The sequence below is a fragment of the Methanoculleus sp. genome, from assembly GCF_035363275.1.
GTDB lineage: Archaea > Halobacteriota > Methanomicrobia > Methanomicrobiales > Methanoculleaceae > Methanoculleus.
In genome coordinates, this window is the sequence record NZ_DAOSET010000002.1 from 1 (window position 1) to 56,749 (window position 56,749).

At 61.3% G+C, this 56,749-nt stretch carries 55 protein-coding genes and 2 tRNA genes (1 of these 57 cut by a window edge); 35 read left to right on the forward strand and 22 right to left on the reverse strand.

Going from position 1 to position 56,749, the window contains the following annotated elements:
• Positions 1-95: 95 nt before the first annotated feature.
• From PLN84_RS00400 to PLN84_RS00410, 3 genes are all read left to right on the forward strand, one after another.
• Positions 96-692 (forward strand): DNA polymerase ligase N-terminal domain-containing protein, encoded by a 597-nt coding sequence (locus tag PLN84_RS00400; protein ID WP_292386281.1) that lies wholly within the window; start codon positions 96-98, stop codon positions 690-692.
• Complete coding sequence (locus PLN84_RS00405; protein WP_292386282.1) at positions 689-844, forward strand: C2H2-type zinc finger protein; 156 nt, start codon at positions 689-691, stop codon at positions 842-844. The genes PLN84_RS00400 and PLN84_RS00405 overlap by 4 nt, the downstream gene beginning before the upstream one ends.
• 556 nt (positions 845-1,400) lie before the next feature.
• The gene (locus PLN84_RS00410; protein ID WP_292386283.1) at positions 1,401-1,847 is read left to right on the forward strand and encodes an S-adenosylmethionine decarboxylase; all 447 of its coding nucleotides are present in this window, start codon (positions 1,401-1,403) and stop codon (positions 1,845-1,847) included.
• 325 nt (positions 1,848-2,172) lie between these two features.
• On the opposite strand, the gene frhB is transcribed toward PLN84_RS00410, so the two are convergent.
• The 5 genes from frhB to mptA all read right to left on the reverse strand — a co-directional run bounded on the left by frhB (position 2,173) and on the right by mptA (position 7,203).
• On the reverse strand, positions 2,173-3,060 hold the full coding sequence (frhB, locus tag PLN84_RS00415) for a coenzyme F420 hydrogenase subunit beta (protein ID WP_292386284.1): 888 nt from the start codon (positions 3,058-3,060) through the stop codon (positions 2,173-2,175).
• Between the two features lie 10 nt (positions 3,061-3,070).
• Positions 3,071-3,832, reverse strand: coding sequence for a coenzyme F420 hydrogenase subunit gamma (gene frhG, locus PLN84_RS00420; protein WP_292386285.1), 762 nt, complete (start codon positions 3,830-3,832; stop codon positions 3,071-3,073).
• A 265-nt stretch (positions 3,833-4,097) separates the two neighbouring features.
• On the reverse strand, positions 4,098-4,658 hold the full coding sequence (gene frhD / locus PLN84_RS00425) for a coenzyme F420-reducing hydrogenase, FrhD protein (protein ID WP_292386286.1): 561 nt from the start codon (positions 4,656-4,658) through the stop codon (positions 4,098-4,100).
• A gap of 10 nt (positions 4,659-4,668) precedes the next feature.
• The gene (gene frhA / locus PLN84_RS00430; RefSeq protein ID WP_292386287.1) at positions 4,669-6,036 is read right to left on the reverse strand and encodes a coenzyme F420 hydrogenase subunit alpha; all 1,368 of its coding nucleotides are present in this window, start codon (positions 6,034-6,036) and stop codon (positions 4,669-4,671) included.
• Positions 6,037-6,261: 225 nt separating this feature from the next.
• Positions 6,262-7,203 (reverse strand): GTP cyclohydrolase MptA, encoded by a 942-nt coding sequence (gene mptA, locus PLN84_RS00435; RefSeq protein ID WP_292386288.1) that lies wholly within the window; start codon positions 7,201-7,203, stop codon positions 6,262-6,264.
• Between the two features lie 127 nt (positions 7,204-7,330).
• Here mptA and ilvC point away from each other — a divergent pair, with 127 nt between their 5' ends.
• Both ilvC and PLN84_RS00445 read left to right on the forward strand, forming a co-directional pair.
• Positions 7,331-8,320 carry a ketol-acid reductoisomerase gene (gene ilvC / locus PLN84_RS00440; RefSeq protein WP_292559082.1) on the forward strand — a complete coding sequence of 330 codons (990 nt, stop codon included), beginning with the start codon at positions 7,331-7,333 and terminating at the stop codon, positions 8,318-8,320.
• A 54-nt stretch (positions 8,321-8,374) separates the two neighbouring features.
• A complete protein-coding gene (locus PLN84_RS00445; protein ID WP_292386290.1) occupies positions 8,375-8,869 on the forward strand; it encodes a flavodoxin in 495 nt (164 codons plus the stop codon).
• Here PLN84_RS00445 and purL read toward each other — a convergent pair.
• On the reverse strand, positions 8,863-10,935 hold the full coding sequence (gene purL / locus PLN84_RS00450) for a phosphoribosylformylglycinamidine synthase subunit PurL (protein ID WP_292386291.1): 2,073 nt from the start codon (positions 10,933-10,935) through the stop codon (positions 8,863-8,865). The genes PLN84_RS00445 and purL overlap by 7 nt on opposite strands.
• A gap of 96 nt (positions 10,936-11,031) precedes the next feature.
• Here purL and PLN84_RS00455 point away from each other — a divergent pair, with 96 nt between their 5' ends.
• Positions 11,032-11,649, forward strand: coding sequence for a translation initiation factor IF-2 subunit beta (locus PLN84_RS00455; protein ID WP_292386292.1), 618 nt, complete (start codon positions 11,032-11,034; stop codon positions 11,647-11,649).
• Here the strand turns inward: PLN84_RS00455 and PLN84_RS00460 are convergent.
• The 6 genes from PLN84_RS00460 to PLN84_RS00485 form a co-directional block, all read right to left on the reverse strand.
• Positions 11,630-12,268, reverse strand: coding sequence for a class I SAM-dependent methyltransferase (locus PLN84_RS00460; RefSeq protein ID WP_292559083.1), 639 nt, complete (start codon positions 12,266-12,268; stop codon positions 11,630-11,632). The genes PLN84_RS00455 and PLN84_RS00460 overlap by 20 nt on opposite strands.
• Before the next feature lie 5 nt (positions 12,269-12,273).
• Entirely contained in the window at positions 12,274-12,558 is a 285-nt protein-coding gene (locus tag PLN84_RS00465) for a DNA-directed RNA polymerase subunit L (protein WP_292559084.1), read from the reverse strand.
• A 65-nt stretch (positions 12,559-12,623) separates the two neighbouring features.
• Positions 12,624-13,349 carry an MBL fold metallo-hydrolase gene (locus PLN84_RS00470; RefSeq protein WP_292386295.1) on the reverse strand — a complete coding sequence of 242 codons (726 nt, stop codon included), beginning with the start codon at positions 13,347-13,349 and terminating at the stop codon, positions 12,624-12,626.
• 1 nt (position 13,350) lies between these two features.
• Positions 13,351-14,640: an ATP-binding protein gene (locus PLN84_RS00475; RefSeq protein WP_292386296.1), complete on the reverse strand. Its 1,290-nt coding sequence runs from the start codon at positions 14,638-14,640 to the stop codon at positions 13,351-13,353.
• A gap of 44 nt (positions 14,641-14,684) precedes the next feature.
• Positions 14,685-15,566, reverse strand: a complete 882-nt coding sequence (gene map / locus PLN84_RS00480; RefSeq protein ID WP_292386297.1) for a type II methionyl aminopeptidase — start codon at positions 15,564-15,566, stop codon at positions 14,685-14,687.
• Complete coding sequence (locus tag PLN84_RS00485) at positions 15,563-16,693, reverse strand: Xaa-Pro peptidase family protein (RefSeq protein WP_292386298.1); 1,131 nt, start codon at positions 16,691-16,693, stop codon at positions 15,563-15,565. The genes map and PLN84_RS00485 overlap by 4 nt, the downstream gene beginning before the upstream one ends.
• A 59-nt stretch (positions 16,694-16,752) precedes the next feature.
• On the opposite strand from PLN84_RS00485, the gene PLN84_RS00490 reads away from it, so the two are divergent.
• The 15 genes from PLN84_RS00490 (at position 16,753) to PLN84_RS00560 (ending at position 31,106) form a co-directional block, all read left to right on the forward strand.
• Positions 16,753-16,986 carry a hypothetical protein gene (locus PLN84_RS00490; protein WP_292386299.1) on the forward strand — a complete coding sequence of 78 codons (234 nt, stop codon included), beginning with the start codon at positions 16,753-16,755 and terminating at the stop codon, positions 16,984-16,986.
• 23 nt (positions 16,987-17,009) lie between these two features.
• Entirely contained in the window at positions 17,010-17,309 is a 300-nt protein-coding gene (locus tag PLN84_RS00495) for a hypothetical protein (RefSeq protein WP_292386300.1), read from the forward strand.
• A 39-nt stretch (positions 17,310-17,348) separates the two neighbouring features.
• Positions 17,349-17,421 (forward strand) — tRNA-Asn (locus PLN84_RS00500).
• A 706-nt stretch (positions 17,422-18,127) separates the two neighbouring features.
• Positions 18,128-18,859 (forward strand): hypothetical protein, encoded by a 732-nt coding sequence (locus PLN84_RS00505; RefSeq protein ID WP_292558606.1) that lies wholly within the window; start codon positions 18,128-18,130, stop codon positions 18,857-18,859.
• Between the two features lie 89 nt (positions 18,860-18,948).
• Positions 18,949-20,487, forward strand: a complete 1,539-nt coding sequence (locus PLN84_RS00510) for a coproporphyrinogen-III oxidase family protein (protein WP_292386302.1) — start codon at positions 18,949-18,951, stop codon at positions 20,485-20,487.
• Positions 20,484-21,524: a radical SAM protein gene (locus PLN84_RS00515; protein ID WP_292386303.1), complete on the forward strand. Its 1,041-nt coding sequence runs from the start codon at positions 20,484-20,486 to the stop codon at positions 21,522-21,524. The genes PLN84_RS00510 and PLN84_RS00515 overlap by 4 nt, the downstream gene beginning before the upstream one ends.
• A gap of 13 nt (positions 21,525-21,537) precedes the next feature.
• Positions 21,538-23,679 (forward strand): class I SAM-dependent methyltransferase, encoded by a 2,142-nt coding sequence (locus PLN84_RS00520; protein ID WP_292386304.1) that lies wholly within the window; start codon positions 21,538-21,540, stop codon positions 23,677-23,679.
• Between the two features lie 14 nt (positions 23,680-23,693).
• Positions 23,694-24,695 carry an ATP-binding cassette domain-containing protein gene (locus PLN84_RS00525; RefSeq protein ID WP_292386305.1) on the forward strand — a complete coding sequence of 334 codons (1,002 nt, stop codon included), beginning with the start codon at positions 23,694-23,696 and terminating at the stop codon, positions 24,693-24,695.
• Between the two features lie 2 nt (positions 24,696-24,697).
• The gene (locus PLN84_RS00530) at positions 24,698-25,462 is read left to right on the forward strand and encodes an ABC transporter permease (RefSeq protein ID WP_292386306.1); all 765 of its coding nucleotides are present in this window, start codon (positions 24,698-24,700) and stop codon (positions 25,460-25,462) included.
• Between the two features lie 690 nt (positions 25,463-26,152).
• A complete protein-coding gene (locus PLN84_RS00535; protein WP_292386307.1) occupies positions 26,153-27,262 on the forward strand; it encodes a hypothetical protein in 1,110 nt (369 codons plus the stop codon).
• A gap of 32 nt (positions 27,263-27,294) precedes the next feature.
• Positions 27,295-28,533 carry an FtsX-like permease family protein gene (locus PLN84_RS00540; RefSeq protein ID WP_348531853.1) on the forward strand — a complete coding sequence of 413 codons (1,239 nt, stop codon included), beginning with the start codon at positions 27,295-27,297 and terminating at the stop codon, positions 28,531-28,533.
• Positions 28,534-28,749, forward strand: a complete 216-nt coding sequence (locus tag PLN84_RS00545) for a D-alanyl-D-alanine carboxypeptidase (RefSeq protein WP_292386655.1) — start codon at positions 28,534-28,536, stop codon at positions 28,747-28,749.
• Positions 28,750-28,752: 3 nt separating this feature from the next.
• Positions 28,753-28,965: a hypothetical protein gene (locus tag PLN84_RS00550; RefSeq protein WP_292386309.1), complete on the forward strand. Its 213-nt coding sequence runs from the start codon at positions 28,753-28,755 to the stop codon at positions 28,963-28,965.
• Positions 28,966-29,171: 206 nt separating this feature from the next.
• Positions 29,172-30,332, forward strand: coding sequence for an epoxide hydrolase family protein (locus tag PLN84_RS00555; RefSeq protein WP_292558605.1), 1,161 nt, complete (start codon positions 29,172-29,174; stop codon positions 30,330-30,332).
• A 627-nt stretch (positions 30,333-30,959) separates the two neighbouring features.
• Positions 30,960-31,106, forward strand: a complete 147-nt coding sequence (locus PLN84_RS00560) for a hypothetical protein (protein ID WP_292386311.1) — start codon at positions 30,960-30,962, stop codon at positions 31,104-31,106.
• Positions 31,107-31,230: 124 nt separating this feature from the next.
• On the opposite strand, the gene PLN84_RS00565 is transcribed toward PLN84_RS00560, so the two are convergent.
• The gene (locus PLN84_RS00565) at positions 31,231-32,682 is read right to left on the reverse strand and encodes a CorA family divalent cation transporter (RefSeq protein WP_292386312.1); all 1,452 of its coding nucleotides are present in this window, start codon (positions 32,680-32,682) and stop codon (positions 31,231-31,233) included.
• A gap of 150 nt (positions 32,683-32,832) precedes the next feature.
• Here PLN84_RS00565 and PLN84_RS00570 point away from each other — a divergent pair, with 150 nt between their 5' ends.
• The 5 genes from PLN84_RS00570 to PLN84_RS00590 all read left to right on the forward strand — a co-directional run bounded on the left by PLN84_RS00570 (position 32,833) and on the right by PLN84_RS00590 (position 37,355).
• Positions 32,833-33,240, forward strand: coding sequence for a hypothetical protein (locus tag PLN84_RS00570; RefSeq protein WP_292386313.1), 408 nt, complete (start codon positions 32,833-32,835; stop codon positions 33,238-33,240).
• A gap of 518 nt (positions 33,241-33,758) precedes the next feature.
• A complete protein-coding gene (locus tag PLN84_RS00575) occupies positions 33,759-34,286 on the forward strand; it encodes a hypothetical protein (protein WP_292386315.1) in 528 nt (175 codons plus the stop codon).
• Positions 34,283-35,503, forward strand: coding sequence for an ABC transporter substrate-binding protein (locus PLN84_RS00580; RefSeq protein WP_292386316.1), 1,221 nt, complete (start codon positions 34,283-34,285; stop codon positions 35,501-35,503). The genes PLN84_RS00575 and PLN84_RS00580 overlap by 4 nt, the downstream gene beginning before the upstream one ends.
• Positions 35,504-35,514: 11 nt before the next feature.
• Complete coding sequence (locus PLN84_RS00585) at positions 35,515-36,567, forward strand: iron ABC transporter permease (protein WP_292386317.1); 1,053 nt, start codon at positions 35,515-35,517, stop codon at positions 36,565-36,567.
• A complete protein-coding gene (locus PLN84_RS00590; RefSeq protein ID WP_292386318.1) occupies positions 36,567-37,355 on the forward strand; it encodes an ABC transporter ATP-binding protein in 789 nt (262 codons plus the stop codon). The genes PLN84_RS00585 and PLN84_RS00590 overlap by 1 nt, the downstream gene beginning before the upstream one ends.
• Positions 37,356-37,373: 18 nt before the next feature.
• On the opposite strand, the gene PLN84_RS00595 is transcribed toward PLN84_RS00590, so the two are convergent.
• The 3 genes from PLN84_RS00595 to PLN84_RS00605 form a co-directional block, all read right to left on the reverse strand.
• Complete coding sequence (locus tag PLN84_RS00595) at positions 37,374-37,634, reverse strand: DUF3303 family protein (protein WP_292386319.1); 261 nt, start codon at positions 37,632-37,634, stop codon at positions 37,374-37,376.
• Between the two features lie 84 nt (positions 37,635-37,718).
• Positions 37,719-38,990 (reverse strand): chloride channel protein, encoded by a 1,272-nt coding sequence (locus PLN84_RS00600; RefSeq protein WP_292386320.1) that lies wholly within the window; start codon positions 38,988-38,990, stop codon positions 37,719-37,721.
• A 109-nt stretch (positions 38,991-39,099) separates the two neighbouring features.
• The gene (locus PLN84_RS00605) at positions 39,100-39,600 is read right to left on the reverse strand and encodes a PRC-barrel domain-containing protein (RefSeq protein ID WP_292386321.1); all 501 of its coding nucleotides are present in this window, start codon (positions 39,598-39,600) and stop codon (positions 39,100-39,102) included.
• Between the two features lie 243 nt (positions 39,601-39,843).
• Here PLN84_RS00605 and PLN84_RS00610 point away from each other — a divergent pair, with 243 nt between their 5' ends.
• From PLN84_RS00610 to PLN84_RS00635, 6 genes are all read left to right on the forward strand, one after another.
• Positions 39,844-40,122 carry a hypothetical protein gene (locus PLN84_RS00610; protein WP_292386322.1) on the forward strand — a complete coding sequence of 93 codons (279 nt, stop codon included), beginning with the start codon at positions 39,844-39,846 and terminating at the stop codon, positions 40,120-40,122.
• Between the two features lie 166 nt (positions 40,123-40,288).
• A complete protein-coding gene (locus tag PLN84_RS00615) occupies positions 40,289-40,783 on the forward strand; it encodes a hypothetical protein (protein ID WP_292386323.1) in 495 nt (164 codons plus the stop codon).
• Positions 40,784-40,997: 214 nt separating this feature from the next.
• Positions 40,998-41,807, forward strand: coding sequence for a cache domain-containing protein (locus PLN84_RS00620; protein WP_299953155.1), 810 nt, complete (start codon positions 40,998-41,000; stop codon positions 41,805-41,807).
• A gap of 103 nt (positions 41,808-41,910) precedes the next feature.
• On the forward strand, positions 41,911-42,072 hold the full coding sequence (locus PLN84_RS00625; protein ID WP_292386325.1) for a hypothetical protein: 162 nt from the start codon (positions 41,911-41,913) through the stop codon (positions 42,070-42,072).
• A complete protein-coding gene (locus PLN84_RS00630; protein ID WP_292386326.1) occupies positions 42,069-44,114 on the forward strand; it encodes a M13 family metallopeptidase in 2,046 nt (681 codons plus the stop codon). The genes PLN84_RS00625 and PLN84_RS00630 overlap by 4 nt, the downstream gene beginning before the upstream one ends.
• An 82-nt stretch (positions 44,115-44,196) precedes the next feature.
• Positions 44,197-45,420, forward strand: coding sequence for a hypothetical protein (locus PLN84_RS00635; RefSeq protein ID WP_292558601.1), 1,224 nt, complete (start codon positions 44,197-44,199; stop codon positions 45,418-45,420).
• A gap of 38 nt (positions 45,421-45,458) precedes the next feature.
• Here the strand turns inward: PLN84_RS00635 and PLN84_RS00640 are convergent, their stop codons facing one another.
• The gene (locus PLN84_RS00640; protein WP_299953150.1) at positions 45,459-45,956 is read right to left on the reverse strand and encodes a GNAT family N-acetyltransferase; all 498 of its coding nucleotides are present in this window, start codon (positions 45,954-45,956) and stop codon (positions 45,459-45,461) included.
• A gap of 249 nt (positions 45,957-46,205) precedes the next feature.
• Between PLN84_RS00640 and PLN84_RS00645 the strand changes: the two genes are divergently transcribed.
• Positions 46,206-47,426 carry an alpha/beta fold hydrolase gene (locus PLN84_RS00645; protein ID WP_292386329.1) on the forward strand — a complete coding sequence of 407 codons (1,221 nt, stop codon included), beginning with the start codon at positions 46,206-46,208 and terminating at the stop codon, positions 47,424-47,426.
• A gap of 61 nt (positions 47,427-47,487) precedes the next feature.
• On the opposite strand, the gene PLN84_RS00650 is transcribed toward PLN84_RS00645, so the two are convergent.
• On the reverse strand, positions 47,488-47,925 hold the full coding sequence (locus tag PLN84_RS00650) for a YkgJ family cysteine cluster protein (protein ID WP_292386330.1): 438 nt from the start codon (positions 47,923-47,925) through the stop codon (positions 47,488-47,490).
• A gap of 855 nt (positions 47,926-48,780) precedes the next feature.
• Between PLN84_RS00650 and PLN84_RS00655 the strand changes: the two genes are divergently transcribed.
• Positions 48,781-49,962 (forward strand): MFS transporter, encoded by a 1,182-nt coding sequence (locus PLN84_RS00655; protein WP_292386656.1) that lies wholly within the window; start codon positions 48,781-48,783, stop codon positions 49,960-49,962.
• Positions 49,963-51,071: 1,109 nt separating this feature from the next.
• Here PLN84_RS00655 and PLN84_RS00660 read toward each other — a convergent pair.
• On the reverse strand, positions 51,072-51,296 hold the full coding sequence (locus PLN84_RS00660; protein WP_348531858.1) for an EVE domain-containing protein: 225 nt from the start codon (positions 51,294-51,296) through the stop codon (positions 51,072-51,074).
• On the opposite strand from PLN84_RS00660, the gene PLN84_RS00665 reads away from it, so the two are divergent.
• Positions 51,291-51,929: a DUF2115 domain-containing protein gene (locus PLN84_RS00665; protein WP_292386658.1), complete on the forward strand. Its 639-nt coding sequence runs from the start codon at positions 51,291-51,293 to the stop codon at positions 51,927-51,929. The two genes, PLN84_RS00660 and PLN84_RS00665, sit on opposite strands and share 6 nt — an antisense overlap.
• Positions 51,930-52,099: 170 nt before the next feature.
• Here the strand turns inward: PLN84_RS00665 and PLN84_RS00670 are convergent.
• The 3 genes from PLN84_RS00670 to PLN84_RS00680 form a co-directional block, all read right to left on the reverse strand.
• Positions 52,100-52,182: transfer RNA gene (locus tag PLN84_RS00670), tRNA-Leu, on the reverse strand.
• Between the two features lie 53 nt (positions 52,183-52,235).
• The gene (locus tag PLN84_RS00675; RefSeq protein ID WP_292386331.1) at positions 52,236-53,063 is read right to left on the reverse strand and encodes an alpha/beta hydrolase; all 828 of its coding nucleotides are present in this window, start codon (positions 53,061-53,063) and stop codon (positions 52,236-52,238) included.
• Between the two features lie 6 nt (positions 53,064-53,069).
• Positions 53,070-56,749, reverse strand: the 3' portion of a protein-coding gene (locus tag PLN84_RS00680; protein ID WP_292386332.1) for a DNA-directed DNA polymerase II large subunit. 175 nt of this gene lie beyond the right edge of the window; the window shows 3,680 of its 3,855 coding nt (coding positions 176-3,855); its start codon lies off the right edge, out of view — the gene reads right to left on this strand; the stop codon is at positions 53,070-53,072.

Below are 56,749 nucleotides of genomic sequence, written 5' to 3' on the forward strand. Positions count from 1 at the left end.
TCCCCACGGCTCAAGCCGGGGGCTTGCTTGCACCCCTTGAACCCCGGATCTGTAAGGGCGAACCCTTATCCGGGATCCTGCCGGAGTATCTCTCTATGGAAGGACCGGATACGCTTGACGACTACCGGGAGAAGCGGGACTTTGCCCGGACGCCTGAGCCGCCGGGAGAGCCCGGCGCGGCTCGCGGCTTTCCCATCTTTGTCATCCAGAAACACGCCGCGACTTCGCTCCACTACGACTTCCGCCTGGAGGCAGACGGCGTCCTGAAGTCCTGGGCAGTTCCGAAAGGGCCGTCTCTCGACCCGAAGGAGAAGCGCCTTGCCGTCCCCACGGAAGACCACCCCCTCGGCTACGCCGACTTTGAGGGCGTCATCCCGGAGGGGAGTTACGGGGCGGGGACGGTCCTCGTCTGGGACCGGGGGATCTACCGGAACCTCACGCAGAAGGACGGGCAGGAGGTCGGGGTCGTCGAGGGCCTCCGGCGGGGCCACATCTCCGTCTGGATCGAGGGAGAGAAGGTCCGGGGCGGGTATGTCCTCACCCGCTTCCGGACCGGAAAGGGCGAGGCCTGGCTCCTCGTGAAGAAGGACGATGCGGAGGCAGACCCCGGCCGGGACCCGGTCAGAACGGAGCCCCGGTCGGTCGTCTCCGGGCGGACGCTCGAGGAGATAGCCGCAGAGGAGAGTGGATGACGGGCGAGCCCCTGCCAAGGGGAAGGGTTCCCGATATCCCTGTGGAGATGGGTGAGTTCACCTGCCCGATCTGCGGCAGACAGTACCCCACGCTCGAAGATCTCCACGCCCACGTTCAGCGCGCTCACCGGCACCCTCCGGAGATCCGGTGAGGGCACCGGCCTGCGGCGGGTCCCGGCCCAAAGCCCCTTCCGGGGGGTGGGACGGAGGACCGGTGTGCGCGGGAGATGGTGGAGGTGCCGGCCTTTGAAGTTGCCGGGAGTTAGCCCCGTAGTCACCGCCCGGTTGCCTTTCGGTCGGGGTTCTGGCTGGTGCGGGAGTGGAAGTTTTCAAATCCCAACTTAAGGGTTTTTCATCTCTGAAGTGAAACCAGAAAATAGTACCGGAAAAAGAACTATTTTCTCTGGCCCTGATTGCCCCCGGACCCCCGGAGCGAGAGCTGCTGGAAAGAGGGGATGTCTCAAAAACTTCATACCAAGTATAATTTTTGTTTGGTATTTCGCATAACCCCGGCCAAGCAAACCCTGTAAAGTCACCAATTTCAAAATCTGTCAAAAATACGTCACAGAATTTCAGATACCTCAAGATTGCTCCGGCCTAACCGGGAAATAACGGTTATTTCTCATTAGTCCAATGGATAAGTTTAAAATCTGAACTATCAAAAATTACAGTGATCAATCGATCAGAGATCCTCTCGAAGGTGAGATCATGGCTAGTAAAGTAATGACAAACAACGTTGCAGCAAACAACGTTATGGTACAGACAGCGAGCGACGCCGAGATCGTTACGCAGTTCAAAGAACGCGGGTGTTGGGGATTGTACACCAGCGTGGATTTGAAGGGATGCGACCCGGCGGCGATCAGGGACGCGGAGAAGATTCACCAGTTCATCCTTGAACTCTGCGACCTCATCGACATGCACAGGTTCGGCGAACCGCAGATCATTCACTTCGGCCCGTGTGAGAGAGTCGCCGGATTCTCCATGACCCAGCTCATCGAGACGTCGCTGGTCTCCGGTCACTTCGCGAACGAGACCAATGCGGCCTACCTCGACATCTTCAGCTGCAAAGAATACGAACCTTCGAAGGCAGCAGAGTTTTGCAGGAACTTTTTTGGGGCAGAATCAGCAACCTACCAGGTACTGTTCAGGGACTGAATACGAACACGGCACCCGGCGAACGCTTTAACGATAATCTATGACGGCAGAGAGCCGCTGCCATCTCCCATCCGCTTAATCCGGGCCTGCGAAGGGAGGCGGCCCCCACCCTCGATTTTATGTTTTTCCGGTTTTCTGAAGTTTTTGCCCGTGACCCCCGGGGATCCATGCCCTCTCGATCGATCGGAGACGCTCGCCGTGTCACGACCTCTCCCAGCACCGGGGGGGACGGGCGGCCGGAGGGCTGTGAAACGTGAACGAGGGCGGAAGTACAGAGAGGATGTTCGCCGGAACCGACTGTACCGATGCCGAATAAAAAAAGTGTTCAGGGGGACTCGTAGGGGTTCCGGAGACCCTTGGGGGTTCCGTCCGCCTTGAGGCCGACTGTCTTGCGTGCATCCACGTTCTTCTGGTTCTTCGTGATCTTCTCGGTCGCGAGCTTCTTGACGAGGTCGAGGCCGGGCTTGACCTGGTCCATCGGCTTCGTCTCGAAGCAGCCGGCCGCGATGGCGCCGTCCCAGACTGCGTTACCCTTCATGCTCCGCACAAAGACTGTGCTCCAGCCGTCGGGGCTGCCCACGGACCCGCTGGAGATGTCGGCGAGGTTCCCGACGTAGTCCAGGCAGACGTTGCAGCCGGGCTGCACGTACTTGTGAATCAGCTTTAAGGGCATCTGGCTGACTGCACCGCGCTCGGTGTAGACCGTGAACTTGCCCTTGCCGATGTCCATCTTCTTGACGGACTCCATCTTCTGGTTGCAGTGGTCCTCGACGATTGCCTCGAGCGCCTGGTAGGAGAGGTTCTCCATGCAGTAGATACCGAGCGCGAGGGCAATCTTGTCGTCGACGTCGCGCATGCCGATCGGGTAGAGCTGAGCCTTCCGGACAGCCTGGATCTGGCAGGGCACACCGACGATACCGACGCGGTCAAGACCGTAGCTGCGGGTCGCTTCCTTGATCAGGTAGAGGTTCGGGCTGATGGTGTAGCGCGTTCCGGCAGCGGCCAGGAGCTCTGCCTTCGAGGTCGCAACCATGGGCTCGGGTCTCCAGGGCTCATCGCTCGGCCCTGCGACGATGGCACCGTCGATAATGCCCTCTTCAAGCGCGTACGCGAAGAGCGTCGTGATGATACCGCCGTCCTGGGACTTCTTCAGGATGTCCTTGTCGGTCGAGCGTGCCGAGATCGCGGACTTGTAGTTACCGAGTACGTCCATTCTTCTCACCTCACTGCATGGCTCCCTTGATGGCGCCCATGATGGCCTCGTAGTTGTTCATGACGTCGAAGTTGAACCAACTCCGCGGGCACTGCGAGTAGCAGGCGCCGCACTTGATGCACTGGTCGCGGTTCACGTTCGGCTTGCCGTACTCCATGGTGATGGCACGGACCGGGCAGGTGCCGGCGCAGGTTCCGCATCCCATGCAGAGCCCCTGGTTGATGACATCGTACATCAGGTCGCAGCCGCAAGCCTCGTTGCCGCGCTGTGCGAGCTGCATCAGCGGGGTCAGGTAGGCGGTCGCGAGCTGCTTCTGCTCGTCGTTGCCCCGAAGAAGCAGGTAGGCCATGACGGCGACGTTTCTGACTTCCTGGGGGCACGGGGGACAGGACGGGATGTAGAGGTCAACATCGACGACCTCGCTGATCGGCACGAACGCTTCGTGGCCGGGCTGGTTCCACTGGCCGCCCCGGCAGAACCGGGTGATGTTGCCGTAGGCCGCGCAGGCGCCGTAGGCGACGAGCACCTTCGACTTGGCCCTTGCCTCTTTCAGTTCCTCTACCGAGAGTTCGTCGTTGAGACAGCAGGAACCCTCGACCAGGCACACGTCCATCTCGGGGACGTGGCGTACATCGACCAGGGTCAGTGCATAGACCAGGTCGGCGTAATCATCGAGCAGCTTGAAGAGACCCTCGTAGTTGTCCGCAAGCGTCACGAGGCATCCCGTACATCCGCTCAGGTGTAATTCACCTATCGTAATCTTATCTGCCACAGGCTTTTCCTCCTTTACAACTTCCACCTTTTCATCTACAATGACATCAGAGGGCTTCACCGCGGGCTTCTTCTGCGGCTCTGTTGCAGCAGGCTTTGCCTCCGGTTTCACCTCCGGCTTTCCCTCAGGTTTTCTGTGCGGTTTACTTCTCGCAGTCTTTACCTCGGGCTTTGCCTCAGGCTTCGTCGGCGGCTGGCTTGCAGCAGGCTTTGCCTCGGGCTTCACCTCTGGCTTCGTCTGCGGCTCGCTCGCCGCTGGTTTCACCTCAGGTTTGCTCTCCGGTTTTGCCTCCGGACTCTCCGGTGGTTTCTCCGGGCGGCGCCCAAAGATGCGTTCCTTGATGGTTGATAGCAGCCCCATATTCTACCCCAATTTCCTCCAGTACGATACGCACTGTTTTGGGAATGGCCTCCTCAACCTCCTCAGTGAGCCCCAGTTCAAACTCATGGCTCGCGACACGTTTTGGCTGGCACCCGACGATCGTGATATCGATGACGTCCTTTAATCGCTGCAGTGGTTCGGAAAGGTCCCACGAATGGGCATCCCGGTAAGAGCCCGGGGGCAGGTCTTCGGGCCGGAGTTTCGTCACATCACCGGGGTTTGCGCCGAAATCGGCGATATCGATGATGATCAACTTCTTCACCGGCACCTCTGCATCTTCCATCAACGTAAAGAGGAAGTGAGGGGCGCCAAGGCCGGCATCGATCACCTTGACGTTGTCGGGCAGTTGCAACTTCTGGAGTTCTTCGACGACTGCAGGGCCGAACCCGTCGTCCCCAAAGAGGGGGTTGCCGCATCCTGCGATCACGATCTCACGGAATAGCATGCGTGTACGCTCACTGAATGAGTTTCTGGGCCACTAATCTCTTGTCTTCGTCGATCACCAGCATGTGCGTCGCACAGGAGACGCAGGGGTCGTATCCACGCATGACAACTTCCGCGAGCCGCCAGGGTGCACCGGTCAGTGCACGGCTGCAGGTGGGGAAGTTCCAGGTGGTCGGGACGAGCATCCCGAAGTACTGCACCCGACCGTCTTTGACCTTGGCCAGGTGGACGTCGGTTCCACGGGGCGCTTCGTTCGCGGCCCATCCCAGGGATCCGTCGCCCTGCGGGATCTCGTCGGCGAGCACCGATCCGGAAGTGTCGAGCGCGTCGAGCGCATCGATGATGCCGTAGGCGGTCTCGGGGAACTCCATCTGGCGTGCAACTTGCAGGCCGATGGTGCCCTTCTCGTCGTAGTTCTTGAAGATGGCCTGACGTGCACGCGGTCCGACCTCGACGGGCTGGCCGTCGTAGAGCGGGACGCCGGTGCAGGCCTCCATCTGGGGCCAGGCTTTGGTGCCTACGGGGGAGGTGCCGCCGATCGGGTAGTTCGGGTCGGCTTCGTCGATCTCGACTTCGCCCATGTACCAATCCCAGGGGCGGACTTCGGTGAACCGCTCGGGGAACCACATCGGGGTCTCGTCGAGGCTCGAGCTGCCGTAGACCGGCGCGGTGGCCATGTAGCCCTGGTTGTGGTAGCCGAGTTCCTTCGGGATCGGGACCTCAACGCCGCCGACCTCAGCCCAGTCGCGCTTCTGGTAGTTCCGGAAGACCGCGATCATGAACTCCATCTGTTCCTGAGCAAGCACCCTGGATTCCTTCGCGAGATCGTAGATCTTTGCTTTCGCACGCGGGCTGATGTTCTTGTACATGCCGCCGACGCGGGGGTTGCTCGGGTGGATTGCCTCCCCGCCGACGATCTCACCGATGGTCTGCCCGATCTCACGGAGCCGCTGGATCCGAAGAGCGACGCTCCTGACCGGTTCTTCCTTGGTGAACGGATTGATCTTCACGTCGGTCCCGGGGATGTACATGTCCGGGAGGGAGAGGATGTTGTGGATGGCGTGGCTGTGCATCCTGTTGGCACACTGCAGGATGTAACGCAGGAGTTTTGCATCCTCGGGAATCTCGCACCCGATGGAAGCCTCCATCGCTTCGATACCCGCCAGGGTATGCGCAATCGGACAGATACCGCAGACGCGAGATGCGATCTTCGGAACCTGCTCCATCGTCTTGCCGATGGCGAGCTTCTCGACACCCCTGACCGGGGTGATACTGAGCCAGTCTCCACGCTCGACGATGCCTTCATCGTTGACCTTCAGAACGAGCTTTGAGTGGCCTTCATGTCTCGTTGTTGGGGAAATTTCTACAACTTTCGACAACTATATCGCCTCATTCCGATATTATGATGTTCTGAACACTATACCGGTGTTACCACACAATTTTGTACTGGAAACGTACGTGAGTACGTCAAGAGGAACTATGAAGAAAACAGAGTTTATACCTTTCGCTTGGGCGAATCCCAGAATATTATGTTATCTATATATAGTAACACGGAATATCAAAATATATTAACTTTATATAAAAAAAGTGCTATAATTTCTGACCTACAGCGCGCCTTCGTCCATCTCCGCGACGAGCTCCGCTATCGTCGCCTTTCGCTCCGCATAGGCATTGTGCTGGTGGATGCTCTCTTCATTCGTCTGCTTTATAGTAATTACTGAGTCTCCGGGGAGATCCCGGAACTGCGCGATCACTTTGCGGGCCATTTCGCGGACACAGTCCTCGACGAACCGTGGGTTCTTGTGGGCTTCCATCACCACATAACTCTCGTCGCCCCGCTTGAGAAGTTCGTAAATGCGCGCACTCATGGAATCTTTCAGGATCTTGATGATCTTCTCGAGGCTGATGTGCTGGTCGTCGTCGATCTCGATGCAGAGGAACCCCCGCCCGCGCTGGTTATGCGTGGCCATCGGCACCTCTTTGAAGAACGTGTCGATCTTGTCGTCCGCCACGCCGAGGTTCTCGAGGACATGCAGGGCATGGTCCTTCATGATGTTCTGGGCACAGGGGCAGGCGGTCATCCCGGTCACTTCGGCACCGATGCTCTTTCGGATGATCGGGTTTCCGTCGTTTCTCTGGGCTACGGCTCTCGCGTGGACATTCACGACCTCATGGCAGCTCGTCTCGCTGACCGGGGTCTCCCGCCGGACCATGAATTTGCTCCGCATCCTGACCTCGGTCCGCTCGGCGTATTCGTGCCGGTCCAGGAGTTTGCGCGCCACGGCGCTGCAGAGTTCTTCAATCTCCGTTACGTTCCCATCGATGGCCTGTTGCAGCACGTCATCGATCACCTCGAAATTCCGGGAGAGGTTCGCACCTTTGAGGCTTCCCGGCAGGTCGACGAAGACGTCGAACATGGAGATGAAGATGACCGGCCGTTTGCCAGGTCGGGCGACTTCAACAAGTTTTTGAACGTTTTTTACACCCACCCTGGTCAGATTGATACGGACCTCCGGCAGGCTGGACTGGACATCTGGCAGTTCCATCACAAATCCTCAATAATCTATGGTGATCAGAGTTTCTCTTCATCAACCTTAAAATGACCCTCCCAACAACCGGATCACTTTTATAGTATATTTATCAGGTCTGCTGCCCTATCGGAAGTGAGAACCTATGGTGCAGAAATATTACGAGTCCGACGTGGACCCCCGCGCCTTGGAGAGCAAGACCATCGCCGTCATCGGCTATGGCTCCCAGGGTCGCGGCCAGGCAATGAACCTGCGTGATTCCGGCTGCCGGGTCGTCATCGGCCTGCGGCCCGGCAACAGCTGGCAGAGAGCATCAGAAGACGGCTTCGACGTCTACCCCGTGGCAGACGCGGTCAAGCGTGCCGAAATCGTCCAGATCCTCCTCCCCGATGAGAACCAGGCTGCGATCTATCGCACCGAGATCAGTCCCAACCTCAGAGAGAACACCTGCCTGATGTTCTCGCACGGGTTCAACATCCACTACGGCCAGATCGTCCCCCCACCCACCGTCGACGTGGTCATGGTCGCCCCCAAGGGCCCCGGTCACATGGTCCGGCGGACCTACGAGGAGGGGAAAGGCGTTCCGGCCCTCATCGCCATCCACCAGGACGCCACGGGGAAGGCGCACGCCATCGCGCTCGCCTACGCCCGGGGGATCGGTGCGACCCGCGCGGTGGTGCTCGAGACGACGTTTGCCGAGGAGACCGAGACCGACCTTTTCGGCGAACAGGCGGTCCTCTGCGGCGGGATCACCTCCCTCATCAAGGCCGGGTTCGAGACCCTGGTGGATGCGGGGTATGCGCCCGAGATGGCCTACCTCGAGGTCCTGCACGAGACGAAACTCATCGTCGACCTGATCTACGAGGGTGGGTTCACGAAGATGCGCGACTCGATCAGCAACACTGCCCAGTACGGCGACCTGACGCGGGGACCGCGCGTCATCGGCCCGGAGACCTACGTTGCGATGCAGGAGATCCTCGAGGAGATCCAGGACGGCAGGTTTGCGCGGGAGTGGATGCTTGAGAACATGGTGAACCGCCCGGTCTTCAACGCGCTGACGAGAGCGGACGAGGAGCACCTGATCGAAGAGGTCGGGAAGGAACTCCGCTCGTTCATGCCGCAGTTCAAGAAGTAACACCCTTTTTTTCCGGCCGACACCCGTTTATATCAATCTGCCGTACCCTCCGGTATGGCTGTCTGCATCATCTATCATTCGGAGACCGGCAACACCCGGGCCGTCGCCGAACGGCTTGCCGCGGTGGTCGGCGGGAATCTCGTCGCGGTACGGGATCTTGCGAGCTACTCGAAGGTGGGGATGTATCTCAGAGGCGCTCCCCGTGCGATGCGGGAGGAGCGCGCCGTTATCGAGCCCGCCACGATCGACGTCTCCGGCTACGATACCGTCGTCGTCGGGACCCCTGTCTGGGCGAGGAGCCCGACGCCTGCGGTGAATGCGGCGATCAGCGCCCTTGTGGGCATCGAGGGGAAGGCCGCGGTCGTCTTCTGCACGTCGGGCGGGATGCCGGGGAAGACGCTGGAGAGGATCTCAGAGATGCTTGCCGGCCGGGGGGCCGATGTCCGGGGCGCGGTCGCGTTCACGGTGCGGGACGTGCGGCAGGGGGCGGCGGTGGACGCCCTGGCCGATCTCGTCCGGGGGTCTGAAAAAAGGGCGATCGTTCAGTAACGCATCAGCCGGGTCGTTGCAGAGAGCGCCGTCTCCATTTCTGCCGGCGCGATACTGACGGTCCCATCCCTCAACCGGAGAATGAGTGCATCGCCGCCGGCCGTGCCGATGGTCCGGTGCTCCACGCCGGCGAGAACGGCCTCGTCTCTCGCCGCGACCAGGAACCGGCCGCAGGTCTCGGCGAAGAGCGCCTCGACGGGGTCGCCGGCGAGCGAAACGTCCCCCCGGGGTGCGAACTTCGCGAGCGCCGCAAGGAGGCCGCCGCGCGAGAGATCGGTCGCGGCCGTGACCCGGCCATCCCGAACCAGCTCCCGGACGAGACCGACCGCGGCCGGATCTGCCGCCCCGGGCGCCGGACCGCCGCATCCCGTCACGGCGTCGAGGACCGACCCCCCGAAGTCGGGCGAAGTCCGCCCGATCAGGGCGAGGAGGTCGCCTTCGGCGGGCGCCGTCCACTCCCTGACCTCCCCGCGCCCGATCATCCCCAGCGAGGGCGTGGGCTTGATCGCCGTCCCGAACTCGTCGCTCTCGTTGTAGAGCGAGACGTTGCCGCCGACGACCGGGATTCCCATCCTCCGCGCCGCATCCCCAAGGCCGAGGACGGCCTCTTCAAGCTGCCAGGCGACCTCCGGGTGTTCGGGGCTCGCGAAGTTGAGGCAGTCGAGGATGCAGAGCGGCTCGGCGCCGAGGCAGGCGAGGTTGCTCGCGTTCTCGACGACGGCGTTCGCCGTCCCTTCGCGGGGCCTGAGGTATATGTGCCGGGGGTTGCACCCACAGGAGAGGACGAGGGCTTTGCCCTCCAGGCGGAGGACCGCGGCGTCGTGCTGAAACGAGACCGTCCGGAGCTGGACCTCTTTGTCATACTGCTCGTAGACCCAGTCCTTGCGGGCCACGTCGGGGTGGGCGAGGACCGCGAGGGCGAGGTCCTTTACCGGCGCCGCCGGGCGGGAGAACGGTGTCTCCGCCGAATAGGGCCTCATCTCCAGGGCGCAAAGCGGCGCTCCGCCGACGAGCAGAGCGATCGGGAGATCGGCGACGGTCTCACCGCGGAACCGCACGGTGTAGCGGGGTTCATGGATCACCTCGCCGATATCGCTCCAGACGAGGTCGTACTTCTCCGCGATCGCCCCCATCAGGCCGACGTCCTCGGGCGCGACCTCGATGAGCATCCGCTCCTGCGACTCGGCGAGCATGATCTCCCGCGGCACCATCCCGGGTTCGCGGAGGTGGACCCGGTCGGCGTGGATGACGGCGCCGAACGTACTCGCCATCTCGCTTGAGGCCCCGGCAAGCCCCGCCGCCCCGAGGTCGCGGCAGGAGAGGACCTTGCCGGTCCCTGCCATCGCGAGGATCGCCTCGATGAGGAGTTTCTCCGTATAGGGGTCGCCGACCTGGACGCTCGGCCGGTCGGCGGCCTCCGCATCCTCCGCGAGATCCCGCGAGGCGAACGATGCCCCCCCAAGCCCGTCTCGCCCGGTCGAAGAGCCGACAAGGACCAGCCGACTCCCCGGCCTTTTGGCCCGGGCGGTGATGTAACTGTCGGGATGCACGACGCCCACGCAGACGACGTTCACGAGCGGGTTTCCCGAGTAGGAGGGGTCGAAGGTGAGCTCGCCCCGGACGACCGGCACCCCGATGCAGTTGCCGTAACCCCCGATCCCGGCGACGATCTGCTCCATGAGGTAGCGGTTCTTCTCGCTCTCCAGGGGGCCGAAGTAGAGCGGGTCCATCAGGGCGATGGGGCGGGCGCCCATCGAGAGGACGTCGCGGACGATCCCGCCGACGCCGGTGGCGCTGCCGTCGTAGGGGTCCACGTAACTGGGATGGTTGTGGCTCTCCATCCCGACGGCAAGGGCACAGGTCTCGCTGAACCGGACGATGGCGGCATCGTCCCCCGGCCCGAGCAGCACCTCGCTTCCCTCTGTCGGCAGCGTCTTAAGGAGGTGTTTCGTGGACCGGTAACTGCAGTGTTCGCTCCAGAGGTTCTCGAAACAGGCGGCCTCGACGTCGGTTACGTCGCGGTCGAGGGTTCTATGCAGCAATGCGAGGTCCTGAACCGATACCATACGGTGAACCTGATGAGTGACCCATCTACATAAACGTGGTGCAGGCCCAGAGAATGAGGTACTCACTTTTTGACGTGACGCGACCAATACTGGGGTATGACCCCGTCATATGAAGACCTTCTGAAGGAGGCCTATACCAATATCACGGAGCCGACGGAGTTTGAAGATCGGTTCACCGTCCCTGTCGCCCGCGTCTTCATCGAGGGGAAGACGACGGTCCTTGAGAACTTCGCCGAGATCGCAGACACCCTCCGGCGCGACCCGGACCACCTGATGAAGCACCTCCTCGGCGAGCTCGGTACTGCCGGCAAGGTTGAGGGGACGCGGGCCGTCTTCTCCGGGAAGTTCGAGCAGGAGCAGATTAACACGATCATCAGGGGCTACGTCGAGGATTACGTCATCTGCTCCGAGTGCGGAAAGCCCGATACCCGCCTCGTCAAGACCGAGCGGGTCCTGACGCTGCGGTGCGACGCCTGCGGCGGTCACCGGCCTGTCCGGAAGCGGAAGTCGACGTTCGACCCGAACGCAGCGGCGAAACCTACCGAGGGCGCCATCATGGACGTCACCCCGCAGTTCCTCTCGAAGCGCGGCGACGGCGTCGTGAAGATCGACCGCTACACAATGTACGTCGCGAACGCAAAACCGGGTCAGACGGTGAAGATCAAGATCACCCGGATCGCCGGGACGATCATCTTTACCGAGCGTGCCGAATAGAGGAGGTCGGGTCCTTCCGGATCTCCACCCACAACCCCTCTTCTTCTTCCCTGATACGGGCGTGGGCGACACCGCTCTCTGCTAGTTCCCGCTGAAGCGTCCCCGGGGTCGCCCCCCCGCTTCTTCGGGCGATATCCCGGTCCCATTCGGAGTTCCGCCGCCGCATCTCGGTAAAGACAGTCTCGCGGAGCGCGGGGGTCCCGAAGCTGCCGCCGACGAACGCGACGCCGCCGGGGCGGAGGACCCGCTCGATCTCGCGGAACGCCTGCGGCCGGTCGTGCCAGAAGTAGATCGAGCCGCGGCTGACGATGAGCACGACGGCGTTGTCGCGAATTGACATGCAGTGGACGTCGCCGATGATCGGGGTTACTCGATCCGGGCAACCGGCTGCGGTCTCCTGCGCGATCCGGGCCATCGCCGGGTCGGTATCGAGAGCGATCATAGAGAGATTGCTCTTCTCCGCCAGCGCGACGGAGAGGAGGCCGGGGCCGCTCCCGATATCAAGGGCGATCCCATCCCGTGTTCCCGACCACGCGAGCACCTGCTCCGCGATGACGGGGTAGATAGGGGCAAAGACTTCCCGGGCGATCCGGGCGAAGCCTTCGGCGCTCTTCTTCATCGGGGTTATGCGGTATCGAGGGCTTTCATCTGTCCGAGGAGTTCGCCGGCGTAGCCGGAGAGCCGCTTTGCCGCGTCCGTGATTGCAAGAAGAGGTGACCGGCCGCCGGTCGTGGTGACGAAGAGTTCGGGGTCGGTGAACCGGAACGCCTGCCTGCGCTGTGCCACATCCACCTTGGGGTCGTGGATGAGTTCGGCGGCGAGCGCGTCGATGTAGGTGTTGGCCTCGCCTTCAAAGAGGATCCGGGCCTTGTCGTCAGTCAACTCCAGAAGTTTGAGTTTCATGGCCATACGCACTTTATGGTTGGGCCCGGAAGGGATTATAAGTATGGGTGTGGTCGGGGACGTCGGCTCCATCACCAGCAGAACGTCTCCATATCGTATCCCGCGTGCGGCATGTCCGGAGGGACCATGTGGCTCATGTGGACGCATCGGTAGTCCCGCGCCCCGACGTCGCTGGCGAACCTGACCGCCTCGGCGTAGTTCATATGCTTGGTGATATTGTAGCTCTCGGGAGCGATGGCGTCCACGAAGAGGAGGTCGATATCGGCGCCGCAGAGGAGGTCCCGGCTCGCCCTCGGGATATCCTCCCGCGTGTCGGCGGTATAGGCGACCGTGACACCGTCGTGCTCTAAGAGGAGACCGCAGGTGTAGACCGGGGGGTGGTTCACCGGAAAGAACGTGAAGGTGATCCCGAAGAGGTCGAAGGGCTCGTAGACCGGGACCGGGTGCTTCTCGAACGAGAGGAAGTGGAGGTAGCCGGAGCAGTAGTCCATCACCGGGGGCGGTGCGTAGGCCGGCGGCACCTTCTGCACCCGATAGAATTCACCAAAGCCGATGAAGTGGTCGTAGTGGCCGTGGGACCAGAGGACCGCGTCGATGTGGGGCGAGCAGGCCCGGAGGAGTTGCTGCCGGAGGTCCGGCGAGGATTCTATAAGAATGTGCTTTCCCTCAATCTCGATGAGGAGGGACGTCCGGAGCCTTGATCTTCCTGCCGCCGTTATCCCCCGACAGTTCTCGCAGTTGCACCCCACCTTCGGCGTCCCGATGGCGTCGCCGGTCCCAAGTAATGTGATCTGCATATCAGTAACCGATGCCGCGGATGATGTTGCGCTCTTCGACCCTGAGGAGACCCTGCTCGATGTCCGCCGGGTCGACGCGGCGCCGGTCCTCCATCAGCGCCGACATCACTGCCTCCTTCATCATCATGCGGAGGTCGGAGCCTGAGAACCCCTCCGTCCGGGCGGCGAGGTCCGAGAAGTCGCAGTCGCACTCGATTGTAGCGGCGACCTTTGCGAGGATCGCCTGCCGCATCTCCCTGTCCGGGAGCGGGAACTCGACGACCTCGTCGAACCGCCGCCAGGCCGCCTCGTCGAGAATGCGGGGATGGTTCGTCGCCCCGATGAGGAGGACGCCGTTCTTGACGAAACTGATCTGGTCGATGTTCTTTAAGAGCATATTCACGGCACGCTTCATCGCGCCGTGGTCGTCGCTGACCCGGGTCTTCGCGACGAAGTCGAACTCATCGATGAAGAGGATGCAGGGGGCGAGCTTCTTCGCGAGGTCGAAGATCCTGTCGATGTTCTTGGAGGTCTCGCCCAGGTACTGCGAGGTAACCATCGCAAGACGGACCTCGAGCACCGGCATGTGGAGCGCACGGGACATCGCGAGCGCGAGCGACGTCTTCCCGGTCCCGGGCGGGCCGACGAAGAGGAGCCGGCCGAACTCGTAGATGCCGTGCTCCTTTAAGAAATCCCGGTGTTCGAGTGCGACGCCGATCTTTCTGACGATCTCCTCCTGCCGCGGTGTGCAGACCAGTTTCGCGAGCGAGAACTCGACCTCGTCCGGCGCGCTGATGATGATCAGGTCGCGGGCCTCCCGCATCTCCTCGCTCCCGGCGATGAGTCGGGAGACCTTTGCCTCCATGTACTCCTTCGTGTCCTCGAACCGGGGGTTCTTTGTCCGGACATCCTGGTACCTAACGGCAGTCCCGTCCTTCCCCTCGAAGAAGTATGCGAGGACCGGGTTCTCACCGATCCTCTCCTCCCCGCCCTTCTTGAGGAACCATCCCGCCGCCGCGTCGAGCGAGGGCAGGCTCAGGCGCTGCCCGAAGTCGTCGTAACCGACGAACGGGTTTTTGCGGACACTCTGGCAGACGGCATCCGGGGTGCCGAAGACCTTCTTGAGCGCCCCCTCGCTCACGATCAGGGGGCGCTTCACCTCGGTGCTCCCGCCGCTTCCTGCGCCGAAGAACTCCCGACAGCGCGGGTGAAGGTCGTTGATGCCGAGGTCCTCGTTTCGGTTGAATATCTCCGCGGTGAGCAGGAGTTCCATGATGCCGAGGACGTCACGCGTACCCGTTTCGCTGGTCATATCTATGAACAGACATATTGGCGCGCGATATCAATAAGCGTAGCTCAACGGGTGGTGACCTCGCATCCCTCTTCCGTGACGATCAGGGTGTGCTCCGCCTGAGAGACGAACGATCCCGGCACGTCGTGCAGCATCGGGAAGGGGTGGAGGATTCCGGCCCGCACGAGGGTGGATAGGCCGATCTCGACCTTGTCGCCGGGGATCCAGCGGCGGGAGAACGGTAGGCCGCGCCGGGGCCGCGCCGTCTCGAGGATCCGCTTTGCCGACGGCAGGCGGGCGGGACGGGCTGCGATCTGCTGGTAGATCTCCACGCGCGTCGCCTCGCCGACCCTGCCCGACCCCGTCGTTGCGAAGGGCTCGATGGCAAAGACCATCCCCTCCTCAAGAACAGCCCCGCCGCTCATCGCGACGTTCGGGATGGTGGGCCTCGTGTGGAGGTTGTAGCAGTCGAGGCCGTGCCCGGTGAGGTTTGCGACCGGCTTGTAGCCGTGCTCCTCGATCGTTGCCTGGACGGCCGCCCCGAGCTCCCCGGTGGCGACCCCCGGGCGGACGAGGGCGATCGCCGCCTCGAGCGCTGAGCGTGATGCCTCGACGAGCGGACCGTGGTCGCCGAGGTCGACGGTCATGGCGGTGTCGGCGATGTAGCCGTCGATATGCACGCCGAGGTCGACCTTGACCAGGTCTCCGCGGGCAAACACCCGCTCGTCGCCGGGCATGGCGGTGTCGTGGGCCGCTGCCTCATTGAAGGAGACGTTCAAGGGGAAGGCGAGGAACGCTCCCTCCTCCGTCACCATCGTTTCCGTCGCTTCGACCATCTCAAGGAGGCCTGCCCCCTCCTTCACGAGCCCCGCGCCCCGGTGGAGTATTTTCTGTGCCAGCGCTCCTGCTTCGCGGTAGGCGTCGTAGACAACATCATCCATGATCATAGCGTGAGCTCTTCCGGGTATTGGGTGAACCGGTCAAAGCCGTCCGGGGTCACGGCACCCATGTCCTCCAGGCGGACGCCGCCGATGCCGGGGTAGTAGAGCCCCGGCTCGATGGTGATGACGTTCCCGGCGACGAGCGCTCCGCCCTGAGGTCCGAGCGACGGGTCCTCGTGCACCTCGAGCCCGACCCCATGGCCGAGGCTGTGGGTGAACCCGCGCATGTCACTCTCGTAGCCGCGGTCGCGGAAGAACTCGACCGTAGCACGGTAGAGGTCGGTGCCGACGGCCCCGGCCCTGACCATTGAAGCCGCGAGAGCTTTTGCGTCCCGGACCGCCTCGTATATCTCGCGGATCTCCGGTGACGGCTCGCCCTTCACGACCGTCCGGGTCATGTCGGCATGGTAGCCGCTCCGCTCGTCCTGGGGGTAGATGTCGATGACGATCGGCTCGTCCTCCTGGAGCGGCCCGAACCCTTCGTTGTGCGGCAGGGCAGTGTCGGGGCCGCAGGAGACGATGGTGTCGACTCCCCGGCAGCCGTGGGCGAGAAGGAGGGCGTGCATCGTGGCACGGACGGCCTCAGAGGTGAGGGGCTCACCGTTGCGGTACAGGATGCCTCCCTTCGGGACGGAGGCGCGGATGAGGGCGATTCCCCGTTCCAGTGCCGCCTCGGTGACCCGCTGGACCGAGCGGATGCGGTCGATTTCGTCGGGGGTCTTGACCGCCCGGATTCCCTCGACTGCTCCCTTCTCGTCGAGGAGAACCGGGTGAAACGACTCGAGCTCGCGGGCGAGGGCGAGCGGGAAGGTCGCGGGGACGAGGACGGGACCGGCGGCGAGGTCTGCAATCATGTGGGCGGTCGCCCGCCAGCGCGTCTCCCCGGCTTTGACGTGCTCGAGGTAGCCGGCGTCAGCGCGGGTGACGACCGCTGCAATCGATTCCCGGACCGCCCGCTCGTGCTCCATCTGCGGGACGACGATCATCCCGCGCTCGCCGGGCTTTGCCACGTAGACCACGGGGTCGGTGGTGCGGAACCGGGTGAGGTAGCGCACGTTGGCATCTGCAGACGATCCGTAGGCTGCGTATGCTGCTGCCCCGGCATCCCGGATAGCAGAATCCAGTCCGTTCATTCTACCAGCTCTTCTGTTGAAACCACAAGTACTTTTACCACCACGTTGAAGTATGAATAATGGATGAGGCAACCAAACAGGTCTTCAAGGCTAAGTTTGCCATGCTGACGATCATGTTAAACGTCATCGTCCTCTGCTTCGCCATGGGTGTCTTTGTCCTCCTCCGGTTCGCGCCCGAGGGAACCATCGGCCTTGCTATCGGCATTCTTCTCCTTGCTGTCGGGGCGGTCTTTGCCGTATCGTTCCGGAAGCGGTACACCCAGGCAAAGGTCTGGCTGCACGAACAACCGTAACGCGCAAAGAGTATTTGATAGGTATGCTGGCTAAACTCAGATCCGAGATCGAACTCCTCTCAAGGCACCTTGAGGTGATCCGGGCGGTCGTGGAGCACCAGCCCATCGGCATCATGAAGCTCTCCGAGGTCTTGGACCTCCCCTATCACCGGGTCCGCTATTCGCTGCGGATTCTTGAGCAGGAAGGCTACATCCGGGCTTCGCCGGCGGGCGCGGTGGCGACGCCGCTCGCGGCGGACCTTCTTTCGGGTCTCGAGGGCGAGGTCGACGGACTGATCGATCTCCTCGTCAGCATCAAGCAGGAGAACTCCCGTAATGTTTAATACGGTTCAGACAAGACATTATAGAGCACTTGTTCCAGTGCCGCCATAACTCAGTTGGTAGAGTGGCTGGCTGTTAACCAGCATGTCACAGGTTCGAGTCCTGTTGGCGGCGTCATTCTTTTTCCTGTTACTGTCATAATAACGGTAACGGGCTTAATCCCTGTTTTCTCCTTGAGTTTGTCCCAAAACACCTTTGCCGGGAGGGGGTGTCCTCCTCCCGGACCCTTCCCCGCGTGGCGATACCCTATGGAAAGCCGTTTCACCCTTCTAGTCCCGAATACGGTTTAGATGGCAGATCCCGAAGATATAAATGTTTCAACCAGGGTATACCGGTGGTTCACAGATCCTTTTGGGACAACCTCCCTATAAGGTTGCAACGATGGGTCCCTGATACGCCCTTACAGATCCGATTATCCAGCCATCCTGTAGGGGCCTTGCGTACATACGGACGGCCCGACGCCTGCTGCCGGCACCGGCTCATCCGAATAACAGGCGTTCTATTCGGAAGCGATCCCGGACGTTCCTGGCACCTTCGCTTCCCTGCCATTCATGATATATGCGTTATATATTATTTTGTCAGAAATATATATATACACTCATGTGTATTCTCTGGATGTATGAGGGTGATCTGCACAACCCCCGGGGGTATATCCCCACCTGTTGCTCATGTAAAACCCGAAACGGACCAATATTCTGCTTCTCGATCACACAATCCCTTCTCTGACGAGTCTCTTCGTGGATATGCGTAGATCTGTTTTGCCTTCCCTCATGCGGATGTATCCTCTGGTCCAGAAGGAAAAACTCGAAGGTGAACCGACATGAAATATATAAGCGCAGGACATGTAACTCTAGTTGTTTTTCTTATTATTGCTCTTCTTGCAGTCGCGTCCGCCGCCGATATTGGCGGATCGAACATAACCGGTAACGTGACTGTCCCTGGCGGATCGAACATAACCGGTAACGTGACTGTCCCTGGCGGATCGAACATAACCGGTAACGTGACTGTCCCTGGCGGAATGAACGGGACCGGGAGTCTCCCCCCGCCGGGGTTTGAGAACCTCAGTGTTCAGGTCATAGCGTCGACCATAGGCCCGGCACAGGCAACTATCGGCGGCGACATCGTCGTCTGGGTGGACAATGTCAGCGGGCAGACTGATCTCTTCCTGTATAACCTCACCAACGGCGAGGTCCAGCAGATCTCGGACGATCCATTGGAGAAGATGGATCCGTTCACCGATGGCAAGCGGCTTATCTGGAGCCAGAATTTCAACGACCAGTGGGATCTCAACCTCTATGACTTCACGACCGGTGCGCAGGTATTGCTGACCAACGATGCGGCCGTCGAGAGACACCCCTCGATCTTCGGGAATACCGTTGTCTGGAGCGCTGAAAACGAAACCGGGTGGAATGTCTATAAATTGGAGTTGTCCGGAGGTCCGACGGGGAACGTGACCCCGCCCGGAGGCGTCACCCCGACACAGTCCCAGTTCCCGGCGCAACCCCGGTACGGAGGCGCCACTCCGGCACAACCTGTGGGGCCGCCTGTTTGATGAACCCAGATGGCACCCGCCTGCTGCCGGCACCGGGGATCTCTTAGCGGCAGCAGGACCCGCCCCGATACGTTATCAGAAGGAAAGTGATGCAATTGAAAGAGAACTGTTCAGGAGACTGCCGGGAGATCCTGGCCGGAGCCATGCAACGTCTGCACGAGATCAAGAAACTGCAGGCTGCAGGCCTCATATGCCATGACGGGGATTTCGTCCCCTCGGTCCATTACCCGCCCATCACACAGTATGCTCCCATCACCGAAGATGAGCTCTTTGCCGGCTATACCCTGCCTGAGGACGAACTCCTCGACATCTATGTGCATTTCCCGTTCTGCAAGCAGCACTGCACTTTCTGCCATTATCCGGTCAAACTGGGAGAGCAGACAGAGGAGAAGGACCGTTACCTGACTGCCCTGGAACGGGAGATGGACACTTACATGGCCCGGTTGGGCATCGGGCGTATCAAGGCCAGATCAATCCTGATCGGTGGTGGTACGCCCACCTCCCTTGCCCCGGAACAGCTGGAACGGTTTCTCCGGTTCTTCTGCGAACGGGTCGATCTGAGGCAGTGCAGCCAGTTTAACTACGACGTCGACCCCGGCACGCTTGTCGGAAGCGTCGGCCTTGAGCGTTTACGCATCATGATGGAGTACGGTGCGAATCGCCTGACTATCGGCGTGCAGTCGCTCGACGACAGTGTGCTGAAGGCCATGAACCGGCCCCACGATGCCCGGACCGCAATCGAGGCAATCGAGAACAGCCGCCGGTTCGGCTATCAACTCAACATAGAGTTTATCTTCGGTCATACTGGAGAAACCCTGGAAAACTGGATTGCCGTCATGGAGAAGGCCGTCACGTTGCCGGTAGACGAGATACAGCTTTACCGCCTGAAAGTTCTTCCATATGGGGACCGCCACGGTAGCGTCGTCAGACTCCGGAGAAAGGATCCGCTCAGCATCCCGCCGTTTGAGGACACCATGATGATGAAGCAGGTTGCCATCGAGATCCTCAGGAGGCATGGCTTCCAGGAGAATCTCCGTCGTGTTTACTCGAAAAAGAAGGAGCACTACTCGCACTATGCCTATAACCAGTGCTGCATGCTCTACGACCAGGTTGGATTCGGGATTACAGCGTTCAGCAGTCTCAGGGATAGATTCGGACTGAATACGCAGCATTTCGACGAGTATTACGCCTGGATCGAGAAAGGAAGTCTCCCGCTGAACCGCGGCATTGTCCGCGACAGGGAGGCTCAGGTGCGGTGGGCAACGGTTCTGCCGCTCAAGAACAGCGAGCTCAGGAAAGCCCGCTTTGAGGAAGTGACGGGGATCCCCTTCGATACCGTCTTCAGAGCCAAGGTCGCCCGACTGAAGGAATTTGGGTTGATCGTGGAGAATCAGAACATCGTCCGCCTCACGGAGTTAGGCGCGTTTGTTGCCGATGAAGTGGTCGAGCAGTTCAACGCGAATGAGTTCATGCCGTTCTCAAGCGATGCATATGCGCCCGGACCGTTGCACCCTTACGCCGACAACACTCCCCGGGATGCCCTGGGAAGCACCGGCCCTCCTGCAACGTCCGGCGCCATCCCGGCAGACGACGTTGCGGACGACCCCCGGAGGTGCGGTCGTCCATGAACGATCAGCAGTTGCCGGGCTCGTCCATCCTCTCGATGGGCGACCGACAACTCTTACGCTTATTGACCTCAACGGGGGACCTGCAGCAGGAGCTGTTCCGGCAGGCAAGGTCAGTGCGGCACCGTTATTCGGGCGATGAGGTGAAACTCCGCGGCGTCATCGAAATCTCCAACATCTGTCAGAAGGACTGCGACTACTGTGCAATGCGCCGAAGCAACAGGTCTCTGGACCGGTTCAGGCTCGATGCGGAGACGATCTTGGCCGTTGCCGGGGAGATCCGGGATGTCGGCATCACGACGATCTTTCTCCAGGCAGGGCAGGACCGGCACTGCGACGCAATCCTGAACGAGGTCATCCCTGCAATCGCACACGATCTGGGGGCAGAAGTTCTCTTAAATGTCGGTGAGCGCAGCAGCGAGACCTACGAACGGTTTGCACAACTGGGAGCCCGCTCGTTCATCATGAAGTACGAGACCTCCGACGCCGGCCTGTACCATGCGATCACGCATGGACCGCTCGACCGGAGGCTCCAGTGCATGAAGTGGATACGGGATGTGGGCATGAAGATCGGGACGGGTAATATCGTCGGGCTGCCGCAGCAGTCGATCGAAAGTCTGCTTTCAGATATCCGCCTGGCCTTTGAATTCAGGCCGGATTTCGTCAGCGCGGCCCCCTTCATACCCAACCCGGGAACGCCGCTCCAGGACCGGGCTCTCGGCGATCTCAACCTCACGCTCAACACGATGGCCATTCTGCGCATCGGACTGAAGGATGCGTTGATCCCATCGGTCAGCGCCCTGGAGTACGTCCGACCCGGGGGTCAGCTCATGGGGTTGAATGCAGGAGCGAACGTCATGACCATCAACTTCACCCCGCATTCCTATCGGGAGAACTACAGGATCTACGCTCAAGACCGCTTCATCGTAACGCTCAACCACGCTATCGAGACGGCTAAATCAGCCGGATTAGACGTGGATCTCGGGATTCAGCTCAGGATTGCTGCGTCGAACTCCGCATCGTCGAAGGGCGATTCGTGAGGAGAGGAGCAGTATGGTCGAGAGCCATCCGGAAACCTCCCCGGTATCGGGGGACGCAGACCTGGATTCTGCTGCTACGCTGAATGTCCGGTCGAAAGCCTCGGTTATCCACATCGGGAGCCTTGACTCCTTCGATATCACCGAGGGGGGGAAGGCTGCAGCACGGGAGATCCTCGACTACCTGGACACAGGTCGCGAGGAGTCGCTCAGGCGGGCTATTGACATCTACGACGATATTATTCCTAACGAGAATTTTGGGGGCGAGTACACGGCACTGCAGTGGATCTCCAGGCTGTTTCTCGCCCCGGAGACCCAGAAAACGAACTTTCTCTCGTATCCGCTCGTCGCTAGCTGGGTCGATCTCCTGGTACGTGACGACTACGCGAATTTACGGGATTATCTTAAACTGAAATATCACTTCGTCGACGACGAGAGCGCAGGCCATGAAGCCAAAGAGAAACTCCGTTTTCTTGAAGACTTCATCCTCTTCAACAATCCCGATCGCGAGCGCTGGGATAAGATCGGTGAGAACATCTATCAACTCGGCATCAAGGAAGGTGACAGCGTTATAGATTTTGGATGCGGTCCGGGGTATTTCACATTCAAGTTTGCCAATATCGTCGGCAGAACGGGACATGTCTATGGGATTGAGACGAACGAGCAGCATATTAACTTCGCTAATGACTACATACGACAATATCAGATCGGCAACGTGGGCGTGTATCAATATCGGGCGGACGGGTGGGGCCTCGATAAACCCGTCAAAGCCGAAGTGATCTTTCTCTGTTCGCTATACCACATCCTCTATGCGGCCTTCACGGACAGGGAACGGGACCTCTTTATCGAGCATATCAAGCGTTACCTGAAAGAAGACGGGCGTCTCATCATCGTGGACAACGATCTCGTCGAAGGCACGGACCTGCCATACCACGGGCCGTACATCTCCCGTGATATGATCATCAGCCAACTGTGGCACTACGGCTTTGAGCTCCTGCTGCAGTACCAGTTCACCGCCCAGCGCTACATCCTTGAGTTTAAACAGGCCAGCAAACCCCGGGCTCCTGCGGATCCACCGCCTGCAGTCCCGGCGGTGTTTGCCGATGAGGCATCCGTGCAGACCATTAAGATCACCTCGCCGCTCTCCCTCATCCGCTACCGCATGATCGGCACCGCGTCGCAAGGGTATACCGTTCTGGGCAAGAAAGCCGCCAGGCTCTTTTTTGGGGCGCTTGAAAGCAGGGATGAGACCGGTCTCGCCGCTGCACTTACTGCATACAGGGAGTTGATCCCGCAGGAGCGGATCGGCGACGAGTATACTGTTTTTGAGTGGTTTTGCAGGTATCTCCTGGCGCCGGAAGAGAAGCAGGCAGAGATGCTTGCCGATTCGCTTGACGCCGAGTATTTCCACACCCTGGCGGACGACGACTTTGCGCTGTTGAAGAAATATCTCCGGATAAAGTACGATCTGGCGCAACCAGATCCAGAGATGCCGGGAATGGACGACACATTTGCACGCCGACAGATCCACGATGTCATCTACGAGTATTCAGGGAATGAAGTGAGTTTCGACCAGCTCAACGAGTGGAACGAGTTTATCTCTTTTAACAACCCTAACCGGGACTCGTGGGAGAAGACCGGCAAGATGCTCGATTATCTGAACATCCGTGAGGGCGAATCGGTTGCCGATATCGGCTGTGGGTTCGGATTTTTTTCATTCAAATTCGCCCGGATGGTGGGCAAGACCGGCAGGGTTTACTCGACCGAGATCAACAGAAACGCGCTTGCCTACGTGGAGACGGCTCGCGACAAATTCGGGCTGAATATAGAGGCCATTCAGGCGCGCCTGAATGACGCCGGCCTGCCGCCTGACAGCGTCGATACCATCTTCATGTGCTCGATGTACCACGCTGTCTATATCGCGTCTCTTGAGTTCGTAAAAGACGAATTCATTCTCAGTTTAAAGAGGGCTTTACGGAAAGGCGGGCGACTTGTGGTCGTGGATAACGCGATAACGCCTCCTTCCATCGTGGCGTACTTTGGCTCCGCCATCGCCAAAGAACTCGTCATCTCCCAGTTGAAGTACTACGGGTTTCGGCTGGTGGATTCCAGACAGTTCGTTCCCCAGCGGTATGTGCTGGTCTTCCAGCAGGACTGACGGGGCGGGTTTGCATGTTCTATGCCATAGAGACGGAGGGGATCACGAAACGGTTCGGCGGGGTTGCCGCCGTGAGCGATGTCAGCATCTCGATCGAGCAAGGCGAACTGCTCGGGCTTCTTGGCCCGAACGGGGCAGGGAAAACCACGCTCATTAACATGCTCTCGACCATGACCGAGCCCTCGGGCGGGAGTGCCAGGGTATGGGGGTTTGACGTGGTCGCGGACGCTCATCGTGTACGGCAGAGCATCGGGGTGGTCTTCCAGGACATCACCCTCGACGAGCGTCTCACCGGGCGGGAGAATCTGGATATTCACGGCAGGCTGTACGGTCTTGAGGGCAGGGTGCGGAGGGAGAGGGTCGAGGAGGTCCTTGCCCTCGTCGATCTCACCGATCGGGCGGATACCCTGGTCAAGACCTACTCCGGCGGTATGCTGAGACGTCTTCAGATTGCACGCGGGTTTGTACACAAACCCCATATCCTGTTCCTGGACGAGCCCACGCTCGGTCTCGATCCGCAGACGCGGATCCACATCTGGGAGTATATCAAGACCCTGACGGAAGAGGAGGGTGTGACGATCGTGCTCACCACGCACTATCTGGAAGAGGCGGACCACCTCTGCAACAGGGTTGCCATCATCGATCGTGGCAAGATCGTCGTCATCGATACCCCTGAGGCCCTGAAGAGCCAGCTCGGGGGGGACGTGATCACGCTTGAGGTGGAGGGCGCTGCCGACATTGCCCGGCTGCGCGCCCTGTACGAGAGCAACGGGTTTGCACGGGTGGTGACCCGGGGAAGCACCGGGGTCTCGATGGCTGTCAGGGACGGTGAACGCAACATCCCGCACGTCCTGAATCTGGCCTCCCGTGCGGGTATCCTGGTCCTCTCCGTCAGCCTGCATAAGCCTGCGCTGGACGATGTCTTCCTCCATCACACCGGCCGGGCGCTGAGGGATAGAGAGACCGGGGATGCAGAAGAGTACGGGAGGTCCCGGACCCGTCCGATGAGGAGGTGACGATGATCAAAAGAGCAATGAATGTGATCTACGCCATGTGGCTTGGTGAGATGCTGCGATTCTGGCGCTCGAAATCGCGTATCATTGGTGCTCTTTCAACGCCCCTGACGTTCATGATCTTCCTCGGCCCCGGTCTCAGTTCCGGTTTTCAGTTTCAAGGCGGAGGCACCGTGGATCTCAGTTTCTTCGCGCCGGGTTTCATAGGGATGTCCGTCCTCTTTGCGTCCCTGTTTGGCGGTGGGTCCGTCGTATGGGAGAGGGAGTCCGGCATCTTAAAAGAGGTCCTCATCGCCCCCATCAGTCGTTTCTTCATAGCGCTTGGAAAGGCTGCCGGCGGCGTCACCATTGCCCTGATCCAGGGCATCATGTTGCTGATTATTGCCGGGCTGATCGGCGTGCGGTACATCTCGGGCATCGGCGTGCTGGCAGGCCTTATCATCATGGGTCTCTCGGGTATTGGGTTCATCGGGCTGGGTGTTGCACTTGCGTCCAGGATCGAGAGTCCCGAAGGGTTTCAGATGATTATGAGTTTCCTGACGATGCCTCTTGTTCTTCTGAGCGGAGCGTTCTTCCCGATCTCAGACCTGCCCATCTGGCTGGGGGGTCTTGTATATCTCAATCCCCTCACCTATTGCGTCGAAGCGCTTCGCTGGTGTCTACTGGGGTACTCCACAATTCCCATTTCATTGAGTGTTGCAGTAATTACCCTATTTGCCGTTGCCATGCTTGGAATCGGAGGAAATCTTTTTGGGAAAATAAGGATTTAGGTAAGTATATACGATTGACTTCTCCATCAGGATCAAGGCAGGGCTAATCCCGGCCATTTGAAACTAGATGTCGGTCGTATCGGCTTGTTCTTCATATGCCATGTATTCTCCGTGCGCCTGCAGAGGCCAGTAAATTATTTATAATATAATTAAACCCTTTACACCGGATCCCCCTGATGCGTGGAGAAGAAATGTTCGTTAAATTGAGAGTTCCACAAAGAGTGAACGGGTCTTCAATGGAATCATTCTCCAGCCCTTGATAGACTTATCTCATCGTTCCGGGGGTTCCAATAAAAATAACGGCGCAGGCTTCTACGATACGATAGGCTGCGGGAGAGGTGCCGATGGCATATAGAACCCTCATGTAGAAGAGCATCAGAGCGGCGAACCGGGGGAATATTTCCCCGAACGATAACCGGCCTGCTTCGCGATCACGGGTGAGATGATATGGGGCAGATAATGTACGTTCTGGTTGTCCTGTTTGCCGTCGTCATAAGTGTCACAGCAGGGGCCGTTACGTCCCCGGCAATACCGGTTCCTTCCGAGCAGTGGACCACAGATACCGTTATTACGTCCCCGGCAACACCAACTCCTCTTGGACCACGGGCAACGGACACTGCAACGGTATCGCCCGCAACACCAGAATCACAGATCGCTGTCACGGGGGTTATTGTTAGTCCGGAAGTATTCATGTACGGGGATACCGGTACGATCCGGGTAGAGATCAAGAACACGGGATCCACCGGGGTTGCCATCGGTGGTGCAAGGCTGTTTTCGGGTGGAGTAGCCGTGCTCAACGACAAGACCTACGATGCGGTCGGCACCATCGCTCCTGGAAGCACCATGCAGTTCACCTTCACCATGAAGGCAAATGTCGCCGACGGTATTTATTACCAGGAGTTTTACCTGGATATGCGCGACGGCGGAAGTTTCCGTTACTACGTTCCGGTGAGGGTTTCAGACTCGCAGATCTGGGTTTCCATCCTGGATGCACCGGAGACGTTCCCGGCCGAGAGCGCAGATACTGTTGTGCTTTCCATCGGTAATCCCCGGGACAATACGGTGAACGGCGTGACGATCACCCCGACGGGGAGCGGGTTTACATCCATTCCGAAAGCTGTTTTCCTTGGTAATCTCCCGGCCGATATGGTGAGGAGCGCATCCTTCAATATCACCGCATCGCAGGCGACCGATCTCACATTCGTCATCTCCTACCGGAACGGGATCAATCAGCACAATGAGACCCTGACCCTCCCGGTTGTGATCGGCCGGAGGACGGTGGAACCGGAGATGGTGATCAACAACATCGAGATAGCCCGGAACGGCCCTTCAGTCAATCTGACAGGAGACGTGACCAACGCAGGTCTTAAGGATGCATACTCCGTTCAGGTCACCGTCGGCAGCCCGGCGCAGGCAATCGCTCCCTATCCGGTGTATGTTGTCGGCAGGCTCGAACCCGACGACTTTTCGAGTTTCGAGATTACATGCAGAGCCGAGGGGGCATCCTCGGTGCCGCTGCTCGTCCAGTACAAGGACGCTACCGGCAAAACTTATGAGGAGACCGTGACCGTCTCTCTGACCGAGACGCAATTGCCGTCGCAGGGGAACACCGGCATTCAGTCAGGCTCGACCTCATCACGAAATGGCCCCGGTGGAGAGGGAGTCTCCGGACCCTTTGATGGGGGGTCTGCGCGGTTTCCGATCCTTGAGATCGCCCTCGTGATCGTCGGGGGCATTGCCGTCGCCATCGCATGGCGGAAGGGGTATTTCGCGAAGATCCGCAAACGCCCGCCCGGATAGGCGGATACCGTGATCAGGGACGTGGATGCCGTATGATCGTCAGGGATATCATCTTTCAACTATCTGTCCGGAACGTCAGGCTAAATCTCCTCCGGTCTCTCCTCGCTGCATTGGGCATCGTTATCGGTGTCATAGCCATCGCATCGATCGGGATGATGGGGGCGAACATGACCCTCTCGGTCACGGAACAACTCACCGATATGGCGAACAAACTCACTGTCACCGGATATGCGGGCGAGGGAGACAGCATGGAAGGACCGGTGGGAGGGGGGCCGGGCCCTCCCCCTCCTGGCGCCGGTGGTTCCTCCACCGATGAGGTGCTGGTGACGGAGAACCAGTTCAAAGATATCAAACGGATCGCTGGGAAATATGGGGTCGTGTATTTTGTCTACCGGGACTCCGATCAGATCGAGGTCGGGTCCGATACGGGGAGAGCAACGATATATGGCCTCGATCTCGAAGTAATCCGGCAGATACTCACTGTTAAAGAGGGAGAGTACCCGGAGAGCCCGAGCTCCGTTCTGGTCGGACCGCTCCTCGCCGAGCGGATGGGTCTCAGGATCGGGAGCCGGATAGACATTGGCGATCCCACCGAAGGGACGACGACGGTCCGCGTTACCGGAATCCTTGAGGAACGGGGATTGTCGATGGACATCAACACGGACGTTGCGATCGTCGGGAGCGAGAACCTTTTTGTCGACCTCTTCGGCGGTGAAGGCGAGTATGGGCAGGTCAACATTGCCGTGAACAACGTCGACGATGTCGCTACTGTTAAATCAAAGATTGAAGGGGCGTTGAACAAGAAGAAAGATGAGGTTACGGTCCAGGATAGCAGCAGGATGGTGGAGAGCATCACGTCGACGGTCTCCTCGATGACGACGTTCGTGACGGCAATTGCGGGAATATCACTCCTCGTCGCGGCAGTCTCGATCTTCAATGTGATGATGATGTCGGTGACCGAGCGCGTTCGTGAGATCGGCATCCTCCGGAGCATCGGGACGCAGAGGAGCGAGGTCCTGAGAATGTTCATCTACGAGGCGGTCATTATCGGGATCGTCGGGGCCGCCATCGGCGCGGTGCTGAGTCTGATCGTCGGCTATGCCGTCGTCGTGGGGATGGTCGGCACGTCGGACTATTTTTTCACCTATGGGAGCCTGATCCATGTCCCGGAGGCCATGCTCATCGGTGTCGCGGTTTGCATTATGTCGGGGGTCTACCCGGCATGGAGGGCATCGAACCTCAATCCCATCGAGGCACTCAGAGCGGAATGAATCTCCAGGGAGCGGTATGATTACGCCACGTGGGGCATGATGGCGCGGGACACCTCCACCGGCGAGGTGCTGCTCTCGATGAACGGCGACCGTCTCTTCACGTCGGGTTCGACGACGGAGGTCTTCACCGTCTCGGCCGCTCTCGATCTTCTCGGCCCGGATTACCGGTTCAGGACGCCCGGTGTACCGGGCCGGAAGATCCGGGCTACAGTGTGATCCGTGCCAGGACCGGAACCTCGGCGGCCGGCGCCCAGCAGGGGGTTCTTCCTCTACGCCCTCGGCCTGCTCGGTTACATGACGACGGCGAAGGGAACGCCAGTCACGTTTGTGATCTACGTCGACAACATCGCCGGCCTCGCGCCGATGAATGACCTGCAAGGCGTGACAGACGACGTAAATGACGTCGCCGTTCTGATATACAAGTGTCTCTGAACCAGAGCCACCCTGGCGACGGTATCTTCTTCCCCCCAGAAGGCCGGATCTCCCGTGTACGATCCGTTCGATATCAGTGATCTGCCACGGACCGGGCGTCGTGGGAGCCGTGGACGAGGTGAAGTGGGCCGCCGTGTATATAACGACGGGTCATGGACCGGTTGATGGGCACAAGAGTTATCACCCCTCCCTCCAGCACTCCCCGCATGGCGGTCGACTCGTTTCGCATCGATATCCCTGAACCGGTCCTCGACGACCTCCGCTCCCGCCTTGCCCGCACCCGCTTCCCGGACGCGGTCGAGGGTGCGGGCTGGGACTACGGCACGGACCTGGGCTATATGGAGGAACTCGTCGATTACTGGCTGAACCGGTTCGACTGGCGCGCCCGTGAAGCGGAGTTGAACCGGTTCGCCCACTATACCGCCGATATCAACGGGATGGAGATCCGGTTCATCCACGAGCGGGGGAGAGGCCCTGACCCGATGCCCCTCATCCTCTTCCACGGCTGGCCGGACTCGATCTGCCGTTACCTCAAACTGATCCCGATGCTCACCGATCCCGCCCGGTTCGGCGGCGATCCGGCCGACTCGTTCGACGTCGTCGTGCCCTCGCTGATCGGCGATCCCGGCATGTCGGGATCGGATACGGAACGGCCGCTCGCAAAGATAGCGGAGCTGGCGCATCGGTTGATGACCGAAGAACTCGGCTACCGCCGGTACGGTGCCGGCGGCGGGGACGGCGGGAGCCCGATCTCGCAGATCCTCGGCGTGCGCCACCCGGACTCGATCATCGGCCTCCACCTCACCGACATCGGCTTTCCCATACTGATGGCGAACTTCCCGGACCTCTCCGATGCGGAGCGGGAGTATCTTGCAGCGTCGCAGACGCGGGGTTTTGAAGAGGGAGCGTATGCGGTGCTCCAGGGTACAAAACCGCAGACGCTTGCCTATGGGTTGAACGACGCTCCTGCCGGCTACGCCGCCTGGATCATCGAGAAGTTCCGCACCTGGAGCGACTGCGACGGAGACCTGGAGACGGTCTACTCGAAAGACGAACTGCTGACGAACGTCATGCTCTACTGGACGGGCGGCCCTTCGGTCAGGGCACTCAGCTACCGCGAGGAGTGGATATCGGGTTCGCTTGCGCCGGATCAACGGGTCGACGTCCCGGTAGGGCTTGCGCTTCCCCCGAAGGATATTGACCTCCTTCCGCCCCGGGAGTATGCAGAGCGCAACCTGAAGGATATCCGGCGGTGGACGGTGCTGGAGCGTGGCGGCCACTTCGCGCCGATGGAAGTCCCGGACTTGATGGCCCGGGAGATCCGGGCGTTCTTCCGCCCGCTCCGGAATCTCCCGGCGTCTGCCTGACCGGAATAGGGATCAGCACCGGGGTCCGGACGATTCAGAATCCTGATAAAGTTGCGGCCCCATGATCCCCCTGCAGGAGCAGTATGGGTTATACGCCAGCGTGGCCGGGAGGCGTACCGGAGTCTTTACTCCTCGACGGTGAATCTCTGCACCGTCACGCACACCCTCATCGAGAGGCTTTTTTCGTCCGGCAGGGTTATCTGGCCCAGGGGGACCGACCCGAGACCAGGAGCCTCTCCAGCTGGCGCTCTTGTTGGCCGGCGTCCTCCTTCTCTGCCGCCATCCGACACTCCGCGCTGCAAAAAGGCACGCCTTCACGCGTGTTTCGCTCTTCCGCCAGGAATGCTCGCCCGCAGTGCCCGCAATACACAGATTCCGGCATATGAACTCACCTCAAGATAGAGAGGGTATGCCTAACGTTAAACTTTTCTAGAGGTCTCTGAAGACCGCTTCCATGGATCCGGTCTCGGGGTTTCTCTTGATGAACCCGGAGGCGGCGTCGTGAGGGCTGGCTGAACTACAACAGTCGGGTCCGGCAGATCCCCGGCGGAGCCATCATCACCGGCACAAAACCAAACCTTCCTAACCCCCGGGGCCAAACTCCATCTATCGACGGGGATGGTTGAGGTGCCGAGGCTGGTACTGATCGACATGGAGACCGGGACCCGGGTCCGGCACCGGATCCGGAGCATAAAACAGGCCTTAAAGCAGCAGGAGTGGTACGAGACGGTGCTTGGGCGGCGCGTCCGGATCAAGAAGGTGTTTGACCGGTAACGGTTCTCGACGTTTGGGCTTGCAGGCATCGGTCTTTCGCCGCGGGTCCGTTAGTCTTCCTGAACTCTCTGTTGCGGTCGCCCCGGACCGAGCAACCCGGCTCCGCCGGCGGATATTCCGATGCTCACCGCAGCCATCCCAGCCTGTAGAAGACCCACCCGACCACAAGCATCGAGATGACGGTCCAGGCAGTCACCTCCCAGAGATAGAGTTCAAACGGGGTCTCAAGAATGTTCATCCCCAGCACCTGCCCGATCAGGGTCGGGATCAGCACGAGGGCCGAGAGGACGGCGATCACCCGCATCGCCCGGTTCATCTCGTAGGAGACGGTGTTGATGTGGACGTCGATCAGGGAGAGGAGACCTTCACGGATGTTCCCGGCGGTCTCGTGCAGGTAGATCGTCTCGTCGGCAAGCGCATCGAAGATGCTCTTCTGCCCCGCCCACGGACCCGTCGCGGGGATGCTCCGTGCAACGATCGCCGTCACCGTCTTCTGGTGAAAGAGGCTCGTTACGAGGACGCTGCTCACCCGCTTGAGCTGGAAGACGGAGTCGAGGAAGTTCTCCGGCATCTCGTTGTTGGGCGTGCCTTCAAGGTGCATCATCCCGGTCTCCATCTCCGAGAGGATCCGGGCGTAAGCCTCGTTGATCCGGTCGAGAAGCCCGTAGAGCACCCTGGCGGCCAGGGGTTCTCCGGCAGTAACGCTCCCGGCGAGACCCGCCAGGATCGGCTCAAAGATCCGGTCTTCAGCCTTCGAGACCGTGACGATCGTCTTCTCCCGGCTCACGATGACGAGCCCGGTGGTTGTCACGACCGGGACCCGGACCCCTTTTCTGATCCGGAGCGTCTGCTCCGGCTCCTGCACGAAGATGAGCCGGGTCGTGCCGGTGACCGTTACCCCCGGATGCGAGGCCTTCATCAGCCGGCTCTCGAAGTAGGCGACGGGGAGACCGAGGATATCGGCAAGCACCGGGAAGTCCGGCCTTGAAGCGCCGGAGATATCAAACCAGGCCTCGGTCGCGGGATCTGCGAGAAATTCCTTCAATTCAGCAGGGGAGAACTCCCTCCCGCCGGCTCCGTCCTCCTCCACCCATCCCCGGACCCGCATCGTCGAGACCGCCGGCGTTGCAGGCCCCGGGATGGTTCCTTCCGGCTCGATCCGCCGCTCCACGGACCTCCCGCCGGCCGCCGCCACCCGCACCACCCGCAGAAGCCGGAGCGTGGGGGACGACCGGGCGATGGTCCATCCTGCAACCGGCACCGCCTCGAGAAACGGGAGCGTGATGATGGCGAGGTCGAGGAGGTGCCAGCGGTCCAGAAAATGGCTCGCCGGGTCCTCCGCGAGGACCAGTTTGAGGACGTATTCAAGGACGAAGATCGCGATGATCGTGGTGTCGGCCATATTGAAGAACCCCGCGACCGGCTGCGGCAGCGATTGGGTCAGGAGGGGTATGATGACGATCGGGGCCATCAGCAGACCGAGGAAGATCATCAGGCCGTCCGGGAGGAGGAGGTAGACGACGTCGCGCACTTTCGCTTTTCGCCCCTCTCCGGCCCTTTCTGCCGCCGTATCCATACCATCACCCCCGGCCGGCCCAGCGATTCCGGGACCCTGTGGGTATACAGTTCTTCTGCGTATATAGCAGGTGCGCCGCTCTCCGGTTGTGCGCAGAATCCTGCCCAAAGTCGGGATAGGCTGATGGCCTTATCCGACGTACCGGGAATCATGCGTGGTGAAACGGCGGAACCGGTCTCGATCCGGGAAGCTCTCGCGGCCGCAGAGGTCTCTCGCCGGGAGCGGAAGAAGTACCCGGCGGTGGCCGCAGGACTCTCGCTCCTCTTTAACGGCCTCGGGCAGGCTTACAACGGGCAGTTCGTGCGGGGCGTCGCGGTGCTGCTCGGGAGCCTCCTCGGCCTCTTCCTCCTGATCGTTCCGGGTGTGGCGGTCTGGCTCTGGGGCGGCTACGATGCCTACCGGACGGCGAAAGGAATGAACGAGGGCCTCCTCCCCTACCGGGAGACGAGCCCGCTCATGGTCGTCGCGTTCCTGGTCGTCTGGGCGGTGACGATCTTTCTGCTCTCGGCGGCGTCGGCGATGCTGCTCGTCGCGATGGGGCAGCAGGGGATGCTGTAAGCGGGAGTCTTGCAGGCGGCCGGGTTCGGCGGCAACAACCATCAAAATGGTCTCGCTGAAGGTTGTACATCGATTTATCTCTGCGGGGTTGAAAGGACGGAGCGGGAAGACCCCCTGCGCAAGGTGGGGGTAGTTCACCAACCCTTTTGTGTTGTTATACTTAAACTCAGGCACATTCCTGAGTGATTTCTTGAGTTTTCTCTGTCGGATCTTTTTAAAGCAGCGCCGAATCGTCTGTTCATCCCGGACTATAAGGGCTGCAAAAACAAAATATCGGGACGTCTTCTGTCCAAATCCAAGATCACCGGATTCGTCGACGTATATCCACGCAATAAATAATAGGACGTACTCGTCATAACGACTGCGAGGACTCCGGCACCCTCCCGCCTTTCACCGGTGCGTCCCGCGATGAATCTCTCCACCGGGGGACCATCCTGATATACTCCAGATCCCCCGATCTTCAGACTTGTTAGCACAATAAGAAACATTCATATTACCTAATTGACAAAGGAAAACCCATGATTGGTTCCCCGGCAAACCGTCTCTTCTGCATCGCCTTCCTGCTCATGGTCGTCCCGGTCGCCGTGTCCGGGGCCCCGGTGACCCGGACGCTCTCGACCGCGGAGCCCGGGGCTGGCGAGGTGTTCACCGTCTCGCTCTCGATCGAGGATATGGCCCTCGGCGGGGTGGTCGAGACGCTGCCGGGCGGCTACGCCTTTGCAGGGACCGGGCACCCCGCCGACCGGTTCCTCGTCCGGGGGCAGCAGGTCGCGTTTGCGGTGATGAACGATACCGCGGTAACCTACTCTGCCCGGGCCCCCGCCTCCGGAAGCGGGGATATCACCGGCACGTGGGAAGACTACCTCGCCGGATCAGAGGGCCGGATTGCCGCATCGCACGTCGCGGTGGACGGCATCGAGACGATCGCGGCGAGCGCCGGGGCAGAGCCGATTGCTTCTGCCGCACAGCAGGCCGCTTCGCCATGTGCGGTCCTTGCGGCGGTTGCCGGCCTTATCCTCGCCGGGCGGTGGGGTGGTCGACGATGAACCGGCGGCACCTCCTCGCCCTTCTGCTCCTCCTCTTCGTTGTCGGGACGGTCTCGGCCTCGTCGGGTGACGGCATCCCCGGCGACGCCGACGGCGACAAGGTCCTCACCGGCGCCGAGTACGCATCGGCGGCCCTCACCTACCTTGATTCGGCTTACATGGGCGGCTCCGGCGGCCTCACCCGGACCGATATCCGGGATGCTGCCTGGGTCTATACGCACTGGGACGGGAAACCCCTCGAAGTCACCGACTCGTCCGGGCAGACGGTGACGCTCTATCGCCCCCTGCGCCGGGTGGTGACCTTCAGCGGCGAGTCCCTGGAGACGTTGCGGTCGCTCGGGTTCGATATGGAGAACGTCGTCGCCGTCGACAAGTACAGCCACGAGAAGAGCACCTTCTTCCCGGAGTGCCGAGATAAGGCAAACGTCGGGTCGATCTGGTCACCCGATATGGAGCAGGTCCTCTCTGTTCGGCCGGACGCGGTCTTCCTCTACGCGACGATCAGCATCGCGGCCTGCGACGATATCCAGCGGAAATTGGAGGCGAGTTCCCCGGGTATCCGGGTCTTCCGGTTTGACTGCTTCAAGCCCGCCACGTATCCCGGGGAGATCCGCACGATCGCCTCGATGATCAACGAGAGCGGGCGCGGCGAAGAGTTTGCTTCCTTCTACGAGTCGACGATGGGCCGGATCCGGGACGGCACGGCCGGCATCCCGGACAGTGAGAAGGTCCGGGTCTACTTCGAGTACTGGTTTGACTACACGACCGTCTCGGCAAAAGCGGGATACAACGAGAAGACCGAGCTCGCCGGGGGAATGAACCCCTTCGCCACCGGGACCGGGGAGTACCCCGTCGTCGACCCCGAGGCGATCATCGTCACCGACCCGGAGATCGTTGTCAAACTGGCCGGGCAGGGTCTGGCCGTCGGCGGCTATTCAGGTCACGACATCGCGGCGCTCGAGGCGATCCGGTCGGCGCTGACCGAGCGGCCCGGGTGGTCGAGGGTCTCCGCGGTAGAGGACGGCCGGGTCTATGTCATCCACTCCGACATCCTCGGCGGCGCCCAGCACTTTATCGGGACGGCCTACCTCGCGAAGTGGTTCTACCCCGACCGGTTCGCCGACCTCGATCCGCACGCCGTTCACCAGCGTTACCTCAACGAGTTCCAGGGGATCGACTTCGACCTCGCGTCCGAGGGAACGTTCGTCTACCCGTGACCGGTGCAGCCATGGAACAGAGCGTCATCATCCAGGAGGGGTATACCCGGCTGAAGAAGACCCGGGCCCTCTTCGTCGGCGGCCTCCTTTCGGCCCTCGCCGTCCTCATCGGCGTCGCGGTCACGCTCGGGTCCGCCGACTTCACGGTGGGCGAGTCCTACCTCGCGATCCTCGCCGGCCTCTTCCCCGGGACCTTCAGCGCCCCCGACCTCGCCACGACCATTGTCTGGGACTTCCGGCTCCACCGGGTGCTCTTTGCGGTCTGTGCCGGGTTCGGGCTCGCGGTGGCGGGTTCCGTCATGCAGGGGATCCTCAGAAACCCGCTCGCGAGCCCGTTCACCCTCGGGATCGCCTCGGCCGCCACCACCGGAGCCTCGATCGCGATCGTCCTCGGTGCCGGGGTCGCGGGCGGAGAATATCTTGTCATCGGCAACGCCTTCCTCTTCGCCCTGCTTGCCGCACTTGCCATCTACGGGATGGCCCGCTACCGGGGGATCGGGAGCGAAACGATGGTCCTTGCCGGTATCGCCGTCATGTACCTCTTCTCGGCGGTGACGTCGCTCCTCCAGTACGTCGGCAGCGCCGAACAGCTCCAGGCGGTGGTCTTCTGGACGTTCGGCTCGGTCGACAAGTCCACCTGGCCGAAACTCGGGATCGTCGCCCTCGTCCTCGCCTGCACCATCCCCTACCTCATCTACCGCGCCTGGGACCTCAACGCCCTCGCCGAAGGCGACGAGGTGGCGGCCAGTCTCGGGGTGCCCGTGGAACGCTCGATGATTCTCTTCATGATGATCGCCTCCCTGCTCACCGCGGTGATCATCTGCTTCACCGGGACGATCGGGTTTATCGGGCTCGTCGCCCCGCACATCACCCGGATGGTCGTCGGCGGAGATTTTCGGACACTCCTCCCCGCCTCCGGCCTCGTGGGCGCTCTCCTCCTTTTGTCTGCCGACAGCATCGCGCGAAGCGTCCTTGCACCGCAGGTCCTTCCCGTCGGGATCGTGACCGCGTTCCTCGGGGTGCCGTTCTTCATCTACCTCTTCCTGCACCGGAGGAATGCCTGATGGCCCGGCTCTCGATCGAAGACCTCTCGTTCGCCTACCGGGACCGGGAGGTGCTCAGGGGGATCACGTTCCCGGTCGCCGCCGGCGAAGTCCTCGGCCTCGTCGGGCCGAACGGGTGTGGGAAGACGACGCTGATCCGGTGCGTCGACGGCATGCTCACCCCGCACAGCGGCAGGGTGCGGCTTGAGGGGCAGGAACTCCGCACGATGCACCGCCGCGAGGTCGCCCGGGCGATGGCCTATGTGCCGCAGTCGGCCGGGAACCAGACCGCCTCGACGGTCTTTGAGACGGTCCTGATGGGAAGGCGGCCCTACCTGAACTGGACGGTGAGCCTGGCTGACGAAGAGAAGGTGGTTGCCGCGCTCGACCTTCTGGACCTCGGCGGGCTTGCGCTCCGGAAGGTCGGCGAACTCTCCGGCGGGGAGCGCCAGCGGGTGATGATCGCCCGGGCGCTCGTGCAGGAGACGGGGGTGATCCTCCTCGACGAACCGACAAGCAATCTGGACGTCTGCCACCAGATGGGGGTCATGGAAGTCCTCCACGGTCTTGCCGAAGAGAGGGGGATTGCCGTCGTGCTCGCGCTCCACGATCTGAATCTCGCCGCGACCTACTGCCACCGCCTGCTCGTTCTCTCGGGCGGGTCGGTCTACAGCCACGGGGTGCCGGAAGAGGTGCTCAACGAAGAGATGCTCAAAGACGTCTACGGCATCGACGCGGTCGTCAAACGGGATCTCGCGGCACCTTACGTGGTCCCGGTCCGGCCGGGAAGCCTGGAGGGAGGGGCGTAAGCCCGCCCTCTCCCCGCCTCATTTCCTGAGAATAGCCAGCGCTTCTTTTGATTCCATGACCAGATGCATCTCTTTGTAGCCGAGGTCGCTCCACGGAAAACTGAGTTTCATGAGGGCGACGGGATCGTCCGTCTCAATCAGCCGGAAGACCGTGTTCCCCACAAGGTCGACCCACTCGTTGATCACGGTCACACCTTCCGGTGTCTCCTCCCTGGCCCGCGCTTCCATGATCTCGGCCGTCTTCCCGGGCTCCCAGGTGAGTATGTTTATGAATTGCATGCTCTTCCCCCCTCGTTGCCGCATCCCGGCACGCCGGGATGGACAGTCGGCGTCATGGGTCCAGGAGTATAAAAGCATGGCGCATTACCGCTGCCCTCCCACCCTCTCCTTCACCCGGGTGGCAATCAGCATCGCGGTGACCGCCGAGAGTGCGAGGAGTACGACCGTATACTGGTCGGCGGTCCCCACGACCGCGACCAGGAGGATGGCGGTCAGGGGCGCACCCAGGGCAAAGGTGAGGGCCGCGACCTCGACGCAGAGGACGAAGATCCCGACCGGAGCACCCGGAAAGACGAGACCCAGCGCGAGCCCGACGAGCGTCGACGAGAAGATGATGGGGAAGAGCGGGCCGCCGATATACCCGCTCTTGAACGAGAGGGCAAGCAGGAGGAGTTTTACGACCGCCATCAAAAGAAGCATCCCGGCCCCGAACCGGGCAGGGTCGGCGATGATGGCGTGGATCTGGGCTTCGCCGGAGAAGAGCAGTTCAGGGACGAAGTAACCGACGACCGCGATCGCCGCCCCCGCGGCGAGGATGCGGGCGAGGATCGCGTCCTTAAAGATTCGGTCCATGATTGTCTCGGCTGCCTGCATGGAGACCCCCGCAAAGACCGCGAGCAGCGACCCTGCGATCCCGAGAAGAACCGCGTAGAGGATGTAGATGGGCAGGATCTCGCCTATCGGCTCAAACGGGATGCTGCGGGCGAAGGACGGGAGGCCGAGGAGCAGGTAGAAGAGAAACCCGATGGTGCCGGCGAGCAGGTTCCAGGTGAGGAGCCGGAAGGCGTTCCTGCTCCCGCCGACCTGGAACTCGGTTGCGAAGACTCCGGTGAAGAGGACGCTCCCGACGATGCCGTTGAACGCCGAGGCGAGGGCGGCGACGTCGAACCCGAGAGCGGCCATGGGAGCGTTGATCCTGAGTCTCTCCCCGACGAAGGAGGATACGTATGCAATGAGGACGGTGATGGTTCCTTCCGGGCCGATGCTTGCCCCGGAGAGGAGCGAGAAGAGCGATGAGAGGAGGGCACCGGGGAATGTCCGGTAATCGGGCTCTGTCTCCCCGCCTTTGAGCGAATCCGTGAACCCCCCGTGGATCACGGTCGGGGCGCGGAGGTACCTGCGGGAGAGGCCGACAAGCAGCGAAAAGAGGAGCACCCCGGCCGGGACCACCCAGGGGTTGGCCGCCACGAAGTCGTTCTCACCCCAGATGGCCCTGTTGAGCAGTCCGTACAGGCTCAGGTAGGCGACCGTGAACGTGATGGCGATGACCGCGATGAAGACAACCTGCCATACTCGCAGAACACCGTCACCGCCCGGTGCTCCCGGCGGCGCCGGACCTTCAGCGGATGCTGGCATGGAAGACACGACACGGCCGATTCATTCTCCCCGGTAATCTTCCTTGCGGTCGGCCTCCTGACACCGGGGAGGTGGGCCGTGCAGCCAAAAAAAGAGTTCTGGTTCCGGATTACCTGCGCCGGGGCCGCGTCTCGACCGTCTCGGTCCTCACAACTTCCGTTGGCGGGGGCGCCTCCCTCCTCATGGCCTCCGCCTCCTCCCGCGTCGGGGGCGTCGTGGTCCCTGCCGACTGGATCAGGCCGTAGTCCGCCTCCCGCGGCCAGTTGTCCTCGTCGAAGCCACGCTCGTCGTCCAGCCGCTGCTTGTCGATGTTCACGACAAAGTTGTCGTCCCCCGGCCGGTAGATTACGGCCTCGGGCGGGATGGCAAACCGCTTTGCCGCCATGCCAAGCACGCCGCCGTACCTGAGTACCAGGTATTGCACCTTGCCGTCGGGGAAGGAGACCCGCATATCCGAGATCTCGCCAAGATCGTCTCCTTGCTGATTGATCACGTTCTTATCAAGGATGTCGTCGGCCGACATGAACCATTCCTCGCCGGCCGCTCGTGTCCTGCGTTCCAGGATAACTTCCGATCGCTCCTGCATCTTCTTCATCTCCATCGCTCCCATATCAGGGAGGCACACCCCCTGAAGTGGGGCGTGCACTGAGTGCCGGGCCTCCATAAAATGATTACGCCTGCAGGCACAGGATCAGCCGAACCGGTCTGGCCCTCCTGCCGGGCATGACGGTGAAAAAGAATGGTGATTTCGCCAATTTATACCATCACTTTACCGCTTTATTGAAATGAGTCTGTGTATGGGCCCAGGAACAAATGGATGAGGTTATGTATTCCGTGCGTCAACCCCCTCTTCATGGGGCCTACCATCAGACTGAATCTCACCACGATTCTCGAGGCAACCGGCGAGTTGCAGCGCTTCCTTGATCTGGGCGCTGCCCGCCTGCGGGTGGAAGGGACGTTATCGCAAGAAGCCTCCGAAGCCCTGATCTTTGAACTGGCCGACGAACTCGAGGACCACCTGCGGACGATGCGTGACAGGCAGGGGTCTGCCGGCATCAACGATCTCCGGGCATGGACCCGGGCCTGGATCGACGAGCGGCAGGGGGCACTCGCAGAGGGTTCTCCACCGTAGGGGGCCGGGGGTAGGCGCTCCCTGCCTGGCCGAGCGGCATTCCCGGCGTCGCACCCGGGGCGGGCCATACCCGGAAGGTGGACGATACCCCGGGGTTGGGAGGAGGGTCGGCCCGGGTTCCCGGGTGACCTTAGCATTTATTACCACCTGTACCCATGCGGCTCCGATGCCTCACTTCGACCTTTTCTTCAAGACCGAGGAGTTGCGGCGGAGGCTTGAGCCACACCTCCGGCTCATCCCGCCGTACTTTCGGTTCACCGTCCGGACCGGGACGCCGGAAGTGCGTTACTTCGACCAGAAGGACCCGATGTGGAAGGGCTTCCCCTTTCCGGTCCCTGACGGAACCGTCTACGTCTTTGATGACGCAATCCCCGCCCGGGCGCTCGGGGGCGGGATGCAAAATCGGGCGAGTGTCCGGGTCACGCGCGAGGACAAGGATGACGAGGCGATCATCCTCCGCATCTGGCACGAGATCCTGCACGCGGTCGGGCAGCCGGCAGACGACATGGCCCGGCGGGTGGGCGAGTGGCAGAGCATGTCTGATCGGTTGGTCTGGGCGGCCTGGCAGTCGCTCTCCCGGCCGGTCGACGTGCCGTTCTGGCACCGGAAGTTCTATTCCTGGCTGACGGAGCGGGCGGCGAGCGGGGCGGGAGGAAGGTAGATCCGGGGGCACGTCCCCGGCGCTCCCGGAGGGGCGGGCGGGCGGAACGCGGCCCTTGCGGCTATCCGGACCCGACCTGCCGGCAAATCCTATATGTAGGCGAAACCAACCTGGAAGAATGAGATCTCTCGCGATTTCATTCACAATCATGCTTCTTCTCGGCCTGTCGTTGATCTCGGCCGGTTGCATGCAGAGCGGGTCCGGTGTGACTGTCTTGACACCGGAGACTACCACCGTATCACAGGCGCAGTACACCTCGAACGAGACACTCGTCGCTTTTGTCGAGAGCGCGATTGCCTATGTGAAAGAGAACGGCAAGGAAGCTGCCCTTGCCGAGTTTAACGACCCGAACGGATCGTTTGTCCGGGGGGAACTCTACATCTACGCGTATGACTTCAACGGCACTACCCTCGCCCACCCGGTCAACCCGGAGAAGGTCGGCGTCAACCGCCTGAACGAGACCGAGGGGGGCGTGGGGATCTTCCTCCGGCAGATGAACGATGCGGTCAGGAACGGGGACGGTTTCGGCCGGATTGCCTACATCAACCCCACGCGTGACCGGATGCTTGAGTCGAAACTGGCGTATGGGGTGCAGGTTGACGATGACTGGTGGCTTGGCTCCGGAATATACACGGGACCCCTCGACCTGCCTGCGGCGGCCCTCGCCGATTATCCGGAGATGATCGGGATCTGGAGAGCGGACAGCGGAGCCGTGTACTTCCTGAACGATACAATCGAGAAGATGTCCGCCGGCGAAAACACGTGGGTGGTCACTGCGCAGGACGACCGGGTCATCAGCGGGTTCAAGACGTTCTCCCTGCCGGACGGAACGGTGGAGAACCAGACGTTTGTAGGCATATTCAACCCGGACAGAGAGACCATATCGTTCATCGACCGGCCGGGAGGATGGGCGACGGGATCCCTGGCCGATCAGGACACCCTCTTCATCGCCTGGACGAACCCGGGCGATGATACGGCAACGATGGCCGGGGCCCTGACCCTGCACCGGGACAATACCGTCTAATATCCCCTTTTTTCCCGATACGTCCCCGGCACCGGGGTCTTCGAAGCCGCCACGAGGCCACACCGTCCGGGTCTTCCCGCGTGATCCCTATCGGGACGGCGGGATGGATGTCATCATGGAGAACACCCCGGCGGACTTCTGGTCGATCCTCCCAAGCGACGCCTCCCCGATCGGGATCGGGTGGAGAGTGAGGGTTTTCCCCTCGCTCTATAGCCGCGGCGATATCACAACCCTTATTTTCACAAATGCGGCACGCTCTCTGTGAAACATCTTTTCGTGACCCTTCTCCTGATCGCCTCTCTCGTAGCGGCCGGGTGCTCCGCCCCCGCCGGGACGGCGGTTCCCGGTGCCGTATCGCAGGCGCCTGAGAGCGAATTCATCCTCAACGAGTCCATCCATTCGGGCGACGACTTCTATGCCTACGTCAACGACGCATGGATTGCAGAGCATCCCATCCCGCCCGATAAGCAGTATTACGCGGTATTCACCGGGATGCGCGATGGAGTGGATGACGACCTCCATGCTCTCCTCCTGAACGCTTCGGCAGCCCCGACGCAGGATGGGGACAGGAACACTACCCTCATCGGGCAGTTCTACCGGTCCGGGATGGATGCCGGCACAATCGATCAGGAAGGGCTCGGCGGCCTCTCGGACCTTCTTTCGGCGATCGATGCCATCGATTCCCGTGTTGGCCTTGCTAACGCCACGATCGTTCTCCTGGAAGAGGGGTTCGGCCCGGTGTACCACTACTGGGCGGAGGTCAACCCCGAGAACAGCAGCGAGATGGTTCCGGCTCTCTACCAGGGCGGGCTCGGGTTGCCCGACCGGGACTATTACTTCCGGAACGACACGGAGAGCCTTGAGGTCCAGGAGGCCTACCGGGAGCACATAGCCCGGGTGCTGGTGCTCGCTGGAGAGCCTGTCGAAGAGGCTGCGGCCGACACCTCGACCGTCTATGCCATGGAAAGGGCCCTTGCCGCGGCTCACCTCAGTGCGGAGGAGAACCGCGACCCACAGAAGACCACGAACATCTACACCCTGGCCGAACTCGAGGAGGAGTTCCCTGCGATCGGGTGGGGGACCCTTGCCACGATCTCCGGCTCCGGGCCGGTGAGCCGGATGCACATCTACCAGCCGGGCTACGTCGAGGGACTCAACGGCCTGCTCGAGACGGCCCCGCTCGAAGACTGGAAGATCTACCTGCGCTACCGGCTCATCGACCAGGCATCCCCATACCTCAACGCATCCTTCGAGGAGGAGCACTTCGCCTTCTACGAGACGACGCTCTACGGCGTCCCCGAGATGAAATCCCGGTGGCAGCGTGTCGTCAACACGGAGAGCGAACTCCTGGGGGACCTTGTGGGCAGAGAATACGTCGCCGAATACGTGGACCCCCGGACCCGCGAGATGGTATCGGGGATCTTCCTTGCCATCCGCGAGACCTTCGATGAGCGGATAACAGGCCTCGCCTGGATGAGCGAACCGACGAAAGCCGCGGCCCACGAGAAGCTCGCCGCCATGGGGGAGAAGATCGCGTATCCCGACCGGTGGACGGACTACTCCGGGCTGAACCTCTCCGATTCGTACGTGGGGAACGTCCGCGCCGCGAAAGCCCACTCCCTCATCCACGGGCCGGAGGGGCTTGAACAGATCGGCGGACCGGTCGACCGGAGCGTCTGGTTTATTCCCCCGCAGATGGTGAACGCCTTCTACGACCCGACCCGGAATGAGATGGTCTTCCCGGCGGGCATCCTCCAGCCGCCGATCTTCGACCCCGATAGAGACCCCGCTCTCAACTACGCCACTCTCGGCTGGGTGATCGGGCACGAGATGACGCACGGCTTCGACGACCAGGGAAGGCAGTATGACAGGGACGGGAACCTGAAGGACTGGTGGACAGAGGAGGATGCAGCAAACTTCAACAACCGGACGGCCCTGCTCGTGGCGGAGTACAACGCGTTCGAGGCCCTCCCCGGCCTCTACGTCAACGGGAACCTCACCCTTGGGGAGAACATCGCCGATCTCGGGGGCCTGACGCTTGCCTACCATGCCTGGAAGAAGACGGAGAACCCGTCGGATGACCCCGATGCGGATCGGCGGTTCTTCATCGGGGCCGCGACCCTCTGGAGGGCGAACGACCGCGAGGACTCGCTCCGGAACCTGGTCCTGACCGATCCCCATTCCCCGGAGAAGTTCCGGGTGAACGGTGTCCTCTTCAACATCCCGGAGTTCTACGAGGCGTTCCCGGAGATCGGGTCCGGTGATGCCCTCTACAGGGCCGCCGGGGAGAGACCGAGCATCTGGTGAAGAAACCCTCTTTTTATAGATAATCCCGGAGAAATGATGATCAATGAAACTGCCGTACGGGGACCTGTTCGGGAGGAATAGTGTGGCAGAGAATCCGATGATCTCGCCGGACGAGTTCTCGCAGAAGGTTGCATACTCCCGGGCCGAGGCGGAGAAGATCCTCAATGCGGCAGAGAGCGACCTCGCGACCCTTACCGGGATGAAGTGGACCCTTGCGTATACGTCACCCATCCTTGGAGCGGCGATGCTGATCAACCTGGGGCTTTTACTCGCATGCACCGGGGAGTACTATCTCTACTGGATCATGGCGTCCTTCATATTCCTGATGATCAACCCCTTCCTCCTCCTGCTCCCGACCGATGCAGGCGATCTGAAGTCCTACGTCAGGTATTTCAACGATCTCAGGAATCGCGAGAGAATGAGCCTCGAGGAGATCATATCGTGGGAGAGCCTCGAGAAGAGCGCCGCCGTCCCTGCCGATGCGATTGAGGCACTCAAACGGCTCACGCAGCAGAGGAACTCTCTCTACGAACTCGGCTGGAACCTGTTCTTCATCAACTGCCAGCCGCTCGCCCCGGGTTTTCTCGTGCTTTTCGCTCTCTCCTCGGTGTTTGCACTTTCGGGCTGGATCGTGAACGGTGAATTCGCGTCGTACTCCGCCGTGATCGTCGTCATCCAGTCCGCCGCAATCATCGTCTTTTATGCTGCGATCGTGTATGTGCAGCCGTATTCACGTGGCTTCTTTGCGGGGATCCTCGGCATGCAGTCCCGGCTCAAAGAACGGTATAACGAGGCCTGGACCCAGGGGCTGAAGTATGCGCTCACCGCTGCCGTCGTGACAACCGTTGCCGGCGTCATCTCCATCGCGGCGATCGTCCTCCCCGGGGTGACGTACAACAGTTTCATCTCCGCTGAGGCCGATATCGAACTCGGGGCCGGCATGTTTGCCCTCATCTTTCTGACGCAGATGATCGTCGTGCGGCACTTCCAGGGAGGTTACAGCCGCACACTCGTCCACTCCCTCTTATCGTCCAGGATCGAGACGATCCGCGAGGAGGTGCTTTTGGCCGTCGCAGACCTCGCCCCGGCATCGCTCCGCGACGGGGTGACCCCCCGGATGGCAGAGGATCTCGAGAGGATAACCCTCGACCTGGCCCGGTACCGGGCGCTCAAGATCGACTACGCGTCGCTGTTCGGCTATTTCCCTGTCTGTATGGTGACGCCGGATGTCGGTGCCATAATGCGTGTTGCCGAGGCGGTGGACGGCGGCCGCGGAAGGGCCCGTTCCGGCGAGGCGGCGGCGTAATCCCCGGACCGCCGGAGCAGGCAGCCGGCGAGTGCCTGTCAGGACGCCCGGCCTCCGGGAGCCGGGATCTCCAGTGGGCGTTCCGCAAACGCCTTTGCCTCGTCCGGGGTGAACGTGTAATCGAGCTGGTGCGGGTCCCCTCCCGGGCGGGTGCGCATCCCGATTCCCCGGAAGAGGAGGCGTCCCTCGTCTGTCGGGAGTGCAACGATCCCCTGGCTCCCGGCGGCAGCGATTCTCGAGACCTCCTGCATCAACCGTTTTCCATACCCGCGTCTCTTCAGGATCACCCCTATGCGGGAGACGTAGATATTCTTTTCATCCCCATACCTCGTGCAGAACGAGAGGGCTCCGAGCAACTTCCCGTCCGGGGATTCGAGAACCAGCAGGTCTTCATCGAAATCTGCGATGCCGTCCCACGCGTACCGGGCTCCGCTGTGCGAATGGAACATATCAGCCCATTCCTGTCCTGCTCGCTCCAGTAGTGCCTCCCTCTCCTGGATACTATCGCGAGTCAGCGCCACCGTCCGCGTATCCATGAACCCACAGATAATCGTTATCTCCTGCTTCCTTTTTTAAGGCCATGGATGTTTCGTAACTATTATCCCTCCGGTTATGTGATCTTCCTACGATCCACCGTGAAACCCGGCAGAGCCTTACTGATCATGATTACTCTTTCTCTCGCAATTCTTGTCGTTTCTGCAGGATGCACTGCGATCGGTCAGCAACCGTCAGCATCGTCTTCCGCCGCGGCAGTTGCCGCGCCTGCCTCCGACTGCCCAACGTTCGTGTTTACGGACCCTGAATTTGCGTTCGAACTCCAGCGGACGCTTGGGGCCTCGTATGCGGGGGAGGCCGATATCGGCGAGTGCCTGGCCACTGCGTCCAGGATTACAGAAAGAGACTTTGAGAGCTGGTACAGCGAATGGAACAGGACCGCGGAGACCTTCAGGAGAGCGGGGAACGAGAGTCTCGCAGCGGGGCACCGGGTCACCGCAATGGAAGCCTACTACCGGGCCGCAACGTATTACCGCACGGCCGAGTTCTTCCTGCATGGCAATCCCGCCGATCCCCGGATCGTGGAGACCTGGGAAAAGAGCCGGGAAACGTTTCGCGATGCACTTGCGCTCGATATCGTTCCTTACGAGATCGTCGCCATCCCGTATGAGAACACCACGCTGCCGGGCTACTTCTACAAGGTCGACAGTTCCGGCAGTCCCCGGCCGCTGCTTATCGTCCAGACCGGTTTTGACGGCTGCCAGGAGGAGCTCCATCCCTATGCGAAGGAGGGGGTCAGACGCGGATACAACGTCCTGACATTCGAGGGGCCGGGCCAGGGCGAGGTGATACGGGTCCAGCACATCCCGTTCCGTCACGATTGGGAGAACGTGATCAGGCCTGTCGTGGACTATGCGGTAAGCCGGCCCGACGTCGATGAAGACCGGATTGCTCTCTGGGGGGTCTCGCTCGGAGGCTACCTCGCTCCCCGCGGTGCCGCATTCGAGCCCCGGATCGCGGCGCTGGTCGCGGACGGAGGTACCTACGATGTCGGACAGACTCTCCTCGCGAACCTGCAGAACAGCGGGGAAGCGAACCTGACAGAAGTTGAACTGCAGGAGTGGCTGCAGGTGGATCCGGTTGAGTTCAACTCTGCCATGCGCACCGCCATGGCACACGATACCGGCATCCGCTGGCTGAACGAGAACGGGATGTTTGTCTTCGATGCCGGCTCGCCGGCACAGTTCTGGGCGAAATGGATGGAGTTTTCACTCGTCGGCATTGCCGAAGAGATACGGTGCCCCACGCTGGTCTGTGCCGGCGCGACCGATCACCTCGACCCGGACGGGGCGCAGGCGAAGGCGCTCTACGATCACCTCACCTGCGAGCGGGAACTTCTGGTATTCTCCGACGATTACGGTGCCGGGTCGCACTGCCAGTTCGGGGCGTTCGCGCAGTCGTTTGCCGCCAAGTTCGACTGGCTCGACGATAAGATGGGAATGAGCGGATAACGGGCTCCCGTTCCGGGGAAGAATGGGGCTATCGTCCCTCTTTTTCGGATTCTCCAGGCAACTACCGGCGAACATGGTATCCGGCTACCGTGAGCGTATGGGTGAAGGCGTCGTCCCATTCCGGGCCGCGGAGCCTATCCAGCGCCGGTTGCACCCGCTCCCAGAGCCGGCCGAGTTCGTCGGTCTCCGGGATGAGCGCTGTCTGATACGTCACCCGTCCCGCCAGCTTCCCCTGCGCATCAAGGACAAGCAGGCGGCAGCAGTACTCGCGGCAGAGGCCGGGGCGTGTCAGGTGGACCGTGCACCACGCCTTTCCCGTCTCCCCATCAAATCTCAGGAAGGGGCATGCGTTCGGCAGTTCCTCGCTGCTGCTCCTGTCCTCGAAGAGGGCTATCTTGTCCGGATCGACCCGCACCTCCTCCGCATCCCCGGTATAGTGGTTGTGCACGACAAACATGTAGTCGCCGCGCTCTTCGATAACCCTGTGGACGTCCCGCATGTGGGTGCAGCACCTGCCGCACTGGCAGCACTTACCGGCGATGGTGCCTGCCTCCTCGAGCGCCGGGCGGTCGGCACACTGGTGTGCTCATCATCCGGTAGTCTTCACTGCAAGGGTATAATACCTGCCGGAGCCGCCCGGGCGCCGGCAGGCCGGCGGGTTCCGGCCATGGCGCAGGGGGCCGTGATAGCCCGCAAGGGGGGCACGGCCCTCAACGCAGGTGGCGGTTGCTCCCCGGAGAGGGGGGATGTCCCGGATCCAGCCCCGGCGCCGGCAGCAGCGGGAGCGTGTTGACAGCAGCATGGCAGCGGTTGCTGCCGGTGAGAAGGCGTCAGGGTATTTTCGAAATGCAGCCCGTTCAGGGATATTTATATGTGGGAAAACGATGAATAGAACCATTCAAAGACGTAGCAGGGTATCTGTATGCCAACAAGCAAGAAACAAATGGAAAAACTGAACAGGGCAAAGAAGGCCAAGGCAGAAGAACTTGCGCAACAGGCGGCTGCGGGCAGCGAGGCCGCCAAGAAGAAACTCAAGAAACTCGAGAAGAAGATCAAGTGAGCCGCCCGAGACCTCCGGCTGTTTTCATTTTCTTTTTCGACCGCCGCCCTGAACTCATTTAAGCGGCCTTCAACCGATCCGTCGGCGTCTCGAAGGGTCACGATCCTGTCGCAGCCGCCACAGACGATCAGTTCGCATACTTGCTCACCCGTCTTCGAGTGTAACAACGACGAATCATCGATCACAACAATCTGCTACTGTATTCAGGAGCACTTGCTTCATGTCGCATTACGGGCAACAGAATAAGGCATGGTTACACCGTTCAAACCAACGAGATGAACGCTACTTTTCCTCCTGCTTGCGGCCATGATGGTTCTCATGGGAGGAGCTGCAGTCGCGCCGGCTCTCCCACTCATCAGCGAAGCATTTCCCGATGCATCAGAAGCCACGATCTCCCTGATCATTACGCTTCCCGCGCTTGCGATAGCCCTCACCGGCTTTTTCGTCGGAGAACTCTCGGACAGGATTGGCAAAATACCGGTACTTGCCGTCTCCGTTGCTATCTTCTCCATCGCGGGGTGTTCCGGATATTTCCTCACCTCCTTATCCGCAATACTGGTCGGGAGATTCATTCTCGGGATCGGCATTGCCGGGATCATCTGCACGACGTCCGCCCTGATCGTCTGCTATTACGATGGAATTTCCCGCGTCAGGGTGCTCGGGTACCAGGCGGCCGCAATGGGCATGGGAGTACTGGTCCTCGAGACCAGCGGCGGGTATCTCGGAGGGGTCTCCTGGCGTGCGGCGTTCCTTATCTACCTGATCGGCGTCGTCATTCTCGCGGGTGTTCTCCTGACGATGAGGGAACCCGCTCGCGTGAACGTCGAGAAGACGTCGGGAGCACCCGAAGAGACCTTCCCGGCCTCCCTCCTCCTCCCGGGATATGCAACCGTGTTCCTCGGGAACATGCTGTTCTTCCTGGTGCCCACGAAGTTCCCTTACCTGATTGCGAATCTGGATGCAGCACGGATCCTGGGCGAAAACTTCGCGCTTACCGCCGGGATATTCCTGGGAGCCATGGGTTGCGCCTCTTCGCTTGTGGGACTCGTTTACGGGAGAGTCGCCTGGAGGCTCCACCGGTATACCCTGCTCACCCTTACATTTGTCTTCTTCGGGACCGGTCTGTGCGGCCTTGGGTTTGCCACGTCGCTTCTCACCGTCGGGGTCTCGGTGGTCCTCGTCGGTCTGGCCCAGGGCATCCTGATGCCGACAATCCTGAGCTGGATCGCCGCGATCACGCCGAAACAGTTCCTCGGCAGGGCAAGCGGCGGATTCTCGGTGGCCATGAACCTCGGCCTGTTCGTCTCCACGCTTGCCATCGTGCCGGTCATCGCCGTTGTCGCGACCTACGGCAACCTCTTCCTGGCGTTCGGGTGTGCGGCGTTTGCGCTTGCCCTGCCGTATGCTCTTGCGATGGTGAAAAGGCAGTTTGCCCCGCCGGAGGTTGCCGTTGACGTGAGGCCCGGGGCGGAGTGAAATCCTTTTTTGCGGGGTTCTGTATTTTCAGGTCTTGCTAAAAATCGGGTCTGGTCGAATAGAACAAGATAACCGGAGACAATTGGGAGTCCATTTCCCCGGTATGCCAGGTGGCCGGGAACCCCGCTGTGTCGTTCCCGGGCATCGTTGCCGTGAACTACTAATGAACTACTAATATCTACTAAATGAGTAGTTGAGGGATCTGGTCCCTGGGCAGACTCCGGGAAGGCAGGCCCTGGACGCGAGGAGAATGCCTCGCGGTCGGCCTCTACGAGACCACTGCGGATGGGGTCGGCGGATGTGAGGTCACGGGCCCGGCCGGCTGGCGATCCTGACGTTGGCAGCAGTGGCAGCAGATTGCAGCACTGCTGCCATCGGTCGCCCAATAGTAAGGAGATGTGACGACCTCGTTTACAGTATCTATCAGAATGTATCAAATTGATAGATACTATGATAGATCTATCGGGTCTGGAACAGTGATGCCGCCATCTGGCCGGATATCAATCCCAACGATGACAGCAATGACAGCAGTTTTCAGCAGAATGACAGCAACTGCTGTCAATGAGACGGTGCCAGGAGCGGTGAGGGTTCTGAAAGTGCTGCTCTATATGAGGTATGTACCCTGAGTTCCCGGTGAGTTAAGCACATGCGCTATTTTACCCTGAGCACTACCCTCCAATTTGGTCAAATTTATCCAAAATATCAACAAAATGGCCATATTCTAACAATCTAAACAGGGGGCCGATTCGCTTAATTATTAAGCACATCAACCAACTCATATATCGTCAAATATCCGATAATATTGGAATTTAGCCGCGTTTTAGATAGATATGCGCCTAACGCTCGGGAACTCAGGATGTACCTGTACAGGTACATATATGTACAGCAGAATGAGAGTACGGAGAGCATGGGCGATGGGCATGCCGGTGACGGCCGGGGTGCCTGTGTTTTCCGTGCTGCTGTCATTCTCCACGCATGGTCAACCCCGGCGATTGCATAGTCCTCCCGGCGGCCCCCGGTCATGCAACGCTTCAATCCCCCTGGTTCATGATCAACAGGTAGTCTTCCTCCGGGATCTCCCGCATCGCCTGTCCCCTGATATGCCTAGACTACATCTTCTTGTTCGTGATGAACTTCAACTCCGGGATAAGCGGTTTGAACGCCACCGGGGGCTCGAAGACCCTGATGGGCTTGAGGTTGATCCGGAGCGGGAAGACTTCATCGCCGAGATTCGCCGGCGAGGTGAAGATCCGGGATGCGTCTTCGTACATCGTCGAGGTGACCTCAAAGGCCCCGGTGATTGCAGGTGGAAGGTCAACCCCCGCCAGATTAATGGAAGATCATCGGTATATCCATACTGGAAGGAGTTCGATCCAATCACGGCAGAGGAAGAGGCAGATGCAATCCATCATGTGGCCCGACGAATGGCGGCCTCAGTGACAAAAGGGGATCTCGGATTGCTCCTCGCTGAAGAAGTCGGTTGTTACTCGCTCAGGGATCTCCAGATCCTCGGAGGACGGCTGCACGCGGAGATGATCCGGCTGCCCGATCCCTACCGGAAACAGGTCCACCCCTACATCACCGAGCAGTTATTCGGCGCCCACCATCAGCTTCTCGCCATGCACCGGTCGAACCAGTTCCTATCCATGACCGAACCGATCACCGATCGTGCAACGTTCGTTGAGTTCTGCAATATGATCCCCGATGGATGCTTCCGGTGGGGTGAATCCACAGAACGGATTCCGTTTCGTTATACACCCCGACATCGGGTCTTTTACTACCTTATATCGGCCTTCACGATCTTCGTCCTCGACCGCCCGGGCCACCCGGTGGGGACGCCGTTCCCGGGAGGATTCCGGGTCGAAGAGCGCAACGGGTCATTCTATTGTCTCATCCGCGACCGCGAAAAGGAGGTCCCGTTCTCGATCTGCAACTTCTGCCCTGCCCTGCAGACCGAGGACGGGTAGTTCCCAATTGCGGCAGTCCTCCGGATGTTCAGCGCAATACTCTCTCCCCGACAGGCGGGCAACCTGGATGAGGTGATGGTGACGCTGCAAAACGAATGGGTACGAAACGGAGTGAGATGGGCTATGTGGCGACAAAACCCGGCCCTGCGAGAGGTTTTGACACACCTGAATGCGAGTGGCAGGATTCGAACCTGCGAACTCCTTCGAGAATCGATCTTGAGTCGATCACCTTTGGCCGCTCGGTAACACTCGCGCCTGTACTTATAGAACCTCCGGCCTAATGAGCTTGATGCCCGGGCAGCCCCCTCACCCCTCGTCCGGCACGTGCCGCCGGACGAACGCCCCGACCCGCTCGATCGCCGCCGCACCCTCGGGCAGGACCGCGGCGAACGCCTGCCAGCAGTGGAACATCCCCTCCACGCAGTCGAAGGCGACCGGCACCCCCTGGAGCCGGGCGGTGCTGACGAACGCACAGATCCCGTCGATCAGCACCTCTCCCGTCCCGGCCTGGACCATGAGCGACGGCAGCCCGCCGAGGTCCGCGTAGAGCGGCGAGGCCAGCGGGTCCGCCGGATCACCGCCGGGAAGGTAGTCCTCCCGCATCTCCGCGAGGTCGTCCGGCGCCAGCCAGTCCGTCCGCCGGTTCAGGGCGATCGAGTCGCCGAGGAAGAGCATCTCGACGACCGGGGAGAGGCAGATTGCCGCCGCCGGCACCGGGAGGCCGAGGCTCTCTCCCGCAAGGAGCGCCGAGAGGACGAGCGTCCCCCCGGCCGATATCCCGGCCGGCACCACCCGCTCCGGTGGATACCCCTCGCGGAGCAGGTGCCGGTAGGCGGCGACGCAGTCCTCCACCGCCGCCGGGAAGGGGTGCTCCGGGGCGAGCCGGTAGTCGACCGAGACGACCTCCGCAGAAGCAGCATCCGCAATCCGGGCGCAGAGGTCGAGGGAGTCGGCCGTCGAACCTGAGGTGAACCCCCCGCCGTGGAAGAAGAGGACGGTCCGGTCGGTCTGCGACGCAGCCGTCGTCACCCGGTACGCCGGGATTCCGGGCAGCGGTTCGACGTCAGGCCGCCGGCAGTCACCCGCGACGGATCTCCCCGCTTTCAGGGCGGCAAGAACCTCCGTGGCCTTCATCGTGGCTCACATGAAGTCTGCGAGCCCCAGTTGCTTCTCCGGGGGCTGGCCGAAGGTCGACTCGATCTGCATGAAGAGCACCTCCACCCGTTGCTTCGTGTACTCAGAGACCGCGTAGGTCGCGCAGATGTTGCGCGACATCTCCAGATACTTCTTCACCGACCCCTCGTGGACCGTCGGGATGACGTTCCCCCCACAGCGGGTGCATTTCCCGGCGAGAGGCATCCGCCGGTATTTTGCGTTGCATTTCATGCACCGCACCTTCTGCTTCGAGAAGGCGTTCAGGTTGCCCTGGAGGTCCCGGATGAAGTGGGTGTTTAAGACCCGTTCCGCGACGTCGTCGGCATCCACCGCTCGTATCCTCTCCGCGAGGTCGAGCTCCGCCTCGAGTTTGTCGAGCATCGACCCGAGCTTCGTGTAGGTGGACTCGAGCGGCCCCGCCGAGATGTTCGAGGTCGGGTGGGTGTAGAGGAACCCCTCGACCTGGGCCGGGGTGCCGAGCCGCCGCTCCACCCGGTCGACGAACTTGTCGAGATCTTTGGGGTGGGTGTAGGTGAGGCAGCCGTTGTAGACTTCTAACGGGTAGTGGTCGCAGACATCGACGTTCAGGCTCTCCTTGTCGACCTCCGCAGGGTCGATCCGCGTCGTCAGGACGAGCGGCGCGTCCATCGTCCCGCCCCGGGTCTCCGGCAGGTAGGAGCGGGAGAAGTTGATCAGCCCGTCGAGGAGGAGCATCACGCAGTCCTCGTCGCCGTCACACTGGCCGCAGAAGATGCCGTTTGCGACGAGGGTGTGGTTCTCCGCAACCGTCAGGCAGTAGACCCGGTCGTCGAGCGCCTGGACGGTCTCGCGAGTCACGACCTCGTCCGCCACGACGAGCCCCCCTTCCTCCGTCGGGACCTTATCACCGATCTTCACTTCGAGCGCCCGGAGTTTGCGCAGGTAATCGGTGTCCCAGACCAGCATCGCGTGGTCGGGGGTGACCGTAAGAACCTTCCCCCGCTGCGTTATAAACCGGATCAGGTGCGCCGGGGCCCGGTGGACCGAGACGGAGGTGACCTTTTTGATGCTGACCAACCCCCGCGGGTCGATGCTTTTAACGAAATACGGCTGCCGGGGGTCGGAGTAGAACGTCCCCACGTGGTCTAACCCTGGTTTCGAGAGATCGAAACTCTCCACCACAAACTGCCGGATCGAGATCGTCGCCCACTGCCGGCCGTCAAAGACGGAGATCTCAGTCTCGCCCGCAAAACAGTTCCGCCGTTTTGCCGCGTGGAAGAACGGGTGGCCGTAGCCGACCGGGGCCTTCGAGAACCCGATCAGCCGAACGAGGACCCCGGCGCTGGTGTGCGGCGCAAGCCCCATCAGGAGTTGGCCCACCAGGTCGAGGGGCTTTTCTGCCCTGTAGAAGGGTTCGAGCCCGTAGAACCGCACCAGGAGGTCGTCGACGAACTTCGCCACCCGGACCAGCCACTCGCCGCAGTCCTCTGAGACCAGAATGTCCTGGTGGCGGAGCTCCACCACCTGGTCGGCGCTGACGAGTTCTTGACCGTAGGTGTCGTGGGCGTAGCCGAGTTCCCGGAGCCGCTCGATGGGGACGCCGACTTCGTCCGGCCGGAAATGGGTCAGGGGAAGGTCGATCATATCGTAGCGGACAGTCCCGTCCTTGAAGACATAAAGGTTCTGCAGCGCCCGGAGGATTCCCTTCTCGATCGGCTCCACCGGCCGTTCCCGGGATATCAGCCCTTTCACGCCCTTCAAGAGCGGGATCGCCGAGTCCCGGACCCCGAGGTGCTCGAGAGCCGCCGCATACTCGGTCTTGAGATTGATCGAGACCTTCTGGAGGCAGACCGTCGGCACGTTGCACCGGGGGCAGAGGTCCTGCGCGACGTCCTTGCCGCACTTGGGGCACCGGAGGACCGGGACCGTATGGGCACCGCACTCGCAGAGGTTCTTGTAGGTGAAGGTGCCGCAGGCGGGACAGCGTCGCTCGCCGACCTCCACCTCGACCACACCGCCGTCCGTGTTGGACCGGGGCTTCGAGGAGCAGGCCGCCTGGAACGACCGGCGCGAACCTCCGTCGTCCCCGATGGGAAAGAGCGAGTGGGGCGGCGGCTTCATCTCCCGCGGCTTGGACTTCCCCGGCCGACCCATCCGCCCGCCGACCCGGGTGCCCGCCCGTGATTGGACCCGAAAACCCGAGAGGTGCATCACGAGGTCGAGCGAGTTCTCCATCGGGGCATCCTGCCACGCCGGCCGCTTCTCCAGGTGCAGCGTCAGGCCGAGGCAGGCAAGGAAGACCAGATGTTCGGGGATCGCGATCCGCTCGCCGGCAAGACGGTGGGGCACCAGGAGTTCCTCGAGAATCGCCTTTGTCTCCGGGGTGTTTGGCAGCGTCAGCACCCCGGCCTCGACCCTGCCCCCGGCGCTGACGCGGTCCGCGAGGAGGGCGATCTCGGCCGGGGCGATGTCGTCCCACATGTAGGTGTAATCGGGATGGAGGGGCGCTCCGTCGAGGGCGAACTCGATCGCCTCGAGTTCGTTCTCCGGGTGGCGCGGGCCGCCCTCGAGCCGCCACCACTCCTCGCAGTAACTCGGCGGCATCAGCGGGTGGTTGTTCTCCATGAACTCCCCGAAACTGATCAGGATCTCGCCGACGTCCAGGATCTCATCGACCTGGCCGGCGATCCGCCGGGCCTCCGCCGCGTCGTCGACCCTCAGCACCTCCCCGCTCCGGAGTTTGACCGTCGGCCCCTGGATCGAGTCCACCGGCACGATCCCCGCCGCCTTCCCCGGACGTTCGACCTTCATCTGGGTCCCGACCGCGAGAAAGTCCCCGAGGATGTGCATCGTCGCGGGATTCAAGCCCGCGGCCGCGAACCCGGTGTTCCGCGCCCGGCCGAGGCGCAGCCGGAACCCGCCCTTCCGCATCGGGTATGAAAAGACCGGTCGCCCGCCGATCAGGTCGCGGATGTACTTGTCTTTGGGCTTGATCGCGGCGCCCGCATCGTCGTCGCTCTTCGGGCCGCCGCCGATCATCACCTCGAGCCAGTCCCAGCCCTGCATCTTCATCTTGCGAACGTTTTTGAGGACCTTCGGGGCTTTCAGTGCCAGTCCTTCGGCGACGACGAGCGCCATACCGCCCCGGACGGTGTTCGTCTCCACCCGCTCCAGGTTCCGGTAGCCGCTCACCTCCTGCTGCTCCGTCGGCTCGCCGTCGATGCAGACCGGGCAGTTCTCGATGATCATCCGGAGTTCCTTCTCGCTCGGGAGGTACTGCAGGCTCATGATGTTGTTGTACTGCCGGATCTCCTCGATGTAGCGCTCCACTTCCTCGGGGCGGGGGATGTAGCGGTTGATCCCGAGCGCCTGCCGGACGTAGTCGCCCACCAGCACCGAGAGCGCCTGTGCCGTCCCGCCGGCGCTCCGGATGGGGCCCGCGTAGTAGATCTTTAAGTACTCGGTCCCGTCGTCGTTCTTGCCGAGGCTGACCTTGCCAATCCCCTCCGTCGGGGCGGCCACCACTCCTTCGGTCAGGAGCGCCATCGCTCCCCGGATGGCGTGGTCGAGGATCTCCTCCGGCGTCGTCTCCCCGAACTTCCGGGCCACAAAATCGTCGCCGATGCGAAGCGCCGCCTCTTCTCGGGACATCTCCTGCTCGAGTTCCCGGATCCGGGCCGCTATCC

What these genes read in the sequence shown, in the direction of transcription:
- PLN84_RS00490 (WP_292386299.1), top strand. Translation starts at nt 16,753, where the DNA reads ATGGATGAGGCAACCAAACAGGTCTTCAAGGCTAAGTTTGCCATGCTG.
- PLN84_RS00625 (WP_292386325.1), top strand. Translation starts at nt 41,911, where the DNA reads ATGGATGTCATCATGGAGAACACCCCGGCGGACTTCTGGTCGATCCTC.
- mptA (WP_292386288.1), bottom strand. Translation starts at nt 7,203, where the DNA reads ATGGAACTGCCAGATGTCCAGTCCAGCCTGCCGGAGGTCCGTATCAAT.
- ilvC (WP_292559082.1), top strand. Translation starts at nt 7,331, where the DNA reads ATGGTGCAGAAATATTACGAGTCCGACGTGGACCCCCGCGCCTTGGAG.
- PLN84_RS00410 (WP_292386283.1), top strand. Translation starts at nt 1,401, where the DNA reads ATGGCTAGTAAAGTAATGACAAACAACGTTGCAGCAAACAACGTTATG.
- PLN84_RS00485 (WP_292386298.1), bottom strand. Translation starts at nt 16,693, where the DNA reads ATGAACGGACTGGATTCTGCTATCCGGGATGCCGGGGCAGCAGCATAC.
- PLN84_RS00530 (WP_292386306.1), top strand. Translation starts at nt 24,698, where the DNA reads ATGATCAAAAGAGCAATGAATGTGATCTACGCCATGTGGCTTGGTGAG.
- PLN84_RS00465 (WP_292559084.1), bottom strand. Translation starts at nt 12,558, where the DNA reads ATGGCCATGAAACTCAAACTTCTGGAGTTGACTGACGACAAGGCCCGG.
- purL (WP_292386291.1), bottom strand. Translation starts at nt 10,935, where the DNA reads ATGGTATCGGTTCAGGACCTCGCATTGCTGCATAGAACCCTCGACCGC.
- PLN84_RS00510 (WP_292386302.1), top strand. Translation starts at nt 18,949, where the DNA reads ATGCAATTGAAAGAGAACTGTTCAGGAGACTGCCGGGAGATCCTGGCC.
- PLN84_RS00585 (WP_292386317.1), top strand. Translation starts at nt 35,515, where the DNA reads ATGGAACAGAGCGTCATCATCCAGGAGGGGTATACCCGGCTGAAGAAG.
- PLN84_RS00460 (WP_292559083.1), bottom strand. Translation starts at nt 12,268, where the DNA reads ATGAAGAAGAGCGCCGAAGGCTTCGCCCGGATCGCCCGGGAAGTCTTT.
- PLN84_RS00575 (WP_292386315.1), top strand. Translation starts at nt 33,759, where the DNA reads ATGATTGGTTCCCCGGCAAACCGTCTCTTCTGCATCGCCTTCCTGCTC.
- PLN84_RS00405 (WP_292386282.1), top strand. Translation starts at nt 689, where the DNA reads ATGACGGGCGAGCCCCTGCCAAGGGGAAGGGTTCCCGATATCCCTGTG.
- PLN84_RS00505 (WP_292558606.1), top strand. Translation starts at nt 18,128, where the DNA reads ATGAAATATATAAGCGCAGGACATGTAACTCTAGTTGTTTTTCTTATT.
- PLN84_RS00495 (WP_292386300.1), top strand. Translation starts at nt 17,010, where the DNA reads ATGCTGGCTAAACTCAGATCCGAGATCGAACTCCTCTCAAGGCACCTT.
- PLN84_RS00470 (WP_292386295.1), bottom strand. Translation starts at nt 13,349, where the DNA reads ATGCAGATCACATTACTTGGGACCGGCGACGCCATCGGGACGCCGAAG.
- PLN84_RS00590 (WP_292386318.1), top strand. Translation starts at nt 36,567, where the DNA reads ATGGCCCGGCTCTCGATCGAAGACCTCTCGTTCGCCTACCGGGACCGG.
- PLN84_RS00525 (WP_292386305.1), top strand. Translation starts at nt 23,694, where the DNA reads ATGTTCTATGCCATAGAGACGGAGGGGATCACGAAACGGTTCGGCGGG.
- PLN84_RS00605 (WP_292386321.1), bottom strand. Translation starts at nt 39,600, where the DNA reads ATGGGAGCGATGGAGATGAAGAAGATGCAGGAGCGATCGGAAGTTATC.
- PLN84_RS00455 (WP_292386292.1), top strand. Translation starts at nt 11,032, where the DNA reads ATGACCCCGTCATATGAAGACCTTCTGAAGGAGGCCTATACCAATATC.
- PLN84_RS00445 (WP_292386290.1), top strand. Translation starts at nt 8,375, where the DNA reads ATGGCTGTCTGCATCATCTATCATTCGGAGACCGGCAACACCCGGGCC.
- PLN84_RS00570 (WP_292386313.1), top strand. Translation starts at nt 32,833, where the DNA reads ATGCGTGGTGAAACGGCGGAACCGGTCTCGATCCGGGAAGCTCTCGCG.
- PLN84_RS00615 (WP_292386323.1), top strand. Translation starts at nt 40,289, where the DNA reads ATGCCTCACTTCGACCTTTTCTTCAAGACCGAGGAGTTGCGGCGGAGG.
- PLN84_RS00520 (WP_292386304.1), top strand. Translation starts at nt 21,538, where the DNA reads ATGGTCGAGAGCCATCCGGAAACCTCCCCGGTATCGGGGGACGCAGAC.
- PLN84_RS00610 (WP_292386322.1), top strand. Translation starts at nt 39,844, where the DNA reads ATGGGGCCTACCATCAGACTGAATCTCACCACGATTCTCGAGGCAACC.
- frhD (WP_292386286.1), bottom strand. Translation starts at nt 4,658, where the DNA reads ATGCTATTCCGTGAGATCGTGATCGCAGGATGCGGCAACCCCCTCTTT.
- PLN84_RS00600 (WP_292386320.1), bottom strand. Translation starts at nt 38,990, where the DNA reads ATGCCAGCATCCGCTGAAGGTCCGGCGCCGCCGGGAGCACCGGGCGGT.
- PLN84_RS00555 (WP_292558605.1), top strand. Translation starts at nt 29,172, where the DNA reads ATGGCGGTCGACTCGTTTCGCATCGATATCCCTGAACCGGTCCTCGAC.
- PLN84_RS00650 (WP_292386330.1), bottom strand. Translation starts at nt 47,925, where the DNA reads ATGCGGGACGTCCACAGGGTTATCGAAGAGCGCGGCGACTACATGTTT.
- PLN84_RS00400 (WP_292386281.1), top strand. Translation starts at nt 96, where the DNA reads ATGGAAGGACCGGATACGCTTGACGACTACCGGGAGAAGCGGGACTTT.
- PLN84_RS00640 (WP_299953150.1), bottom strand. Translation starts at nt 45,956, where the DNA reads ATGGATACGCGGACGGTGGCGCTGACTCGCGATAGTATCCAGGAGAGG.
- PLN84_RS00475 (WP_292386296.1), bottom strand. Translation starts at nt 14,640, where the DNA reads ATGACCAGCGAAACGGGTACGCGTGACGTCCTCGGCATCATGGAACTC.
- PLN84_RS00595 (WP_292386319.1), bottom strand. Translation starts at nt 37,634, where the DNA reads ATGCAATTCATAAACATACTCACCTGGGAGCCCGGGAAGACGGCCGAG.
- map (WP_292386297.1), bottom strand. Translation starts at nt 15,566, where the DNA reads ATGATCATGGATGATGTTGTCTACGACGCCTACCGCGAAGCAGGAGCG.
- PLN84_RS00675 (WP_292386331.1), bottom strand. Translation starts at nt 53,063, where the DNA reads ATGAAGGCCACGGAGGTTCTTGCCGCCCTGAAAGCGGGGAGATCCGTC.
- PLN84_RS00515 (WP_292386303.1), top strand. Translation starts at nt 20,484, where the DNA reads ATGAACGATCAGCAGTTGCCGGGCTCGTCCATCCTCTCGATGGGCGAC.
- PLN84_RS00565 (WP_292386312.1), bottom strand. Translation starts at nt 32,682, where the DNA reads ATGGATACGGCGGCAGAAAGGGCCGGAGAGGGGCGAAAAGCGAAAGTG.
- PLN84_RS00535 (WP_292386307.1), top strand. Translation starts at nt 26,153, where the DNA reads ATGTACGGGGATACCGGTACGATCCGGGTAGAGATCAAGAACACGGGA.
- PLN84_RS00540 (WP_348531853.1), top strand. Translation starts at nt 27,295, where the DNA reads ATGATCGTCAGGGATATCATCTTTCAACTATCTGTCCGGAACGTCAGG.
- PLN84_RS00580 (WP_292386316.1), top strand. Translation starts at nt 34,283, where the DNA reads ATGAACCGGCGGCACCTCCTCGCCCTTCTGCTCCTCCTCTTCGTTGTC.
- frhB (WP_292386284.1), bottom strand. Translation starts at nt 3,060, where the DNA reads ATGGACGTACTCGGTAACTACAAGTCCGCGATCTCGGCACGCTCGACC.